The organism is Kitasatospora sp. NPDC036993 (assembly GCF_055607525.1).
In genome coordinates this window covers 249926-307174 of the sequence record NZ_JBVJRP010000007.1, presented here as the reverse complement: position 1 = coordinate 307174, position 57249 = coordinate 249926, and the positions used below count along the sequence as shown (strand labels likewise).

The 57249-nt window shown below is 74.1% G+C and carries 46 protein-coding genes, 1 pseudogene and 2 CRISPR repeat arrays (1 of these 49 running past the window's edge); of the genes and pseudogenes, 23 read left to right on the top strand and 24 right to left on the bottom strand.

The features are described from left to right. From ACZ7C5_RS17530 to ACZ7C5_RS17520, 3 genes are all read right to left on the bottom strand, one after another. Positions 1-848, bottom strand: the 5' portion of a protein-coding gene (locus ACZ7C5_RS17530; protein ID WP_401084203.1) for an alpha/beta hydrolase. Its footprint begins 88 nt before the window's first position; 848 of the gene's 936 nt are visible here — the first part of the coding sequence; the start codon lies at positions 846-848; its stop codon lies off the left edge, out of view. Positions 849-880: 32 nt separating this feature from the next. Then, on the bottom strand, positions 881-1657 hold the full coding sequence (locus tag ACZ7C5_RS17525; protein WP_188299038.1) for a class I SAM-dependent methyltransferase: 777 nt from the start codon (positions 1655-1657) through the stop codon (positions 881-883). Positions 1658-1783: 126 nt separating this feature from the next. Beyond that, positions 1784-2884, bottom strand: coding sequence for an alpha-hydroxy acid oxidase (locus tag ACZ7C5_RS17520; RefSeq protein ID WP_470322880.1), 1101 nt, complete (start codon positions 2882-2884; stop codon positions 1784-1786). 175 nt (positions 2885-3059) lie between these two features. Between ACZ7C5_RS17520 and ACZ7C5_RS17515 the strand changes: the two genes are divergently transcribed. From ACZ7C5_RS17515 to ACZ7C5_RS17465, 11 genes are all read left to right on the top strand, one after another. Next, positions 3060-4499 (top strand): class I adenylate-forming enzyme family protein, encoded by a 1440-nt coding sequence (locus tag ACZ7C5_RS17515; protein ID WP_470322879.1) that lies wholly within the window; start codon positions 3060-3062, stop codon positions 4497-4499. Positions 4500-4599: 100 nt separating this feature from the next. After that, on the top strand, positions 4600-4875 hold the full coding sequence (locus tag ACZ7C5_RS17510) for a phosphopantetheine-binding protein (RefSeq protein ID WP_401084197.1): 276 nt from the start codon (positions 4600-4602) through the stop codon (positions 4873-4875). Next, positions 4872-5138: an acyl carrier protein gene (locus tag ACZ7C5_RS17505; protein WP_401084195.1), complete on the top strand. Its 267-nt coding sequence runs from the start codon at positions 4872-4874 to the stop codon at positions 5136-5138. The genes ACZ7C5_RS17510 and ACZ7C5_RS17505 overlap by 4 nt, the downstream gene beginning before the upstream one ends. After that, positions 5135-6292 (top strand): beta-ketoacyl synthase N-terminal-like domain-containing protein, encoded by a 1158-nt coding sequence (locus ACZ7C5_RS17500; RefSeq protein WP_401084193.1) that lies wholly within the window; start codon positions 5135-5137, stop codon positions 6290-6292. The genes ACZ7C5_RS17505 and ACZ7C5_RS17500 overlap by 4 nt, the downstream gene beginning before the upstream one ends. 11 nt (positions 6293-6303) lie before the next feature. After that, a complete protein-coding gene (locus ACZ7C5_RS17495; protein ID WP_401084191.1) occupies positions 6304-6831 on the top strand; it encodes a hypothetical protein in 528 nt (175 codons plus the stop codon). Positions 6832-7077: 246 nt separating this feature from the next. After that, the gene (locus ACZ7C5_RS17490; protein ID WP_401084189.1) at positions 7078-8694 is read left to right on the top strand and encodes a class I adenylate-forming enzyme family protein; all 1617 of its coding nucleotides are present in this window, start codon (positions 7078-7080) and stop codon (positions 8692-8694) included. 94 nt (positions 8695-8788) lie between these two features. Further along, a complete protein-coding gene (locus tag ACZ7C5_RS17485; protein WP_401084187.1) occupies positions 8789-10045 on the top strand; it encodes a beta-ketoacyl-[acyl-carrier-protein] synthase family protein in 1257 nt (418 codons plus the stop codon). A gap of 83 nt (positions 10046-10128) precedes the next feature. Continuing rightward, complete coding sequence (gene hppD, locus ACZ7C5_RS17480) at positions 10129-12060, top strand: 4-hydroxyphenylpyruvate dioxygenase (protein WP_401084185.1); 1932 nt, start codon at positions 10129-10131, stop codon at positions 12058-12060. Then, on the top strand, positions 12057-13118 hold the full coding sequence (locus ACZ7C5_RS17475) for a thiamine pyrophosphate-dependent dehydrogenase E1 component subunit alpha (protein WP_401084183.1): 1062 nt from the start codon (positions 12057-12059) through the stop codon (positions 13116-13118). The genes hppD and ACZ7C5_RS17475 overlap by 4 nt, the downstream gene beginning before the upstream one ends. Further along, positions 13115-14083 (top strand): alpha-ketoacid dehydrogenase subunit beta, encoded by a 969-nt coding sequence (locus tag ACZ7C5_RS17470; RefSeq protein ID WP_401084181.1) that lies wholly within the window; start codon positions 13115-13117, stop codon positions 14081-14083. The genes ACZ7C5_RS17475 and ACZ7C5_RS17470 overlap by 4 nt, the downstream gene beginning before the upstream one ends. 78 nt (positions 14084-14161) lie before the next feature. Further along, positions 14162-14947 carry a DUF3050 domain-containing protein gene (locus tag ACZ7C5_RS17465; RefSeq protein ID WP_401084179.1) on the top strand — a complete coding sequence of 262 codons (786 nt, stop codon included), beginning with the start codon at positions 14162-14164 and terminating at the stop codon, positions 14945-14947. Positions 14948-15046: 99 nt separating this feature from the next. Here ACZ7C5_RS17465 and ACZ7C5_RS17460 read toward each other — a convergent pair whose 3' ends face one another. Continuing rightward, a complete protein-coding gene (locus tag ACZ7C5_RS17460; RefSeq protein WP_470322878.1) occupies positions 15047-16396 on the bottom strand; it encodes an acyltransferase in 1350 nt (449 codons plus the stop codon). A 199-nt stretch (positions 16397-16595) separates the two neighbouring features. Here ACZ7C5_RS17460 and ACZ7C5_RS17455 point away from each other — a divergent pair, with 199 nt between their 5' ends. From ACZ7C5_RS17455 to ACZ7C5_RS17435, 5 genes are all read left to right on the top strand, one after another. Beyond that, positions 16596-19052 carry an ABC transporter ATP-binding protein/permease gene (locus tag ACZ7C5_RS17455; protein WP_470322877.1) on the top strand — a complete coding sequence of 819 codons (2457 nt, stop codon included), beginning with the start codon at positions 16596-16598 and terminating at the stop codon, positions 19050-19052. A gap of 169 nt (positions 19053-19221) precedes the next feature. After that, positions 19222-19806 (top strand): hypothetical protein, encoded by a 585-nt coding sequence (locus ACZ7C5_RS17450; protein WP_470322876.1) that lies wholly within the window; start codon positions 19222-19224, stop codon positions 19804-19806. A gap of 101 nt (positions 19807-19907) precedes the next feature. After that, positions 19908-20927 carry a serine/threonine-protein kinase gene (locus tag ACZ7C5_RS17445; protein WP_470322944.1) on the top strand — a complete coding sequence of 340 codons (1020 nt, stop codon included), beginning with the start codon at positions 19908-19910 and terminating at the stop codon, positions 20925-20927. Continuing rightward, positions 20924-21298 (top strand): DUF1304 domain-containing protein, encoded by a 375-nt coding sequence (locus tag ACZ7C5_RS17440; protein ID WP_401084172.1) that lies wholly within the window; start codon positions 20924-20926, stop codon positions 21296-21298. Before ACZ7C5_RS17445 ends, ACZ7C5_RS17440 begins: the two co-directional genes overlap by 4 nt. A gap of 89 nt (positions 21299-21387) precedes the next feature. Then, positions 21388-21885 carry a hypothetical protein gene (locus tag ACZ7C5_RS17435; protein WP_470322875.1) on the top strand — a complete coding sequence of 166 codons (498 nt, stop codon included), beginning with the start codon at positions 21388-21390 and terminating at the stop codon, positions 21883-21885. A 12-nt stretch (positions 21886-21897) separates the two neighbouring features. On the opposite strand, the gene ACZ7C5_RS17430 is transcribed toward ACZ7C5_RS17435, so the two are convergent. Then, entirely contained in the window at positions 21898-23298 is a 1401-nt protein-coding gene (locus tag ACZ7C5_RS17430) for a streptophobe family protein (RefSeq protein ID WP_401084168.1), read from the bottom strand. A gap of 331 nt (positions 23299-23629) precedes the next feature. Here ACZ7C5_RS17430 and ACZ7C5_RS17425 point away from each other — a divergent pair, with 331 nt between their 5' ends. Continuing rightward, positions 23630-25087, top strand: a complete 1458-nt coding sequence (locus tag ACZ7C5_RS17425) for a DUF6777 domain-containing protein (protein WP_470322874.1) — start codon at positions 23630-23632, stop codon at positions 25085-25087. Positions 25088-25158: 71 nt separating this feature from the next. Here ACZ7C5_RS17425 and ACZ7C5_RS17420 read toward each other — a convergent pair whose 3' ends face one another. Further along, positions 25159-25602 carry a winged helix-turn-helix transcriptional regulator gene (locus tag ACZ7C5_RS17420; protein ID WP_470322873.1) on the bottom strand — a complete coding sequence of 148 codons (444 nt, stop codon included), beginning with the start codon at positions 25600-25602 and terminating at the stop codon, positions 25159-25161. 150 nt (positions 25603-25752) lie between these two features. On the opposite strand from ACZ7C5_RS17420, the gene ACZ7C5_RS17415 reads away from it, so the two are divergent. Then, the gene (locus tag ACZ7C5_RS17415) at positions 25753-26985 is read left to right on the top strand and encodes an MFS transporter (protein WP_470322872.1); all 1233 of its coding nucleotides are present in this window, start codon (positions 25753-25755) and stop codon (positions 26983-26985) included. 22 nt (positions 26986-27007) lie between these two features. On the opposite strand, the gene ACZ7C5_RS17410 is transcribed toward ACZ7C5_RS17415, so the two are convergent. After that, positions 27008-27451, bottom strand: coding sequence for a DUF4259 domain-containing protein (locus ACZ7C5_RS17410; RefSeq protein WP_401084162.1), 444 nt, complete (start codon positions 27449-27451; stop codon positions 27008-27010). A gap of 120 nt (positions 27452-27571) precedes the next feature. On the opposite strand from ACZ7C5_RS17410, the gene ACZ7C5_RS17405 reads away from it, so the two are divergent. Continuing rightward, the gene (locus ACZ7C5_RS17405; RefSeq protein WP_470322871.1) at positions 27572-28393 is read left to right on the top strand and encodes a nucleotidyltransferase; all 822 of its coding nucleotides are present in this window, start codon (positions 27572-27574) and stop codon (positions 28391-28393) included. 257 nt (positions 28394-28650) lie between these two features. Then, positions 28651-28919: direct repeats of the CRISPR family, unit length 24 nt; unit sequence CATCCCCGCGCGTGCGGGGCCGAC. Positions 28920-28937: 18 nt separating this feature from the next. Here ACZ7C5_RS17405 and cas2e read toward each other — a convergent pair. From cas2e to ACZ7C5_RS17355, 10 genes are all read right to left on the bottom strand, one after another. Then, positions 28938-29216 (bottom strand): type I-E CRISPR-associated endoribonuclease Cas2e, encoded by a 279-nt coding sequence (gene cas2e, locus ACZ7C5_RS17400; RefSeq protein ID WP_359826378.1) that lies wholly within the window; start codon positions 29214-29216, stop codon positions 28938-28940. Next, positions 29213-30235 carry a type I-E CRISPR-associated endonuclease Cas1e gene (gene cas1e / locus ACZ7C5_RS17395; RefSeq protein ID WP_470322870.1) on the bottom strand — a complete coding sequence of 341 codons (1023 nt, stop codon included), beginning with the start codon at positions 30233-30235 and terminating at the stop codon, positions 29213-29215. Before cas1e ends, cas2e begins: the two co-directional genes overlap by 4 nt. Before the next feature lie 3 nt (positions 30236-30238). Then, on the bottom strand, positions 30239-31012 hold the full coding sequence (gene cas6e, locus ACZ7C5_RS17390) for a type I-E CRISPR-associated protein Cas6/Cse3/CasE (RefSeq protein ID WP_470322869.1): 774 nt from the start codon (positions 31010-31012) through the stop codon (positions 30239-30241). Positions 31013-31016: 4 nt separating this feature from the next. Further along, on the bottom strand, positions 31017-31871 hold the full coding sequence (gene cas5e / locus ACZ7C5_RS17385; RefSeq protein WP_401084154.1) for a type I-E CRISPR-associated protein Cas5/CasD: 855 nt from the start codon (positions 31869-31871) through the stop codon (positions 31017-31019). Continuing rightward, complete coding sequence (gene cas7e, locus ACZ7C5_RS17380) at positions 31871-33010, bottom strand: type I-E CRISPR-associated protein Cas7/Cse4/CasC (protein ID WP_401084152.1); 1140 nt, start codon at positions 33008-33010, stop codon at positions 31871-31873. Before cas7e ends, cas5e begins: the two co-directional genes overlap by 1 nt. 43 nt (positions 33011-33053) lie before the next feature. After that, positions 33054-33656 carry a type I-E CRISPR-associated protein Cse2/CasB gene (gene casB, locus ACZ7C5_RS17375; protein ID WP_470322868.1) on the bottom strand — a complete coding sequence of 201 codons (603 nt, stop codon included), beginning with the start codon at positions 33654-33656 and terminating at the stop codon, positions 33054-33056. Next, complete coding sequence (gene casA, locus ACZ7C5_RS17370) at positions 33646-35367, bottom strand: type I-E CRISPR-associated protein Cse1/CasA (RefSeq protein ID WP_470322867.1); 1722 nt, start codon at positions 35365-35367, stop codon at positions 33646-33648. The genes casB and casA overlap by 11 nt, the downstream gene beginning before the upstream one ends. A 908-nt stretch (positions 35368-36275) precedes the next feature. Then, positions 36276-39161, bottom strand: coding sequence for a CRISPR-associated helicase Cas3' (gene cas3 / locus ACZ7C5_RS17365; RefSeq protein ID WP_470322866.1), 2886 nt, complete (start codon positions 39159-39161; stop codon positions 36276-36278). Between the two features lie 172 nt (positions 39162-39333). Beyond that, positions 39334-40704: direct repeats of the CRISPR family, unit length 29 nt; unit sequence ATCGGCCCCGCGCTCGCGGGGGTTGCTCC. Between the two features lie 581 nt (positions 40705-41285). Further along, on the bottom strand, positions 41286-42893 hold the full coding sequence (locus ACZ7C5_RS17360) for an LCP family protein (protein WP_470322865.1): 1608 nt from the start codon (positions 42891-42893) through the stop codon (positions 41286-41288). Further along, entirely contained in the window at positions 42886-43500 is a 615-nt protein-coding gene (locus tag ACZ7C5_RS17355; protein WP_470322864.1) for a DUF6542 domain-containing protein, read from the bottom strand. Before ACZ7C5_RS17355 ends, ACZ7C5_RS17360 begins: the two co-directional genes overlap by 8 nt. A 264-nt stretch (positions 43501-43764) precedes the next feature. Here ACZ7C5_RS17355 and ACZ7C5_RS17350 point away from each other — a divergent pair, with 264 nt between their 5' ends. Further along, entirely contained in the window at positions 43765-43971 is a 207-nt protein-coding gene (locus tag ACZ7C5_RS17350) for an antitoxin (RefSeq protein WP_401084140.1), read from the top strand. Positions 43972-44042: 71 nt separating this feature from the next. Further along, positions 44043-44723, top strand: coding sequence for a transglycosylase SLT domain-containing protein (locus ACZ7C5_RS17345; RefSeq protein ID WP_401084138.1), 681 nt, complete (start codon positions 44043-44045; stop codon positions 44721-44723). A gap of 113 nt (positions 44724-44836) precedes the next feature. Here ACZ7C5_RS17345 and ACZ7C5_RS17340 read toward each other — a convergent pair whose 3' ends face one another. From ACZ7C5_RS17340 to ACZ7C5_RS17330, 3 genes are all read right to left on the bottom strand, one after another. Beyond that, a complete protein-coding gene (locus tag ACZ7C5_RS17340) occupies positions 44837-45451 on the bottom strand; it encodes a hypothetical protein (RefSeq protein WP_470322863.1) in 615 nt (204 codons plus the stop codon). A 1026-nt stretch (positions 45452-46477) separates the two neighbouring features. Continuing rightward, positions 46478-46966, bottom strand: coding sequence for a hypothetical protein (locus ACZ7C5_RS17335; RefSeq protein WP_401084134.1), 489 nt, complete (start codon positions 46964-46966; stop codon positions 46478-46480). A 53-nt stretch (positions 46967-47019) separates the two neighbouring features. Continuing rightward, entirely contained in the window at positions 47020-47784 is a 765-nt protein-coding gene (locus tag ACZ7C5_RS17330) for a sigma 54 modulation/S30EA ribosomal C-terminal domain-containing protein (protein WP_470322862.1), read from the bottom strand. Between the two features lie 342 nt (positions 47785-48126). Here ACZ7C5_RS17330 and ACZ7C5_RS17325 point away from each other — a divergent pair, with 342 nt between their 5' ends. Beyond that, positions 48127-50664, top strand: coding sequence for a cytochrome P450 (locus tag ACZ7C5_RS17325; RefSeq protein WP_470322861.1), 2538 nt, complete (start codon positions 48127-48129; stop codon positions 50662-50664). Positions 50665-50683: 19 nt separating this feature from the next. Here the strand turns inward: ACZ7C5_RS17325 and ACZ7C5_RS17320 are convergent, their stop codons facing one another. The 4 genes from ACZ7C5_RS17320 to ACZ7C5_RS17305 all read right to left on the bottom strand — a co-directional run bounded on the left by ACZ7C5_RS17320 (position 50684) and on the right by ACZ7C5_RS17305 (position 53329). Continuing rightward, complete coding sequence (locus ACZ7C5_RS17320; protein ID WP_401084128.1) at positions 50684-50839, bottom strand: DUF6126 family protein; 156 nt, start codon at positions 50837-50839, stop codon at positions 50684-50686. Positions 50840-50882: 43 nt separating this feature from the next. After that, positions 50883-51224, bottom strand: a complete 342-nt coding sequence (locus ACZ7C5_RS17315; protein ID WP_188299909.1) for an ArsR/SmtB family transcription factor — start codon at positions 51222-51224, stop codon at positions 50883-50885. Between the two features lie 244 nt (positions 51225-51468). Continuing rightward, positions 51469-51936, bottom strand: coding sequence for a hypothetical protein (locus tag ACZ7C5_RS17310; RefSeq protein ID WP_401084126.1), 468 nt, complete (start codon positions 51934-51936; stop codon positions 51469-51471). A gap of 355 nt (positions 51937-52291) precedes the next feature. Next, on the bottom strand, positions 52292-53329 hold the full coding sequence (locus ACZ7C5_RS17305; protein ID WP_470322860.1) for a glycoside hydrolase family 3 N-terminal domain-containing protein: 1038 nt from the start codon (positions 53327-53329) through the stop codon (positions 52292-52294). A gap of 508 nt (positions 53330-53837) precedes the next feature. Between ACZ7C5_RS17305 and ACZ7C5_RS17300 the strand changes: the two are divergent. Further along, a pseudogene (locus ACZ7C5_RS17300) lies at positions 53838-57249 on the top strand (hypothetical protein); the annotation flags it as partial.

Sequence of the window (57249 nt, the reverse complement as noted above, 5' to 3'; positions counted from 1 at the left end):
TGCGGCATGCCCTGGTAGCGGCGCAGCGTCACCGGCACCCCGGCGGCGCGCAGCGCCTCGGCGTACTGCTCGCCCTCGTCCCGCAGCGGGTCGTACTCGGCGGTCAGGACGGTCGCGGGCGGCAGGCCGGCCAGGCCGGCGGCGCGCAGCGGGGAGGCGTACGGGCTGTCGCCGTCGCCCCGGTCGGCCAGGTAGTGGTCCCAGTACCAGGCGACCGAGCGGCGGTTGAACAGCGCCGGGTCGTCGTTCTCGCGCAGCGACGGGGTGTCGGCGGCGTGGTCGGTGCAGGGGTAGACCATCAGCTGGTGGCGCACGGCCGGGCCGCCCTCGGCGCGCAGCAGCAGGGTGAGCGCGGCGGTGAGGTTGCCGCCGGCGCTGTCGCCGCCGAGCGCGACCCGGTCCGGGTCGATGCCGAACTCCTCGGCACGCTCGACGAGTTGGACCAGCGCGGCACGGCAGTCGTGCAGCGCCGCGGGAAAGGGGTGTTCGGGGGCGAGCCGGTAGCCGACGGACGCGGTGACGCAGCCGACGGCGTTGGTGAGCCGGCGGCAGATGGCGTCGCTGGTGTCGGGCGAGCCGAGCGTCCAGCCGCCGCCGAACAGGTAGAGCAGGGCGGGCAGTCGGCGGCCGGGCGCCTCGGGTCGGTAGAGCCGCAGGGCGAGTTCGCCACCGGGGCCCGGGATGCGGTGCTCCTCGACGGCGGCGACCGGCTCGGGCGTTCCGGCGGTCGCGAGGATGTCCGCGAGGTCGGCGGCGCGGGCGTCGTCGACGGTGAGGGTGTAGAGCTGCGGGGTACCGCTGCTCGCGCGCCGGGCGCGCAGGGCCTCGGCCTGGGGGTGCAGGGGCATGGGGCGGGTCCGTTCGGTGCGGTGGGCCGGGCTCAGCGGTCTGCCTCGACGTAGATCGTCTCATCGGTGCGGAAGGCCGTGTCGAGGTCGGCGACGTCGGACCGGACTCCCTGCCGGTAGGCGCACTTGCGGATCCGGTCGGGGTCGAAGCCGGCCCGGGTGAGGACGTGCCGCAGCTCGTCCAGGTCGTAGATCCACTGGTGACCGAAGTGCCGGAAGATCTGGTTGACCAGGAAGGCGGGACGCGCGGGCATCGGGGGGCCGAAGCCGAGGGTGGTCAGCCGGCGCCGGTGCTTGGCGAGGAACCCGTCGTCGGTGGCGTAGCCGACCAGGTAGCGGGCGAGGTCGGGGGTGGTCACGCGCAGCACGCCGCCGGGGCGCAGCACCCGGCGGACCTCGCGCAGCCAGCCGACGGCGACGGGCATGGTGACGTGCTCGATCAGGTGCTCGGCATACACCCAGTCGACGCTGGCGTCGGCGAAGGGCAGCGCCTCGGAGATGTCGAGACGGGTGAACCAGCGGTCGCCGTCGACCCGGTAGAGGGTGCCGGGCTCGGCGGTGGCGCCGGGGCTGCGCAGGGTGGCGAGGTCGCTGCCGAGCCCTTCCGGGTGGGCGGTCCTGAACGCTGCGAACTCGATGCCGGTGAGCCCGAGTTCGCGGAAGCCCGCGTGGTCGCGCGGCAGCCCGCCGGGATGTGCTTCGAGCGTCTCGCAGGTGGCTACCTGCTCGCTGAAGGTGTCCAGGCGGGCAGCCAGACCGTCCGGGTCGTCCCAGTCCCAGCCCGGGAATCGCTCGTTCTGCTCGTTCATGTGTCGGGCCTCCTGGTGGGATAACGCGGTTCGGGTGCCGCGCGGTTCAACTCGGGTGCCGCGCGGTTCAACCGTCACGCGCGGCGTTCGGGGAGGTGGCAGGTGCGGACCGGCCCCCGCCGGGGCTCAGCGGACCGGGCAGGGCCAGGGCGCGAGGACGGTGCGGTCCAGGTCGGCGAGGGTGGGGCGGCCCAACAGGGCCATGGTGTGCTCCAGTTCCTCGCCCAGCAGGTCGAGCACCCGGTGCACGCCGGCCTCGCCGTCGGTGGCCAGGCCCCAGAAGGCGGGGCGGCCGACCAGCACGGCGCGGGCGCCGAGGGCCAGGGCCGTCACGATGTCGGTGCCGCTGCGCACGCCGCCGTCGAACAGCACCGGCAGTCCGGCGGGAACGGCGTCGACCACTTCGGGGAGGGCGGCCAGGGCCGGGATCGCGCCGTCGAGTTGGCGTCCGCCGTGGTTGGAGACCAGGACGGCGTCGACGCCGTGCTCGACGGCCAGCCGGGCGTCCTCGGCGGTGAGGATGCCCTTGAGGACCAGGGGCAGCCGGGTGCGTTCGCGCAGCCAGGCCAGGTCGGCCCAGCTCAGGGTGGGGTCGAACTGCTCGCGGGCGTGCTCGGCGATGCCCGAACTGCCTCCGGCGGCCCGGTGGCTCGCGGACATCAGGGCCGGGTCCAGGTTGACCGCGCGGACGGCGGGCGGGATGGCGAAGCCGTTGCGCAGGTCGCGCAGCCGGCGGCCGATCCTCGGGGCGTCCACGGTCAGCACCAGCGCGCCGTAGCCGGCCGCCTCGGCGCGTTCCACCAGGGCGGCGAGGGCGGCGCGTTCGCGCAGCCAGTACAGTTGGAGCCAGAGCGGGCCGGTGGCGGCCTCGGCGATCTCCTCCAGGGTCCGGCTGGCGAACATCCCGGCGACCAGCAGGGCGCCGGCCCGGCCGGCGGCGCGCGCGGTGGCGGTCTCGCCCTCCGGGTCGATCAGCCGGTGGTAGGCCATCGGGGCGATCCCGAGCGGGAGTCGCAGCGGTGCGCCGAACAGGGTCAGCGCCGGGTCGCAGGCGGAGACGTCGACCAGGGTCCGCGGGCGCAGTGCATGGCGTCCGAACATCTCCTGGTTGGCCGTCAGGGTGCGTTCCGCGCCGCTGCCGCCTTCAATGAAATCCCATATTTCCGGTGGGAGTTGCGCACGTGCCGCGCGCTCGACCCCGGCCAGCGTGAGAGCTCCCACGGGCATTCCTCGTTCCAGGACGGCCACGCGCGGACCAGTCCCGATGGGGCAGCGTAGGAGCAACTTCCGCATTGGTATAGACCTTGATTTGACCATTCGTCTGTGCCATGGTCTGGCCACGGAATTGGCCGTTTGGTTTGTTTAACGGCGTCCATGTCAATCCCCTTACTTGTGTGGAGCCGTGTTGACCGGCTTTTCCCCCTCCGTACTTCCGCCTGCCTTCCAGCCGCACTCCGACGCCCCGGACTCCTGGGTCGACCGGCTGCTGCTGGCCGGCCCCGGCGGCGACGAGTGCCTGCGCCTCGGCGCGCCGTTCGACCGGGACGCCCTGCGCGCCCTGGTCGAGGAGCAGTCCGACCGGCTCGCCGCCGCCGGGCTCGGGCGCGGCGGGACGGCGGCCCTGCGGCTGCCGCCCTCCGTGGCGTTCGTCGCGGTGCTGCTGGCCTGCTGGCGGCTCGGTGCCCAAGTCGCACTCCTCGACCATCGGTTGACCGACCATGAGATCGACGCGGCGGTCGCGCGGCTGGCCCCTCAGGTGCTGGTAGGCTCCGCCCATCGGTCCACGGCGGCCCTGCGCGGCTTCTCCGAAGTCGAGCCGGTGGCCGTTCCGCTGGCGGACGGGCGCCCGGCCCGCACCGGACACGCGTTGATCCAGCTGAGTTCCGGATCCACCGGTCCGGCCAAGGTCATCGCCCGCACGGCGGCCGACCTGCTGCGCGAACTGGACTGCTACCGGAGGCTGGTGGAGTTCCCCGGCGAGGGCGAGCGGGTCATCCTGCTCTCCTCGGTGGTGCACGTGCTCGGCCTGGTCGGCGGGCTGCTCAACAGCCTGCACGCCAGGGTCGCGCTCACCGTGCCGGAGCGAATGACGGCGGCGGGCATCCTCGCCGAGGTCGCCGGGAGCGACCGGCCGACCACCGTGATCGGGGTGCCGTTCCACGCCGAACTGCTGGCGGGAGCGGTCGCTCCGCCTCCGCTGCCCTGGCTGCGACGGATGGTCGTGGCGGGCGAACTCGTCCGGCCCGGCCTGCCCGCGCTGTTCACCGAACGCTACGGCGTCCCGCTCGGCACCATGTACGGGATGACCGAGACCGGGGTGATCGCCACCGACCTCTCCGGCACGCTCCACCCCGCCAAGCAGCCCGTGCACGGCATGCGGATGCGCCTGGTGAAGGGCGAGTTGCAGCTCGGCTCGGCCTCCTCCCCGTACCCCGGGCTGGACGATCCGACCCGCTGGTCGGACGGCTGGCTGCACACCAGGGACGCCGCCGGGCTGGCCGCCGACGGCCTGGTCACCGTGCTCGGCCGGCTGGACTCCCAGGTCTCGATCGGCGGGCTGAAGGTCGACCTCACCGAGGTCGAGCAGACGCTCACCGCGCTGCCCGGGGTCCGCGAGGCCGTGGTGGTCTTCGACCGCGGCGCGATCGAGGCCTACCTGACCACCGAACCGGCCGCCGACCTCACCTCCGTCCAGGACGGGCTGGCCCGCCGGCTCGCCGCCTACAAGCGGCCGCGCCGGCTCGCCCTGCTCCCCGTACTCCCCCGCACCGCCACCGGAAAGCTGCTGCGCGACCCGGCCGCCCTGCGCGCGGGCGCCGCGGCCGCGGCCGCCGTCGGCTGACCGCAGCCCCGCCGCCCCGGCCGTACCCCGGGCGCGGCCCCGATCCGTCCGCACCACCACCCCGACGATCCGCACCACCCCCGACAAGGAGCACACCACCATGCAGGACCGCATCCGCGTCTTCGTCCTGGCGGCACTCGCCGAGATGCAGTACGACGTCTCCGAGGTCACCGGGGACACCGACCTCGGCCCGGCCGGGCTGGACCTCGAATCCCTCGCGCTGGCCGACCTGTCCGTGCAGGTCGAGGACGAGTTCGGGATCAAGTTCGACCTGGACGAGATGGAGACCACCGCGCTGATGACGCTGGACGAGTTCACCGCCGACGTCACCCGCCGGGTCGACGCCCTCGCCGCCACCTCCGGCAGCGCCGCGTGACCGGCACCCCGCTCCGCGACGCCCTGCCGGACCGGGCCGAGGTCCTGACCATGCTGGCGGCGTTCGGGCAGCGCGCCGTCGACGCCGTGCCCGAGGACCTCGGATCGCTCGAACTCACGTGGCTGATAGCCGAGTTCGAGCAGCGGTACGGGCTCCAGCTGGACCTGGACGACGACCGCTTCGGCGCGGTCAGGACCGTCGACGACGCCACCGAGCTGCTGCGCGAGGCCGTCCTCGCCGACCGCGCGGGCGCCCGGCCGTGAACCCCGCCAGCACGGGCTCGGGACCGCCGGGCCCGGCGGCCGGGCGGCCGGTGGTCACCGGCGTCGGCGTGCTCAGCGCCGCCGGGCGCGGCCTCGACGCGCTCACCGAGGCCGCCGCGTACGGCAAGACCGCTTTCGGCCCGGTCACCCGCTTCGACGTGAGCGCCCGCCGCACCACCAGCGCCGCGCTGTTCCCCGACACCCTGCCACTGGCCCGCACCTTCCCGCTGGCCGGGGCCGTGCTCGACGCGATCGGCCAGGCCTGCCGACAGGCCGGGCTGACCGCCGCCGAGGGTGCCGGGCTGCCCGTGCTGCTCGCGCTGCACAGCGACGAACGCACCCGCGCCACCGCCGACGCGGTGGCCGCGGGACTCCGTACCGACTGGGGCGCGCCCGGTGTCACCCGGGTCTACACCGGCGCCTGTGTGGCCGCCGCGACCGCCGTCGCCGACGCCGGGGCCCTGGTGGCCGGCGGACGGCACGAGCGGGTCCTGGTCGCGGCCGGACACCTGGTCGAACCGGGCGTGTTCGCGGTCTTCGACGCCGGACGGGCGCTGGCCAGGGACGGCGAGGCACGCCCGTTCAGCGCCGGCCGCACCGGCACCCTGCTCGCCGACGCGGCCGCCGCCGTCCTGGTCGAGGCCGCCCCGGCCGCCGAACGGCGCGGTGCGTCCACGCTCGCCCGGCTGGCCGGCTGGGGCCGGGCCGGGGACGCCCACCACGTCTGCCGCCCGGAGCCGGAGGGCACCGGGGCGGTCCGGGCGATCGAGGCCGCGCTCACCCGCGCGGGCGTCGCCCCGGCCGAGATCGGCTACGTCAACGCCAACGGCACCGGCTCCACGCTCGCCGACCGGGCCGAGGCCAACGCCCTGCGCAGCGTGTTCGGCCCGCACACCGACCGCCTGCCGGTCAGCTCCAGCAAGTCCGTGCACGGGCACGCCCTGGAAGCCTCGGCACTGCTCGAACTCGCCGTCACCATCGGCGCGTTGGAAACCGGACTGCTCCCGGTCAACGCCGGCTGGCTCGGCCCCGACCCGGACCTCGCCCTGGACCTCGTCCTGGACGGCCCGCGCGCCGCCCGCCCCTCGTACGCACTCAGCCTCAACTCCGCCTTCGGCGGCGCCAACACCGCGCTGCTGCTGGCCCCGGGATGACCATCACCGCCATGACCACCCCTGACGACCACACCCACGGACTGCGGATCCTCGCCGAGGCCCGCCGCCCCGCGCCCGGCCTGGACGGGCCACCGCCACCGCTGCCCGGCTTCGCCGCCTCCGGCTTCAACCCGCTGGTCGCCGACACCGCCGAGCGCTGTCTGCGCGCCCACCACGGCCCACCGCCCGCCCCCGGACGGACCGCTCTGCTGCTGGCCAGCGCGAGCGGCGACCTGGAGACCGCGCGGGCCATCGAACGGAGCGCCGAACCCGGACAGCGGACCGGACCGCTGCTGTTCTTCCAGTCCAACCCCAACGCCGTCCTCGGACACGTCTCCGCGCGCTGGGGCCTGACCGGCCCCGTCGCGGCGATCTCCCTGGCCGAGGCCGACCCCGGCCGCGTCCCGGCCGAGGTGTTCGAGTTCGCCGCGCTGCTGCTGGCGGACGGCGACGCCGACCACGTGCTGGCCATCGCCGTCGAACAGACACCGGACGGGGACCAGGCCGCCGCCGTCCTGCTCGCCGGCCCGCCGGCCTGAACCCGGACGGCCGAACCGGGCCGGACCCGAGCCGGACCGAATCCGGGGGAAGTGAACCCGCCACCGGCCCCCGGCCGTACCAATCATCGAGGCCCGACGCCTGACGCAGCCGCACCCGGCACACCAGCGCCCCGCCCGAACCCGCCCGCCGCCCCGTGGCCACCCCGCCGCCCGCGCGGCCGACCGACCTGCCACCTGATCAGCCGCCCGGGCCACCCACCGGCCCCGAGGGAGGGATCCACCCCCGTGACCATCCGCAGCCTCCGCACCCAGCTCGCGGACGACCCCGACGTGGGCGCCGGCAACGTCCTGACCGCCCGGATCGCCCTCGGGCAGGACCTGGACGTGCCGCTGCTCCGCTTCGACACCGCGGTGGACGACCACCCCGCCTGGCAGCCGTTCACCCTGCGCGAGCTGGACCGCGCCGTCCGGGCCCGCGCCGCCGCGCTGCACGGCCTGGGCATCACCCGGCGCGACCCGGTGGTGGTGTACGCGAGCGACGCCGCCGACCACGTGCTCTCCTTCCTCGCCCTGGCCCGGCTCGGCGCCATCCCCGCGCTGCTCAACCCCAACCTGGACGGCGAGCGCGCCGCCCGCTACATCGCCCGCCTCGGCGCGGCCGGCGTCCTCGCCGACCCGGCCCACCTGGACGCGCTGGCCGGTCACGACCCCGGCGCCCCGCTGCTGCCCGAGATCGCCACCCTCGGCGCCGGTGACCCGGACGCGGCACCCGAGCCGTACCGGCACTGGTCCGGCGACCCGGTGGCGATCACCCACTCCTCCGGCACCACCGGGATGCCCAAGGCGGTCGTCCACTCCCACGCGAGCCTGTACGCGGCGATCCGCCACCGGCTGCGACTGCCCCGCCCACAGGGCCAGGAGCGGATGCTCAGCGCGCTGCCCGCCCCGCACGCCGCCACCCTGATCGCGCTCAACCTCGCGCTCAGCTCGCACACCGAACTCGCCCTGCTCTCCCGGCAGTCCGGCGACGGCGTGCTGGACGCGATCGAGCAGTGGCAGCCCACCGGGGTGATCGGCTTCGCCGCCACCTGGGCCGACCTCGCCCGCCACGACCTCACCGCCAGGGACCTGGCCTCCGTCGCGCTCTGGTGGAACACCGGCGACTGCGCCCACGAGGTGCACATCCGCCGGCTGATCGCCACCGGCAGCCGGGAGACCGTCACCCGGGCCGGCCGCGCCCGCGTCCCCGGCTCCCAGTTCGTGGACGGCCTCGGCTCCACCGAGATGGGCCACTCGCACTTCTTCATCACCCACGGCCCCGGCACCGAGCGCTACGGGCGCTGCGTGGGCCGCCCGCACGCCTTCGTCGACTGCGAGGTGGTCGGCCCCGACGGCGAGCCGCTCGGCCCCGGCGAGGTCGGCGAACTCGCCACCACCTCACCCACCCTGGCGCTCGGCTACTGGAACGACTCGGCCACCACCTTCCGCACCCGGCTGCGCGGCCGCTTCCTCACCGGGGACCTGATGTACCGGGACGAGGAGGGCTACTACTACCACGTGGACCGGGCCGTCGACTCGGTCGAACTCGGCGACGGCAAGCGGCTGTTCACCGCCATGTCGGAGGAGCGCGTGCTGGCCGCCTGCCCCGACGTGCTGGACTGCACGGTGGTCGCGGTGCGCGACGGCGAGCACGTGGTCACCGACGTGCTGCTGCTCCTCGCCGCGGACGCCGACCAGGCCGCGGACCGCACCGCGGCGGTCGTCGCCGCCCTGGACGAGGCCGCCGCCGCGACCGTCCGCAAGGTGCTGGTGGTCTCCCCCGGCGACATCCCGCTCGGCCCGACCGGCAAGGTCCGCAAGGTCCTGCTGCGGCAGGTCCACCTGGCGGCGGTGGGCGCGTGAGCGGGCGAACCGCCGGGAGGCGCGCGTCGCACCGGGCGACCGCCCAGAGGTCCGCGTCGCACCGAGCGACCGCCGAGCGAAGCGAGGTACCCGCATGAACGCCCGCCCCGGAGCCGTCGTCACCGGCATCGGCCTGGTCTCCCCGCTCGGCCGCGAGCCCGCCGAGGTGTTCGAGGCGCTCACCGCCGGCCGCTCCGGCCTGAGCGCCCTCCCCGAGGGCCACGCCGCCCACGGCTGGCTGCCCGCCGCCGGGCTCGCCCCCGCCGTGGACGGCAGGGAGGTGCTGCCGCCCACCGAGACCCGCTGCGTGGACCGCTTCGTACTGCTCGCCCTGGCCGCCGCCGACGACGCGCTCGCCGACGCCGGCCTGGCCGTAGGCCGGGACGCCGACCCGCACCGCACCGCCGTGGTGCTGGCCACCGGCGGCGGCGGACTGGAGACCTTCGAGCAGCAGTCCCACCGCCGCCTGGAGCGCGGACGGCCCGGCGTCAGCCCGTACCTGCTGCCCGGCATGCTCTCCAACATGGCCGCCGCCAGGATCGCCATCAAGCACGGCATCCGGGGCTACAGCTCCGCCGTGGTGACGGCCTGCGCGGCCGGCGCCCAGGCGATCGCCGAGGGGCTGCGGCTGATCCGGGCCGGCGACGCCGACGTGGTGGTGTGCGGCGGCACCGAGTCCTCGCTGCACCCGACCATCGCCGCCGCCTTCACCAACGCCCGTGCGCTGGCGCATGGTTGGGAGGATCCCGCGCAGGCCAGCCGGCCGTTCGACAGCCACCGGAACGGCTTCGTGCTGGGCGAGGGCAGCGCCGTCCTGGTCCTGGAGCGGGCCGAGCACGCCGAGGCGCGCGGCGCCGCCGGGTACGCGGACGTCATCGGCTGGGGCGCCTCCACCGACGCCCACCACCCGACCATGCCCCGCCCCGACGGCACCGGCGCCGCCGACGCGATGCGCGCCGCCCTCGCCAACGCGGGCCTCGCCCCGGGCGACATCGACTACGTGAACGCCCACGGCACCGGCACCAAGCTCGGTGACGTCGCCGAGACCGCCGCCCTGAACGCCGTGTTCGGCGCCCGGCCGCCCGCGGTCAGCTCCACCAAGGGCGCCACCGGCCACCTCCTGGGCGCCGCGGGCGCGCTGGAGGCGGCGGTGACCGCCCTGGCGGTGGCCAGGGGAACGCTGCCGCCGACCCTCAACCTCACCGACCCCGACCCGGCCTGCGACCTGGACCACGTCCGGGGCGCCGCCCGGTCCACCCCGGTGCGCGCCGCGCTGAGCAACGCCTTCGCCTTCGGCGGCCACAACCTCAGCCTGATCCTCGGCCCGGCCTCCACCCGGTCGACCCGCTAGCCCTCGCCCGCTGCCGCCGCCCGCCGCCGCGCGGCGGCAGCGCGCCGATCCTCGATCCACCATCCCTCCGGGGGGAGATCCCGTTGTCCATCCAGACCATCACCCACGTCGAGTTCCACTGCGCGGACGCCGACAAGGCCGCGGCCGGCCTCGGCGCCGACCACGGCTTCACCGCCGACGCGCCCGCCACCACGCCGGACGGCGCCCGCACCATCGCACTGCGCCAGGGCACCATCCGGCTGCACCTGACCTCCGCCGCCGACCCGGAGCACCCGGTGGCCGAGTACGTCTCCCGGCACGGCGACGGCGTCGCGGTCCTCGCGCTCGGCTGCGCCGACCCGGCGGCAGCGCTGGAACACGCCGAGCGGCACGGCGCCCGGGTGCTCGACCGGGCCGGCCGCCTGATCGCCGGCTTCGGCGACACCGCGCTGCGCCTGGTGCCGCTCGGGACGGACGGCCCCACCCCGGAGCCCCGTCTGCTGGACGACCTCGACCACGTCGCGATCTGCCTGCCGGCCGGATCGCTCGCGGACTCCGTACGGTTCTGCGAGGCCGCGCTGGGCTTCCGCACGATCTTCGAGGAGTACATCGAGGTCGGCGAGCAGGCGATGGACTCCAAGGTGGTGCAGAGCCCCTCCGGCGGCGTCACCTTCACCCTGATCGAGCCCGACCCCACCCGGCGGCCCGGCCAGATCGACGACTTCCTCGCCGCCCACGGCGGGGCCGGCGTCCAGCACCTCGCCTTCAGCACCCGCGACATCGCCGGCGCCGTCCGGACCGCCCGGGAGCGCGGCGTGGAGTTCCTCACCACGCCGGGCGCCTACTTCGACGCCCTGGCCGAGCGCGTCGGCGAGACCGCCATCCCGGTGGAGACCCTGCGCGACCTGAACGTCCTGGTCGACCAGGACCACGGGGGCCAGTTGTTCCAGATCTTCGCCCGCTCGACACACCCCCGGCGCACCTACTTCCTCGAACTGATCGAGCGCCAGGGAGCGGGTACGTTCGGCACCGCGAACATCAAGGCCCTCTACGAGGCCGTCGAGCGCCAGAACCCCGACGCCGAGCGGCCCGCCCCCGCACATCCGAAGGAGGCCCGTCCGATGACCCCAGCCCCCGGCTTCCGGCTCACCGAGGCCGAACTCGCCCTGCTGCCCACCCCCGAGGAGGTGGCGCACTACCGCGAACACGGCTGGTACCTGTCCCGCAGGCTCTTCAGCGACGAGGAACTGGACGCCCTCCAGGCCGCCACCGAGGAGTACTACGCCGGCCACCGGGACCGCGAACTGCCCGGCCGGCCGCCCCGGCTGGCCTCCTGGCGGCCCGAGGACGGCCCGGTCCAGCGGCACAACGACTACGTGCACTACGAGAGCGACGCCGTCGGCGCGATCCTGCGCAAGCCGCTGGTCGGCGCGGTGGCCGCCCTGCTCGCCGGGGCCGAGGAGATCCGGGTCTTCCAGTCGACGCTCATCTACAAGCCGCCGGTGCCCGAGGAGCCCAGCAACCGGGTGCCGTGGCACTTCGACAAGCACTACTGGCAGACCTGCACCTCCGAGGAGATGCTCACCGCCTTCATCCCGTTCCACGACTGCCGCGAGGAGAACGGCACCATCACCATGGTCGACGGCAGCCATCGCTGGCAGGAGCTGCCCTCCGGCGAGGACTCCACCCGGCACTTCGCCGACCGTGACGGCTCCGAACTCGAGGACATCCTGTCCGCCAACGCCGCCCACAACGGGCAGCAGGTGCGCAAGGTGCCGATGCTGATCCCGCGCGGCCACATCTCCTTCCACCACTGCCGCACCTACCACGGCAGCGGGCCCAACCTGGCCTCGTACCCGCGCCGGGCGGTCTCGCTGCACCTCCAGGACGGCGCCAACGAGTACCGCCGGCACGACCGGGCGGACGGCGAGGCCGTGGTGTACAACCACGACGTGCTGGTGCGTCTCACGGAGGACGGCCGGCCGGACTACGCCGACCCGGAGTTCTGCCCGGCGGTCTGGCGGGGCCGGCCGTGACCGCGCCCGCACACCCGGCCGACGGCCGTCCGGCGCCGGGCGGTCCGGCCCCGCTGGACACCCCGGCCGAGCGCTACCGGATGCTGCGGCTGATCCGCGGCTTCGAGGAGCTGGCGCTCGGCCTGGTGAAGGCCGGCGCGATCCCCGGCGGCATCCACCCGTACATCGGGCAGGAGGCCGTCGCGGTCGGCGTCTGCTCCGCGCTCGGCCCGGCCGACCGGCTCGCCAGCACCCACCGCGGCCACGGCCACGTGCTCGCCCGGGGCACCGCGCCGCACCGGCTGCTGGCCGAACTCCTGGGGCGGGTCGGCGGGTCGAACGGCGGCCGGGGCGGCTCGATGCACGCCGCCGACTTCTCGCTGGGCATCCTCGGGGCCAACGGCATGGTCGGCGCGGGTGCGCCGATCGCGGTCGGCGCCGCCTGGGCGGCGCGGGCCGAAGCCGGCTCGACCGGCTCGGGCCCGGCGGACCCGGCCGGCCGGATGCCGGTCGCGGTGGCCTTCTTCGGCGACGGCGCGCTCAACCAGGGCGTCCTGCTGGAGTCGCTCAACCTCGCCGCGATGTGGCGCCTGCCGGTGCTGTTCGTCTGCGAGGACAACGGCTACGCCACCACCCTGCCCGCCGCCACCGCCGTCGCGGGCAGTGCCACCGGACGGGCGGCTGCCTTCGGCATCCCCGCCGAGGAGGTGGACGGCATGGACACCGAGGCCGTCCGCGCCGCCGCGCTGCGCGCCGTCGGGCGGGCCAGGAGCGGCGGCGGCCCCGGCTTCCTGGCCTGCCGCACCTACCGCTACGAGGGCCACCACACCATGGAGCGCCGGATGAAGCTGCGCTACCGCGCCCCCGAGGAGGTCGAGGCCTGGCGCGAGCGCGACCCGCTCCCCAGGGCCGCCGCCCTGCTCGACCCCGCGACGGTCGCAGGGCTGGACCGGTCGGTGGCCGAACAGCTCGCCGCCGCCGAGGAGTTCGCCCTCGCTTCCGAGCACCCTGACCCGGCGGGCGCGCTGGACCACCTGTACGCCGACGGGCTGCGGCCCCGGGCGGGAGTGACACCGTGACCAGGCTCTCGTACACCAAGGCGCTGAACCGGGCCCTGGCCGACGAACTCGCCGCCGATCCGGCGGTCTGCGTCTTCGGCGAGGACATCGGCGCCGGTCTGGCCGGGCCCACGCTCGGTCTGCTGGACCGCTTCGGGCCCGGACGGATCGTCGACACCCCGCTGTCCGAGCAGGCCTTCACCTCGATGGCGGTCGGCGCCGCGCTGGCCGGCCGGCGTCCGGTGCTGGAGTTCCAGATCCCGTCCCTGCTGTTCCTGGTCTTCGAGCAACTCGTCAACCAGGCCCACAAGTTCTCGTTGATGACCGGCGGCCAGGCCACCGTCCCACTGACCTGCCTGGTGCCCGGTTCCGGCTCCCGGGACGGCTGGGCCGGACAGCACTCCGACCACCCGTACAGCCTGTTCGCGCACGCCGGGGTGAAGACCGTGGTGCCCGCCACCCCGACCGACGCCTACGGCCTGCTGCGCTCGGCGATCCGGGACCCGGACCCGGTCGTGGTGTTCGCGCCCGCCGCCGCGATGCCGGTGCGCGAGACCGTCACCTGGGAACTCGCGCCCGTGCCGCTCGGCCGGGCCCGGATCCACCGCCCGGGCACCGATGTCACCGTGGTCGCCCTCGGGCACCTGGTGCACGACGCCCTCGCGGTCGCCGAGGAGCTGGCGCCGGACCTCTCGGTGGAGGTCCTCGACCCGCGCACGGTGTACCCCTTCGACTGGCAGGCGCTCGCCGACTCGCTGGAGCGCACGGGGCGGCTGGTCGTCCTGGACGACTCCAACCGCAGCTGCGGCTTCGGCGCCGAGGTGCTGGCCACCGCCGCCGAGGAGATGCGCCTGGTCGCCCCGCCCCGCCGGATCACCCGCCCGGACGGCGCCGTGCTCCCCTTCGCCCCGGCGCTCGACCGCGCCGTCCAGCCCGGCCGCGAGCAACTGCGGCACGCGCTGGACCTGGTGATGAAGCACCGCTGACCACAGCCAGCCCGACCGAAGACCGACGAAGACCTACCGAAGACCTACCGAGGCCATCGGCCCGACCAAGGAGTCGCGTTGTCCGCAAACCGCTATCACTGGGACCGCTCACACCCCGGCCTGACCAGCCTCCAGCAGGCCATCGACCCGCTGCGCCGCGAGGTGGTCGAGCACTCGGTGTACCGCGCGCTCACCGGCATCGAGCGCGTCCGCACCTTCCTGGGCAGCCACGTCTTCGCCGTCTGGGACTTCATGTCGCTGCTCAAGAGCCTCCAGCGCGACCTCACCTGCGTGGACGTGCCGTGGGTCCCCAACGGCCCGACCGCCAGCCGGCGGCTGATCAACGAGATCGTGCTGGTCGAGGAGAGCGACGAGCTCGGCGAGGGCTACACCAGCCACTTCGAGCTGTACGTGGAGGGCATGCGGCAGGCCGGGGCCGACCCGCGGCCGATCGAGGAGTTCCTGGCCCTGCTGGGTTCGGGCACCGCCGTCCCGGACGCCCTGAAGAACGCCGGAGTGCCGCAGCCGGCCCTGGACTTCAGCTCCACCACCTGGTCGATCGTGGAGAACGCGCCGGTGCACTGCCGGGCCGCCGCCTTCGCCTTCGGCCGCGAGGACCTGATCCCGGACATGTTCGCCCAGGTCATCCGGATCGACGACCCGGAGGGCGCGCTCACCGTCTTCAAGGACTACCTGGCCCGTCACATCGAGGTCGACGGTGAGCAGCACACCCCGATGGCGATGCAGATGCTGATCGACCTGTGCGGCGACGACCAGGACAAGTGGGACGCCTGCGCCGAGACGGTCCGCACCGCGCTGCGCGCCCGGATCCAGCTGTGGACCGCGATCGAGCGGTCCTTCTGACCGGCGGTCCTTCCGAGGCCCGCCGCCGTCGCGGGCCGCACCGGGTGGCCACGGGGAACCGTCCCCGTGGCCACCCGGCTTCGCGTCGTGCGGGGCGGCTCAGACCACCTTGGGCAGCACCCCGGCCGCGGCGGGCGGCTGGTCCTCCGCCCGCCGGAAGCGGTGCAGCGCCGCCCGGCCCTGCGCTCCGCGGACCCGGGCGGCGAGCCTGGCGGGCAGCACGACGGTGGCCAGCCGGCCCTCGCCGCGGTACCCCTCGACCGTCCAGCAGACCCACGGGATCGGATAGTTGGCCGCCGGGCTGAAGAACACCGGGCGCTGCCCCTGAAAGGTCACCGTGTAGACGCCGAAGCCGCTCCAGTTGGAGAAGCTGAACCGGCGTGCCGCCGGGTCGAAGCCCAGCGGCACGCAGTCGCGCAGCCGGGAGCGTCCCAGGGAGGCGAGGAACCACAGGTTGGCACGGAGGTTGAGGTGCGCGGTCGGGAACTCCTCGACCGCCGTGCGCAGCGCGCCCGCCAGCGCCGCCGGGCCGTCCTCGGGCCGGTGCGGCACGTGGACCTCGCTCAGCAGGTTGCCCACCAGCGCGGGCGGGAGACCGAGCCAGCGGCGGGCGTTGACCGGCACGGTCAGCATCCGCTCGGCGTCATCCCCGTCCAACTCCCGCAGGGTGCTGACCAGGTGGGCACAGAGGACATCCCCGGAGGAGAGCCGCCGGCCGACCGCTTCGCCGAACTCCTCGCTCATCCTGGCCAGTTCGGAGTCGGTGAAGGCGATCTGGACGAGCCGGTTCGCCAGCGGGCCGGTCGCCAGCTCGCGGGCCAGCAGCTCCGCCTCCGCCTCCGAGGGCAGCCGGAAGCCGGGCCGTCCGCAGTCCTCGACGGGAAGTATCTTGTCCAGCAACTCGTCCTGATCGTCGACGAGTTCGGCCTCCGGAAGCGGTTCGCCCTCGACCGCGGCGGACCAGCTCCGCAACAGCAGCATGAAGCTGTTCAGGTCACCGACCGCGTGGTGCCAGGAGCAGCCGACCACCGTCCCGCCGTCGGCCGTACGGGTCACCCGGACGGTGAGCAGCGGGACGCCCCCGGCGCGCGCGGCGGGGGCGTCCAGCGGGGCGACCAGTTCGGAGCCCACCGCCGTGGCCCGGCCCATCGCCTCGGCGAGCGTGCCCTCCACGGTGTAGGACTCGAACGGCACGCCGGCGTCGTCGCAGACCGCCTCCAGGACGCCCTCGACGGTGCGCAGCCGGCCGGCGAAGACCGGCACCCGCTCCAGTGCGCGGGCCAGGCCGGCGGCGAGCCGGTCGTCGTCCAGCGGGCGGTCGAAGCAGAGCACCACCGAGACGGCGAGGTCGGCGAGCATGGTGTCCATCAGTCCGCAGCGCAGCACCCGTCCGGTGGCGTGGCCGGCCCGGACGGTCCTGGATCTTCGCAACTGCGGCCAGATGCTCATGGGTTCCGTTCCGAAGCACTCGACGACGACTTCCGGCGACTTCCGGCGACGCACCGCGCGTTCCGCCGAGGCGCCACGCGTTCCGGCATCGCGCGACGCGCGGGCACGCCGAACGATAGTGGCGCGCCGAGGCAGTGGTCCAGTCCAATCCCGCACTCCGGAAGGGCTCTCCGGCCGGGGCGGCGATAGAATGCGCAGCATGGGAGAGCGCCCCGGCGCGCCCACCGCGCCGCCCCTCGTGCTGGTCACCGACGCCGACTCGCGGGTGATCGACCCGGCCAGGGCCTACCACCTCGGCCGCGACCCGACCAGCGAGATCGTGCTGGACGACCCCCGGGTCTCCTGGCACCACGCGATCCTGCGCGCCACCGACGGCCACTGGCTGCTGGAGGACGTCGGCAGCACCAACGGCACCTACGACCACGGGCGACGGATCGACCACGAGGACGTCGGCCCCGGCACCCGGCTGCGCTTCGGCGATCCGGCCGACGGCCCGGCCGCGGCCTTCACCGGCCTGCCCGACCCGGCCCCGGCCCGCTCCCCCGTCCCGGCGCCTGCCCGTACCCCTGTCCTGGACGACCTGCCCGGCGCCCCGGAGCGCCCGTCCCTGGTCGCCCCGCAGGTCTCCGGCACCTTCCGCCGCCCGAGCGCGGTGCTGCGGCTGCCCGGCCACACCGTCCGGATCGGCCGCTCGCCCGACAACGACCTGGTCCTGGACGACCTGCTGGTCTCCCGGCACCACGCCGAGCTGCGCGAACTGCCCGGCGGCGGCCACGAGATCGTCGACCTGAACAGCCACAACGGCACCTACCTCAACGGCCGCCCGGTCCGGCGGTCCCCGGTGGGCCCGGCCGACATCGTCGGCATCGGCCACCGCGCGCTCTGCCTGGCCGACGGCCGGCTGGTCGAGTACACCGACACCGGCGAGATCTCCCTGGACGTCCAGCACCTGGTGGTCCGGGTCGGCCCCGACCACCGGGTGCTGCTGGACGACGTCGGCTTCCCGCTCGCCGAGAAGGCGCTGCTCGCGGTGGCCGGACCGAGCGGCGCGGGCAAGTCCACCCTGCTCAACGCGCTCACCGGGCTGCGCCCCGCCGACCGGGGCACGGTGCTGTACGACGGCCGCGACCTCTACCGCGACTACGCCGAACTGCGCCGCCGGATCGGCCTGGTGCCGCAGGACGACATCCTGCACACCCAGCTCACCGTCCGCCGCGCCCTGTCCTACGCCGCCGAGCTGCGCTTCCCCGGCGACACCGACCCGCGGGAGCGGGCGGCCAGGGTCCGCGAGGTGATCCACGAACTGGGTCTGGACGCCCGGGCCGACCAGGTGATCGCCAGCCTCTCGGGCGGCCAGCGCAAGCGGGTCAGCGTCGCGCTGGAACTGCTGACCAAGCCGTCCCTGCTCTTCCTCGACGAGCCGACCTCCGGGCTGGACCCCGGCATGGAGCGCTCGGTGATGCGGATGCTGCGCGGGCTGGCGGACGACGGCCGGACGGTGGTCGTGGTGACGCACAGCGTGCTGAGCCTGAACGTCTGCGACCGCCTGCTGGTGCTGGCTCCCGGCGGGCGGACGGCGTACTACGGGCCGCCCGGCGAGGCGCTGGAGTTCTTCGGCTTCGACGAGTGGCCGGAGGCCTTCGAGGCCTTCGAGAACGAGGACCACGCGGCCTGGCAGCAGCGGTTCCTGGCGTCCCCGCAGTACGCGCGCTACGTGGCGGCCGAGGCCGTACCGGCGCCGTACCCGCGTGCGGCTCGGGAACCGGAGCCGGGTCGGGTCCCGCCCTCGCACGAGCCGGCCCCGCACGTCCCGGCCGCGCCCGCGCTCGGCCGGGAGAAGCCGCAGGGCTGGTTCTCCCAGCTGGGCACCCTGGTGCGCCGGTACACCGCGGTGCTCGCCGCCGACCGGCTCTTCCTCACCATCATGGTGGTGCTGCCCTTCGTGATCGGCCTGATGTGCCGGGCGATGGCCGGCTCCCGGCTCGCCCCCGACAACGCCGTCAACTGCCTGCTCACGCTCTGCATCGGCGGTCTGCTCACCGGGGCCGCCAACTCGGTGCGCGAGCTGGTCAAGGAGCGGGCGATCTACCGGCGGGAGCGGGTGGTCGGGCTCTCCAGATCGGCCTACCTGGTCTCCAAGGTGGTGGTGCTGGGCGCGGTCACGGTGGCCCAGGCCGCGGTGCTGACCGTGGTCGGCCTGGCCGGGGTGGACCTGTCCTTCGCGGTGCCGACCGGGGTGGTGATGCCACAGCTGCCCGAGCTGATCATCGCCGTCGCGCTGCTCGCCTTCTCCGCGATGATGCTGGGCCTGGTGGTCTCGGCACTGGTGGACAAGGAGGAGGCCACCATGCCGTTGCTGGTGCTCCTCTCGGTGGTGCAGATCGTCTTCAGCGGCCTGATGCTCAAGCTGCACGGTGTCCCGGGGCTGGAGCAGTTCGCCTGGCTGATCCCCTCCCGCTGGGGCCTGGCGGCGATGGCCCGCACCGTCGAGCTGCACGGCATCTTCCCGAACGCGATCACCGCCGACCCGATGTTCCGCCACCAGCGCTCGGGCTGGCTGCTGAGCATGGCGGTGCTGCCCGCGCTGTCGGTGCTGTACGGGCTGGTGGTGCTGGCCCTGCTGCGACGGCACGAGCCGAGCATCATGCGGCGGTAGCGCCCTGCCCCGCTTCCGCACGGCGCTCCCCGGCTCCGCACCGCGCTCCCCGGCCCCCCGCGGCTCCGCACGGCTCTCCCCGGCCCCCGCCGGTAGAGTGGAGACGACCTGTGGTGCGATTCGTGCCGCGCGCGGCGGGGGTCGCGCGGCGGAGGAAATGTAGCCGCCCGTGGACGAGTTCGCGTTCCGCCCCACCCACGTCGCCCCGCCGGACGGCCTGGCCTCCTGGGCGGCGCCCGACCCGGCCCGGCCCTCCGCCCGACTGGACGCGCTGCTGCCGCTGCAACTGCTCGACCGCCGGGGCGACTGGGCCATGGTCGGCTGCTCCAACGGCTGGACCGCCTGGGTGGACGGCCGCCTGCTGGTCGCCCTGCCGCAGCCGCCGCCCACCGCCGGAGCCCCGCCCGCGCGGACCGCCGACCCGCGCCCGGCGCTCGCCGGGGCCGGGAGCGCGCTCGACCGCTACCGCGCCCTGCTGGACGACCTGGCGACCGGCACCCTCGACCTGGAGGCCTTCCGGGAGCGCACCCGCGGCCTGCGGATCGGCCTGGTGGTGGACGGCGGGGCGGTGTGGCTGTTCGACCCGGTGCACGACCGCTGGTGCTACGGCGACGGGCTCCAGTTGCAGACGTACGCGGCCACCGACCGGCCGGCTGCCCCGGCGTCCCCCGTCCCGCCGCCGTCCGGCCTGCCGACGGCGGCCGGCCCGGCCCCGTACGGCCCGTCCGCCCCCACCAGGACCGGTGAGCCGTGACCGCCGCCGAGGGACCTTCCGTCGACCAGCCCGCCGGCGAACAGCCCGACGCCGACCAGCCCATCACCGACCGGCCCGACGCCGAGCAGTCCGCCGCCGGACTGTCCGCCGTCGGCCTGCCAGCCGGACTGGTCGGGCGGCAGGTCGCCGGCTACCGGCTGGAGAAGGAGATCGGGCGCGGCGGCATGGCCGTGGTCTACCGGGCCAGGGACCTACGGCTCGGCCGGACCGTCGCCGTCAAGCTGCTGGCCCCCGAACTGGCCCGCAACGAGCTGTTCCGGCAGCGTTTCATGCACGAGTCGGAGGCCGCCGCGGGGATCGACCACCCGCACATCGTCCCGGTGTTCGAGGCGGGCGAGCAGGACGGCATCCTGTTCCTCGCGATGCGCTACGTCGAGGGCGGCGACCTGCGCGCCCTGATCAACCGCTCCGGCCCCGTCCCGGTCGGGCGGGCCGCCCGGCTCGCCCTCCAGATCGCCTCGGCGCTCGACGCCGCGCACGACCACGGCCTGGTGCACCGGGACGTCAAACCGGGCAACGTGCTGGTCGCCGCCGGGACGGACAGCGAACACCCCGAGCACCTGTACCTGGCGGACTTCGGACTGACCAAGAAGTCGCTGTCGCTCAGCGGACTGACCGGCGTCGGCCAGATCGTCGGGACACTGGACTACGCGGCGCCCGAACAGATCTCCGGCAGACCGCTGGACGGACGCTGCGACCAGTACGGCCTCGGCTGCGTGGTCTACGAGCTGCTCACCGGCACCCCGCCGTTCCGCCGGGAGAGTGATCTCGCACTGCTCTGGGCACACCTCAACGACCCGCCGCCCGCGCTGCGCGAGCACCGGCCCGACCTGCCGGCCGCCGTCGAGGCGGTGGTCGCCCGGGCGCTGGCCAAGGCGCCCGGGGAGCGGTACCCGAGCTGCCTCGGCTTCGTCGCCGAGCTGCGCGCGGCCGGCACCGCCGCCTCCCCGGCCGCGTGGCGGGCGGAGGGGCCGCCCACCCGGGTCGTCCCGGCGCTCGCCGCCCCCGACCGGCTCGCGGTGCCCGAGCCCCCGGCCTGGGCCGTACCTGTCGTCCACCCGCCACCGTCGTCCGCCGCCGGGGGGAGCCGTCCGTCATGAACGCCGTGAGCCAGGTCTTCGCCGTGGTCGCCGCCGCCATCCACCTCGTCGTGTGGCCGCTGGAGAGCTTCCTGTACGGGCACCCACGGGTGCGGCGCCTGCTCACCGGCAGCACGGCGGACGCCCCCGAGGTCCGGCTGTGGCGCGTCAACGTGGGCTTCTACAACCTGTTCCTGGCGCTCGGCCTGGTCACCGGACTGGTCCTGCTGCACAGCGGACACCCGGGGGCCGGCCGGACGCTGGTGCTGTACGTCGCCGCCTTCATGCTGGCGGGCGGGATCACCCTGTTCGGCTCCGCGCCGAAGCTCTGGCGGGGAGCCCTCGGACAGGCGGTACCAGCGGTCATCATCCTTCTGGCGGAGGCTTTCTGATCATCCGTCACCCGTGCCGCCGGCTCTCCGCCGGGACTACAATCCGCCTACCCCGTGACGGTCACGGCGGCTGACGGGGGTGGACAGCAGTGGTCAGGATCCCGATCACCGACCGGTACGTCATCAGCCTCGGTTGCCGGGTGAGCGTCGAGCACGGGCCCTCCGTGACGAAGGTCCACTGGAGCGTCACGCACCTGCCGGAGGGCGGCTCGGCCCGGCCGGCCCGCGGGGACCGGGAGATCGGCGTCATCTGCCCACGCTGCCGGCGCTCGTTCTCGGTCCGGGTGGAGACCCTCACCAAGGCCCGGATCAAGCAGCGCGTCCAGCGGGCGCTGGGCTGGCTGCTGGTCCTCTCGCTCCTGGCCACCATCCCGCTGCTCGTCCAGCTGGGCGGCCGGACCGTCGAGGAGGGCGACGACCAGGCGGTCGACAACATCGGCACGCTCTTCCTCCTGGCCGCCGCGGGCGTGATCGTCGGCCCGTCCCTGCTGTTCAGCGCGGGCATGCACGACGGCGTCAGGAAGCTCAGGCTCATCCGGCCCGACGGCCGGAAGACCATGTGGGTGCGGGGCCACCGGCTGTTCTGAGCCGGCCACCGCTCACCGCGTGCCGACGGGTGCCTCACCCTCGTCCGTCGACACCCCGCCCTCGTCGGCAGGTGCCTCGCCGCGGTGCCGGACCCGGGTGGCGAGCAGGGCGCCGAGCGCTCCGGTCAGCAGACCCCAGCCGGCCGCGAGCGGCACCGCCGTCCAGAGCACCGGCCGCAGGGTGAGGCTGCCGCCGCCGAGCCCGGCCAGCGGGTTGCGGCCGCCGAGGACGGCGCCGAGCAGGTCGGCCAGGCCGCCCTGGCCAAGGCCCACACCGAGCACCGAGAGCCCGTAGTCGGCGTCCACCCTGGTCCACAGGCCCACCAGCAGCACGGTGACGGCGGCGGCGAGCGCGAAGCGGACGGCGTGCTGCCGGAGCCGGACGGTGCGCGGCGAGCGCAGGGCCGCCAGGAAGGCGGCCGCGAGCAGCAGGACGGCGGCCAGCGGCAGCAGCCACCAGCTGCGCGCGTCCTGCTCCGCGAGGGTGCCGAGGCCGATGGTCGCCTGCCCGCCCCCGGAGGTGCGCAGCACGGCGCTGAGCGGCTCGGGGACGGGCAGGCCGAGCGCGCCGACCAGCCGCCCGTGCCACTCGGCGCCGAGCCCGACGCCGAAGGCCAGCCAGACCAGGTCGGGCAGCGCGAGCAGCACCACGGCCAGGGTCTGCCGGGCGTTGCCGTGCACGATCGCGGTCAGCACTCCGGCCACCGCACCGATCGCCAGGTACGCCAGCAGGACCAGCCAGAGCGCGAACGCGGGCGGACGGACCGCGAGTTGGTAGCGCACCAGGGCGGGCGGCAGCGGGGCGCGCCGGGAGACCGCGAAGGTGAGCGCGAACACCAGCAGCAGCCAGGACAGCCCGATGCCGACGGTGGTCGGGCCGTCCGCGTGGAAGCCGACCTCCGGGGTGAGCCCGAGCACGCCCCCGATCGACTCCGCCAGGTCGCCGCCGAGCGGGACGACGAAGCTGTGCCGGGCGCCGAGGGTGAGCAGCACCAGGGTGAGCAGCCAGAGCAGCAGTGTCCGGCCGATCCGGCCGAGCAGTTCGCCGCTTCCCGCGATCGCGCGAAAGCGCAACTGGCGCAGGAACACCTCGGCCATCGCGACCGCGCCGGCCACCGAGACGCTCAGCGGCATCGCGCTGATTCCCGCGCCGACGGCGGCGAAGTCGCCCGCACCGCCGTCGAGTTCGACGGAGCCGCCGACGGCGAGCGCGAGCGTTGCGGCCAGCACGGCGGGGAAGCCGCCCTCCGGGAGGCCGTCGGCACCGGCCAGCCAGAGGCCGAGCGCGGCAACCGCTGCCATCGCGGCCAGGCCGGCCAGGACGACGGCGAGCGCGTCCAGCCAGCCGCGGACCGGGCCCGGCGGGCCGGGCGGACCGGGCGGGCCCGCGGCCCGGGTGGTGGGCTGCTGCATGCCGCCTCCTCGTCGCTCGCGGGGTCCCCGGGAGGCTCCGATCCGGTCCCGGTCGGGTCCCGGCGGGTTCCAGAGTCGCCGACGACCGGCGGGCACGCTCGGCGACGGGCCGCGCACCTGCTGTTGCGGCGAACGGGGCGCCAGGAGAGAAATGGAAGCCAGTGGCAGGAGCCTCCCTGATCGGCCGTGGTCGGCCGGCCGCCTGCGAAACGGAGCCTCGATGACCTCCCAACCGCCTCCGTCCGGCCCGCCGAGCGAACCTCCGCACGGTCCGCCGTCCGGGCCCCTCGCCGGGCCGCCGTCCGGCAGCGGTGCGGCCGGACCGCCCTCCGTGCCCCCACCGCCCTCGGGCTCCTCGGGAGCCTCGGGGGCCTCGGGCCCGGGCGCCGCCGGCGGCGGCGAGGGCTCCGGCGGCGCGAGCGGGCCCGGTGGGCCGTCCGGGCCCGACGGCCCCGGGCGCGGGGCACGCACGCCGTGGTGGCGCTCGGGGAAGGGGCTGGCGCTGGCGGCGGGCGCGGTGACGGCGGCCGTGGTGGCCACCGTGCTGATCGTCACCAACCAGGGCGGCCACCACTCGACGGTGCCGACCGCGAACGAGGTCGCCCTCCAGGCCCCGGCCGACCCCGGGCCCGCCCCGTTCACCCCGTCGGTGGAAACCCAGGGGATGAGCGCCCCCGCGGCGGTCCCCACCACCTCCGCGGCGAAGCAGTCGGGCGGCACATCGCCCGGGCACAGCGCGTCAGCCGCCCTCCACAGCGTCGAGGGCAGCTCCGCCGGGCTGTACGGCGGGACGATGAGCAAGCCGAGCTGTGACACCGAGCGCCTGGTCGGGATGGTCTCGGCCGGGGACACCGGGCGCGCCTGGGCCTCCGCCGCCGGCATCGCGCAGGCCGACATCCCCGGCTACCTGCGCTCCCTGACCTCGGCGTACCTGCGGGTGGACACCCGGGTGAGCAACCACGGCTACCAGAGCGGCGCGGTGGTCGAGTACCAGTCCGCGCTCCAGGCCGGCACCGCCGTCCTGGTGGACACCCAGGGCGTGCCCCGGGTGCGCTGCTCGTGCGGCAACCCACTGAAGCCGCCGACGCTGGTGGCCGGTGCCAAGTACACCGGGAAGGCCTGGGCGGGCTTCCAGCCGACCACGCTGATCGTGGTGGTCCCGGCGCCCCAGCCGGTGACCGAGATCATCCTGGTGGACGTCGAGACCGGTGGGTGGTTCTCCCGGACGACCGGGCGGGACCAGATCGTGGACCGGCGCACCGAGGCACCGAAGGGCCCGCTGGTGCCCGGCATCCCGGCACCGGGCCCGTGGAAGCCGACGACGCCCTCGGCCACGTCCTCGACCTCGCCCGGTACGACGTCTCCCGGTACGCCCACCGGCTCCGGCGCGACGACCTCGGGCGCGACCGGTTCCGGCGCCACCTCGCCCGGCGTGACATCCTCGGGCCCGACGTCCTCGGGCGCGAGCTCGTCGGGGGCCACCTCCCCGACCGGCTCGGGTCAGCCGTCCGGGTCGACCGCGAGCACGTCCCCCGCGAGCACGCCCCCCGCGTCCACGGGAGCCTCGACCGGCACCTCGACACCCACCCAGTCGTCGGCCGGGGCCACCACCAGCGCAGCCACCACCAGCGCAGCCACGACGAACGGCGGCACGACCACCGCCTCGGCGACGAACACCGGCACCACCACGTCCGCCGTCGCTCCGCGGACGCCGGCCGCGACCTGCGCGAGCACCCCGCCGTCCACCCTGCCGCCCTGCCCGACCGCGGGGACCGCCACGACGAGCTGACCGGCCGCCCTGACCGACCGAGCCGGCCGCCCGCTGCCACCGGCCGCCCCGGCCGGTGGCAGCGGCACGCCTCAGGGCAACAGCACCCGCGCGTCCCCGGGCCCGAGCACCCGGCCGTCCGCCGAGCGCACCTCGACCGGCGCGACGGGTGCGCCGGACTCGCGGTCCACCAGGCGCGCCCGGGGCTCCCCCTCCTCGAAGAACCACTGGTCGCCCCACTGCCGCAGCGCCGTGATCACCGGGAACAGCGCGCGGCCCTTCTCGGTGAGGACGTACTCCTGGTACGGACTGCCGTCGGCGGCCGGCGCGAGGTCGAACACCCCGTTGGCGACCAGGTTGGTCAGACGGGCCGACAGGATGTTCTTGGCCAGGCCGAGGTTCTTCTGGAACTGCCCGAAGCGGCGCAGCCCGTCGAAGGCGTCACGGATGATCAACAGCGTCCAGCCGTCGCCGACGACGTCGAGGGGACGGGCGACCGGGCAGGCCGATTCCTCGTGCGTGGTGCGTTTCGGCACGTCTCCCACCTCTCAGCTGCCGGTTCTCGGCTCTCACCGGTCGGCGCCCAGCGTACCGACCAGGGAGTGGTTGCTTATTAAAACCAGGATATGCCATCGTGTCGCGGTAGCACTTTGAAACCACCACACCCCTTCGAGGGAGTCCCGCCCATGCCCTCTTCCGCCCGCACGGCAGCGTCCACCCCGGACGGCACGGCCGAAGCCCCCGCCCAGGTGCCTTCACGCGTCCTGTCACCCGCCATCGCCTGGCTGCTCTCCGTCGCCTGCGGCCTCGCCGTCGCCAACGTCTACTACTCACAACCGCTGCTCGACCTGATCGCCCGCGACTACGGCATCGACCCGGCGACCATCGGTCTGGTCGGCACCCTCACCCAGGCGGGTTACGCCGTGGGGCTGCTGCTGCTCGTACCGCTCGGCGACCACGTCAACCGCCGCACCCTGATCACCTCCCAGCTCGGCCTGTCCGTCCTCGCCCTCCTCGCCGTCTCGCTCGCTCCCTCCGCGCCCCTGCTGCTCGTCGCGATGGCCGCCGTCGGCGTCCTCGCGGTCGTCGCCCAGGTGGTCGTCGCCTACTCCGCCCAACTCGCCGCCCCGGGGGACCAGGGCCGTGTGGTCGGCACCGTGACCAGCGGCATCGTGGTCGGCATCCTGCTCGCCCGCACCGTCGCCGGAACCATCGGCGACCTGGCCGGCTGGCGCGCCGTCTACGTCGTCTCCGCCGTCGCGACCGCCGCGATGGCCCTCGCCGTCGCCGCCGTGCTCCCCTCCGAGCGGCACCGGGCGGCCGAGCGGATCGGCTACGCGCGCCTGGTCGGCTCGGTGTTCACGCTCTTCGCCCAAGAGCGCGTGCTCCGCGTCCGGTCCGTCCTCGCGCTGCTCAGCTTCACCTCCGTCACCGTGCTGCTCACCCCGATGGTGCTGCCGCTCGCCGCACCGCCCTTCAACCTCAGCCACACCCAGATCGGACTCTTCGGCCTCGCCGGAGCCGCCGGAGCCCTCGGCGCCGGCTACGCGGGCCGCCAGGCCGACCGCGGCCGGGCCGAACGCACCGCCGGGCTCGGCCTGCTGGCCATGCTGGCCGGCTGGCTGCCGGCCGCACTGCTGCCGCACTCGGTCTGGTGGCTGGTGCTCGCCATGGTGGTGATCGACTACGGCCTTCAGTCCGTCCACGTCGCCAACCAGCACCTGCTCTACCAGGTCCGCCCGGAGGCACAGAGCCGCCTGACCGCCGCCTACATGCTGCTCTACTCGGCCGGCTGCGGCGCCGGCGCGATCCTGTCCACCGTCGTCTACGACCACGGCGGCTGGACGGCCGTCTGCGTGCTCGGCGCCGCCACCAGCCTCACCGCGCTCGGCTACTGGTGGACGGCGGCCCGACGGTGACGGCCACGCGGTTCCACAGCGCTCAACTCCCGGCCACCGAGGCGTCCGCCGACGCCGCCGACGCCGCGGCGAGGACCTCCCGCAGCGCCCGTATGCCCTCGCGCCAGGCCGGCCCGTCCTCCGTCTCGTCCCACAGCTCCGCGAGCTCGGACTCCTCCGCCACCACCCGGCCGAGCGCCTCCACCGCGAGCGGGCGAAGCTCGGCGGAGAGCGGCGGCACCGGCTCGTCGGGACCGTAGGCGCTGGTCACCGCCGCCCCGCCCGGGCACTGCGCCGCCACCAGCGCGGCGGCGGCGACCGCCTTCACCGCCTCGTAGGAGTCCAGGAAGTCCGCCTCCGCCCCGACGGCGTCCAGCAGCGCCGCCCGCAGCAGCGCCTCGCGCTCGCCCGGCGCCGCGTCGTCCAGGCCGCCGCAGAAGTCCGCCGCCGAGTCGTTGTCGAAGTGCCCGATGTCCCAGGTGCCCATGCCGTTCCCCTCACGCCTTCCGTGTTCGTGTGCGACGGATGCTTGCACACGGCACTGACAATCGGCCGGGCCGACGGATATTCGCTGGTCAGCGCGGCGACGGTGGGGCAGAGTGCCGCCATGACCACCCCCTTGACGACCACCCGGGGCCTGGACCGGGACGGCTGCATCGCACGCGAGGGCTCGCTCGACCGGGTGCCGCCGGCGTTCGCGCCGGTGGTCGCCGCCGCCCGGGCGCGGATCGCCGCGGCCTTCGCCCCCGACCGGCTGCACAGCGCCTACCTCTACGGCAGCGTCCCGCGCGACACCGCGACGCCCGGCGTCTCCGATCTCGACCTGCTGCTCGCCCTGCACCACGAGCCCACGGCCGCGGACCGGGCCACCGCCGACGCCCTGGAAGCCGCGCTCGACGCCGAGTTCGCCCAGGTGAACGGCGTCGGGGTGCTGCTCTTCGGCACCGGCACCCTGCTCAGCGAGCTGGAGCGCCACGACCTGGGGTGGTTCGTCGCCTGCCTCTGCACCCCGCTGCTCGGCGAGGACCTCGCCGCCCGGCTCCCCCGCTACCGCCCCACCTCGCTGCTGGCCCGGGAGACCAACGGCGACCTCGCCCTCGCCCTGCCCGGCTGGCGGGCCCGCCTGTCCGCAGCCGACACGGACGCCGAACTGCGCGCCCTCACCCGCGTCGTGACCCGCCGTCTGGTCCGCACCGGTTTCACCCTGGTCATGCCCCGCTGGGGCGGCTGGACCAGCGACCTCACCGCCTCCGCCGAAGCCTTCGCCGGCTACTACCCCGAGCGCGCCGCCCAACTGCGCCTCGCCGCCGCCATGGCCCGCACCCCGACGGTCGACCGGGCCGCCCTGGCCGTACTCGTCGACGACCTGGGCCCCTGGCTCGCGACCGAGTACGCGGCCGTCCACGGCGTGAAGGCGCCCCGCCCGTGACGGCCCCGGAGCACCCGCTGGTCCGGGAGGTCTTCCCGGCCCTGGCCGCCGAACTGGTCGGACTCCTGGAGCGGGAGGGCGAACCCGGACTGGCCGTCGCCGCGCGGAGCCTGCGTCTGGTCGCCGAGTGCCGCTGCGGCGACGAGTCCTGCCAGAGCTTCCGGACCGCCCCGCATCCGGCCAGAGAAGAGCATCCGTGGTCGGTTCAGCAGTTACGACCCCAGGAACTTCTCCGCGTACTCCCAGAGCACGAAAACCATCCCCGCGCGTGCGGGGCCGACAAACTCGGTCTCGTCAAAAACGGCACCGAGGCAGAACCATCCCCGCGCGTGCGGGGCCGACTCGCGTCACATCGTCAACGGCGGGCTGGGGGTGGGAATCATCCCCGCGCGTGCGGGGCCGACAGCGAGCCGGACTGGACCAGGTGCGACACGGCGGAACCATCCCCGCGCGTGCGGGGCCGACCTCTGCTGTCGATCGCCTAGTCCGTGGCGACAGGAACCATCCCCGCGCGTGCGGGGCCGACACTTCGTGACCTGCGGGTTTATCGGCGGGAGCGGGCTGAGAGAATCAGTCCGTCGAAGTCGACGGGCTTCCACCGGTCCTTGCCCGCGGTGCGGACGGTCCAGCCCTGTTCGTTGGTGGCGGGTTCGACGAGGACGGCTTGGCCGTCGCCGATGCGGGTCGCGAGGAGCTCCCACAGCCGGTCGCGGATGCGGCGGCTCGGGGTGCCGACGAAGACGCCGGCGTTGACCTCGACCATCCAGCGGGTGAGGTGGCCGCGCAGGCCTTCGGGAGCTGCGATGAGGATGATGACGGTCATGGGCTGCTCGCGTCCTCGGTGAACTCCGGGCCGATGACGGCCAGGTGTTCGTCACCCATCCCCGGATCGGAGACGGCGGGCACCGGCGGGCCTTCGGTGCCCGACCAGTTGACACCGCCCTGGACGGCACCGAGGCGTTCGTCCCAGAGCTCGTTGACTTCGACGTCGGGCATCTCGGTGCCCTCCGGGCTGAGGAGCGTCTTGACGTCGTGGACGATGCGGCCCAGCAGCTTGTCCTCGGCGATGCGGTCGCGCAGCCCGAGGCGGGCGTCGCGTTCCTCGGTGTGGCCCTGCTGGGCGAGGTCGAAGGCGAGGGGGATGGTGTATTCGGCCTTGTAGAGGTCCGCGATGTCGAGGACGAACGACGTCGCCAGTCCGGTGTGGACGAAGCCGAGCCCCGGGCTGGCACCCAGCCCGGTGATGACTGCGTGACAGATCCCGTAGAGCGCGGCGTTGGCCGCCGACAGGAGGCGGTTCAGGTCGTCGCCCGCGGCGTAGGCGTCACCGGCCTTGTACACCCGTCCGTTCCAGGGGACGCCGGTGCGGCGTGCCTGCGCCTGGTAGAGCTTGCGGATGCGGGCGCCCTCGCGGCCGCGCAGCTGCTGCATGGTGGCGGTGCTGACGTCCTCGCCGGGGAACCGCATGCGGTACATGTTCCGTGCGACGGCCAGGCGCTCCTTGGTGCGGCTGACCAGCCAGGCCTGCCGGTTGAGGAGGGCCGCTCCTCGGCTGGGGCCGAGGCCGGCCGCGTACATGCGCACGCCCTGCTCGCCGACCCAGCACACGGTGGTGCCGGAGTCCGCGAGGAGGTTGACGGCGCCGTGGGTGATGCGGGTGCCCGGGCCGAGCAGCATGACGGCGACCATGGCGGCGGGGACGCGGACGGTCTCGCGTTTGTTGATGACGACGACGGCGTTCTCGTCACGGTCGATGTGGCTGCGCTCGACGTAGACGCTGGATACTCGGTCGGCGAGGCGGTGCAGGTCGTGGGGGTGGGCTTTCCACCAGATGTCGGCCATCGGTCAGCGGGCTCCGGCGGGCAGCGGGGCGAGGGTGAGCAGGCCGCAGCCGTAGGCCTTGGACGGGCCGATGCCGCCGAGGAGGGCGGCTTGCAGGAGGCCGGGGTCGGTGATGGACAGGCGGCCTTCGAAGGTGGCGGTGGTGAGCGTGACCGGGGTGCGGGTGCCGGGCTTGGTGAAGGTGTTGCGGCTTCGGTCGGTGATCCTCACCTCGCGGGCGGGCCTCGCGTCAGCGGGGGTGCCGACGTCGGACGGTTCGAGGCCCGGTGCCGGCTCGTCGGTGTGTGCCTCGGGGATGGTGAAGCCCCAGCGCTCGGTGCGGTCCAGGAACCAGGCGAGCTGCCGGGCCGCGGTGCGGTGGGCCATGCGGTAGGAGCGGTGGTGGAGTTCGGCGGCGGTCCTGGTGCGGTGTGGGCTCGCCTTGTCGGGCTTGGAGGTGTTCTGGACGGGGCTGGCCTTGAGTCGGAAGGCGAACTCGCGGCCCACGGCGAGCTGGGCGAGCAGCGGGCTGTAGTCGCGGATCGCGTAGTGCTCGCCGTCGGCGTCGGGCCATCCGGCCTGTTCGACGACGTGGGTCCAGTCGGGCTTGGAGGGGGTGAGGACCAGCAGCACGGGGCGGCGCGGGTGGTCGGTGTCCAGGCGCCACAGGATCCGGTCGCCGGGGGCGGTGTCGGGGACGCCGGCCGTGACGGCGCCGTGCAGGGCTCGGGGGTTGGCGAGCAGGTTGCGGCTGGCGGCGCGCAGGGGGTTGATGCGGACGCGGGAAAGGTAGGTCATCGGGTCACCAGCCCAGCAGGGCGAACGGGTCGTGGCCGCCGGCCGCGGCGGCCGGTTCGGCGGGCGTGGTCATCGGGGCGAGGCCGGTGGGGACGTCGAGCCAGGCGTGGCGGATCCGCCGGGTGGAGAATCCGCGTTCACGGGGGTCGAAGGAGCGCGGGACGTCCTGGAGAGTGTCGTCGCCCGACGGGTCGTCGAAGGTCGCGGCCAGGTCGATCCGGTGCGGGGAGAACGGCCCGGGGGCGCGCTCGGCCCGCCGTCGGTAGGCGTTCCTGGCAGCCTGGCCCGCCTGCCAGGGTTCCTCGGCCAGGACGTCTTCCACGGTGCCGCCGCGCACCTCGCCGAGGGTGATCGGCTGGGTGGGGACGCAGGAGCGCCGGCCGAGGGCGAGCGGGAAGGCGGGGCGGCGGACCGCCTCGGCGAGTGCCGTGACGAGGGCGGCAGGGCCTTGGACGGCGGCGACGAACACCGCGTCCTGGAGGTAGTAGCGGTGGGTGACGTGGGTGTCCTTGGCCGGGGAGGTCGGCTTCTGGAGACCCTTGGCGTTGACTCCGGCCTGCGGAAGCGGCCGACCGCGGTAGTCGCTGACGGTGTGGTAGTCGCGCAGCAGCGTTCCGGGCTGGTCGATGCGCACGCCCAGGCGCAGGCCGACCAGGTCGGCGATGTCCGCTTCGCGCGGGCGGCCGGCGGCTGCGGCCAGCAGGCCGACGACGCCGGACTTGGTCGGCTGGGGCCCGCTGTCGCGACGGTTGAACGCGCTGCGGTCGCCCCAGGACTGGAGGGGGCCCGCCAGACGCAGCACGAGGACCGCCTGCTCCTCGTCCCGCGGGTCCGGTGCGGGGGTGGGGTCGGCGGGCATCAGTTGTCGTTCACCCGCTCGGTGAGGGCGGTGCGCAGGGCGTCGCGCAGCTCGGGGAAGGTGCGGTTCGCGCCGAAGGCCTCCGTCAGCTTCTCCCCGGTCCCGTCGGCGTCGGTGCCGAGGGTGTGGCAGATGCCGACGTACAGCGGGCTGTCGCCCCACTGCTCGGTGGCGGTGGCGAACTCCCCGGCGAGGCGGCGCGCGGACTCCGCGACGATGCCCCGGCTCGCCGGGACCGGGTTCTCGTACGCGGAGACGAGGTTCACCGGCTGGTCGGCGCGCACGACGACGGCGACCAGGCTGGGGCGGGTGCGGTGGGCGAAGGAGTTGCCGTAGCCGGTGGGCATGGAGCGGGCGAAGGAGTCGACGAACAGGTCGACGGCGTCGACCGTGGCCTTGTCGTCACCCAGGTTCTCCCGGAGCTGGTGCAGGCCGACAGTCGCGTAGCGGTACAGGGTGGCGGAGTTGAAGCCGATGGTGCCGATCATGCCGGCGCCGGTCTCCTCCGCGGTGTTCTCGTCGTCGACCGCCGTGTAGTAGTCGAACTCGAGCTCCGCGGCGTGGGTGGAGATCGCGTGCGCGACCTGCGTGGCGGCGTCGACGTTCAGGCCGGGGATGTCCGCGACCATCCGGCCGAACAACGCCACGTCCGCCGGGTGGCCGCTCTGCAACTGCTCCTTGACCGGCAGAGCCTTGACCGCCTCCTCCAGCGCCTTGGCGTCGAGGGCGGCGAGGTCGCCGGCGGTGTCGGCGACCAGGCCGACGATGGCGTCCAACTGGCGGCGCCCGTAGAAGAGCAGGTAGGCGGTGTCACCCGCCTTCTTGCCCGCGGAGATCCCGGTCGACTTGACCAGGGCGTCGGCGAGCCGCTGCGCGTCCTCGGCCTCGACACCGCTGCGCTCGGCGATGCCCTTGGCGAGCTGGGAGGCGATCCGCTTGGTGCGGGTGGCGAGGTCCTGCGGGTCGCGGCTCTCGGTGAAGTGGATCCGGGTGGCGCGCTTCCAGGCCTGGGAGGAGACGCGGGAGCGGCGCTTGCCGCCGAAGTAGGCCTCCTTCGGGTTGCCGTTGTCGTCCCGGTTGAGGTTCGCCGGCGGGACGGTCTGCAGGATGTGCACGTCGATGTAGAGGCGGTCGGTCATGCGCTACTCCGTAGTCGGGTGGTCCGGGTATGTGCGAGCGCGGTCAGTCGGCGGGGGCCTTGTCCTTCCAGGCCTGGTAGCCGATGGCCCACTTGAGGCGGACCTGCGGGCGCCGGTCGGTGCGGTGCCAGGCCTGGATGTCGGCCATCAGGTGGTTGTAGTCCAGTGGCTGCCCGACGGTGCGCAGCTGGGTGATCAGGCCGCGCAGGTGGACGAGCAGCGCGGGCACGCTGGTGGCACCGGCGAGCTGGGCGACGCGGGTGTCGAGCGCTTCCTCGCTGAACTTGCCGCTGCGGCGCAGGGCTCGCAGGGCTTCGCCGAGCTTGATACCGCGGCGGTGCATCGGCGTGGACTGGCTCTGCTGGTGGAGGCCGTAGAGGGCGAGGGCGGCGTGCTCGGCCTTCTGCTCGTCGGAGACCTCGTCGCGCAGTGCGAGGACGTCGTCGACCTCGCAGCTGTAGAGGGGCCACATCCTGGGGCTGTCCATGGCGGGGCGCCCGAGGCCGGAGCGCATGGCCGCGAGGTCCTCGCCGGGCGGGCGGCGCGGCTGCTTGGTGCGGTGGTCGGTGCGCCAGGTGTGGTCGTGGGCGGTGTACTGGTCCCAGTACAGGCGCCGTTTGGCGGCGGTGGTGTGCTCAGTCGTCAAAGTCCGCTCCGGGATCGGGGTCGGGTTCGAGGGCGGGTCCGGTCTCGGCTTCCCGGGCGGCGGCCGCTTCCCGGCGGGCGTCGGCGTACCGGGGGAGGATCTCGTCGACCTGGCGCCGGAAGTCGGCGCCCGCGGTGCCGAGCTTGTAGGTCAGCGGCTTGCCCGACTTTCCGGGCGGGCTGACGGTGCGGCCCTGGAAGGTGGTGGCGGGGGCGGCCAGCAGGAGTTCGTTCGCCGCGTCCCGGGCCAGGCGGTGGGCCACTTCCTCCCAGGCGAGCCTGCCCCGGTCCAGGACGTCGTCGTCGGTGCCGGCGTCGCGGACTCCGGCGAGCAGGCGGCGTACCAGGGGGTCGAGGGTGTGCAGGAGGAGGTCGCCGGGGCGCTGGCCCCTGTCCCAGGGGATGGGGTCGGTGCCGGCGGCCCGGCGCAGGTCGGCGGAGAGGTTGTTGACGGCCTTGGCGAGTTGTTCGGCCTGCTCGGCCACGTCGAGGAGGAGTTCGTGCGCTTCGCTGTCCTGGTGGAGGGCGAGCAGGGGCAGCGGGATCGCGTCGTGGATGACGTCCTCGACGACGGAGGACTGGGTTCCGTAGACCATGCCGAAGGTCTCGACCTGCAGCGGGTAGTCGGCGTCGAGCTTCCCGAGTACCCGCAGGGCGCTGGCCTCGTCGAGCAGGACGCTGGTCTCGAAGACGCCGTCCGGGCCCTGGCGGGCCGGGGTGAGGAGGGCGTCCAGGCCCCGCCAGGCGGCCTTGCCCTGGGTGTGCCGGCGCGGCCTGCGTTCGGGCAGGGCCGAGGCGGACTTCTTGGCGGGCGCGGTGAACATCCAGGCCGTGTGCGGCTCCTGTGCGGGCAGGGGCGTGAGCCGGTCGCCGGCGCTGATGACGACCCGGGCGACCTTCAGCCGGCCGTCGTCGCCCTGGTGCGGGACGAGCCGGATCCGCCGGGCCTGCCACGTCCACAGGTCGAGCAGGCCCTCGGCCGGACGCGACTTCCAGGCGGGACTGTGGGGACCTTGCAGCCACTGCGGAGTTCCGAGGACTCCGGCCGGGGTGACCGGAAGGTTCAGCAGGAGGGTCTCGTACAGGGTGCGCCCGGTGGGAACGATGACGCCGAGCTGGCCGAGCGGGCCGGTCTGGTTGCCTGTCGTCTTGCCCGCCTTGACCTCGGGGTCGCCGACGACGCCGGTCTTGATCCCGGCGGTGTCCCAGCAGTGGGTGTGCACGAGCCAGTGGGCGGCCTGGGCGGGTGTGAGGTCGAGCGGGTCCGCCTCGGTGCGGCTGGCGAACAACGGGACATTGTTTCCGCTGGCGGCGGTCGCCACGAGGGCGGCGGAGCCCTTCGACTCGTCCTTGGCGGTCCGCAGCCCGGCGACCTGGGCGAACGGGGCGGCCGGGTCGAAGAGGTCGAACTTCGCGCGATGCTCGTCGAGGTACTCCCGGAGCCTGTTCAGCTCGTCCTCGGTGAACCCGTCCTTCTGCGCGAGCCGGTCACCCTTCTCCCGCAGCGTCCGGGGTGCGCCGGTGGCGTGGGCGACGACGGGCAGCAGGACCTGGCGCAGGACGGCCGGCAGCTGGGTGGAGAACCCGACGACGAGGCCCTCCAGCGCGTGGGCCCGGGCCAGGGCCTCGGCGATCCCCAGCTCCACGGGAGGCCCACCGCCGACGGGGCGCACCGCCAGCCACGGCTCCTCGACAAGGTTGTACCCAGGCACGCGCTGTTCTCCCAACTGGCCTTGCTAGTTCAGTGCAAGATTCATCCTTGCACCAGGCACAACCCAGCGTGAGGCGTTGCTTCAATTACCTCTCAGTCTCACAGGTTTGACGCATGGGGATGGATCCAGGCAGCCATGGGCCCTCGTCGACCGTGCGCCACGGCTCGCAGCCGCAGGGACAGTTCGCCAGCAGTTCCAGCGTTCACTTCAGCAACCGGCATCTGCCGTCGAGCGTGCAGGTCACAACGATGTAGCTCAACTACTCGATGACACATATGGACTTGATAGTCAGTCAGGGGCGCAAAGCTGCGGCCGGTATGCGCTACGGTGGTCTCATCGGAAGAGCGATTGGGCGCCCCTCGCCCTAGGAAGCTGAATGGGGCGCCCGTTCGCGATCAGACTAGGAGAACCGTTGATCCCAATCCGTGATGCCCGCGTCCGCGTCAGCATCCTCGACATCGTTGCACGTCATCAATGTCAGAACAAGGGCGTGACCGCCATGGCTGCGACCGTCGCAGCCTGCGTAGTCAAAGGCCCGGCTGCTGGCGCGCTCGGCCACAGTACTGATCTGGTGATCGCTGCCATCGTCTTGATCATCATTGGCTTCATTCCCCGAGCCACCAGCGATCTCACTGAAGTGAGTCAGCCAGGTAGGCAGTCCGCCCTCCGACGCGAACGCCCCCGTAGGTTTACTTCTCGGCATCACCGGTAGGCATTGGTCGCGACAACTTGCTCTCCAGGCGTCGGGCTTGCTGCTAGTGGCCAGCCCGTTCCTGCCTAGCCCCGCGCTCGCGGGGATCGCTCCGATGTGGCTCAGCTCCTCGAGGGCGTCCTCTTGTTGGCCCCGCGCTCGCGGGGTCGGGAACGTGTGGGCGGAGGTGGCATGATGCCTACTTCGCCCACGCGCCCTACCGGTACGGGCGACCGCCGCTCACCACGAGCCCGAGCGCCTCGTCGTAGCGCAGCCGGAAGTCTCCGAGCGACGCTTCGCCCTGTTCGTCGAGTGTGAGGGCGAGGCTGTGGCGCAGCCACGGATGGTCCCGCCAGCCCGGCAGCGGGCCGAGTGCCTGCTCGGCCGCCTCGGTCAGCCTGGCGGGAAGGCGGACCGTGCCGCAGAGCACGTCGTCCACCACCTCCGCCGCGACCTCGCCGTTCGGCCCGAGGGCGCGGCCCGTCACCGCCCGGAAGTCGTCTTCCCCGAGACGACGTACCAGGACGACCTCCGTGCTCGGGTCACCGTCGCGGACGAGTGCCTCGAACTGTCCCTCGGCCAGCTTTCCGTGGCCTCCGTAGTGCAGGCCTGCCAGTGTCGGTACCCCGTGCTCCCCGGAGCGGGTCAGTACGTACTCGGCTGCCTTCGCGCGACGCAAGGACTGCCGTTCCTCCCACTCCTGCCGGGCCTGCGCCTCGGACTGCGCCCATGCCGCCGGGACGATCGGGTCCGTGCCGTAGACCCGGGCGACCAGGTCCGGCACCCGGCTGGGGATGCTCCACACGCCTCCACCGGCCATCACCCGCTCCACCTCGGCGGCCGTGCGCAGCAGGAGGTAGCGGCCGTAGATGCCCTCGGAGGCGCGCAGGACGTGCGGTGTGCCTCCGCTGTCGAGGTCGATGCCGGTGACGACGACCGTGGGCTGGGCCAGCAGGGCGGGGCGCTTCACACCGTCGTGGCGGTGGAGGCGGCCGATCCGCTGGAGGAGCAGGTCCATCGGTGCGAGGTCGGTGATCAGCAGGTCGGCGTCGACGTCGAAGGACTGTTCCGCGAGCTGGGTGGCGACGACGATCAGCCTGTCGGGGCGCGCGACGCCAGCGGCCGGCGGGGCGAGGAGGTTCAGCACGTCCTGTGTGCGGTCGGCCCGGTGGCCCGTGTGCAGGCGTCCGTGCAGGAGGCGGACGTCGGCGCCGAACTCCTTGCGGAGGGCGTCGAACGTGGTTTGGGCCCGGTCCACCGTGTTGCGGATGACCAGGACGCACCCGCCGTCGACCAGACGCTCCCTCAGGTAGTCGACCACGGCGGTGTCCGTCTGCCCGGCGTCGTTCTCCGCGGCCCGGGCATCGGTCCGCGTCGGCGGTTCGTCGAGGACCTCGACCCGCACTCGCAAATCGTCACGCCAGGATTCCGTGCTCTCGACCAGTACTTCCGGCTTCCCGTCCGGTCCCGGCCAGGCCGCCGTCACGCTCGGGTACCCCTGCGGCTCGGGAACCTCCAGTGCCACCGGAGCCTCTGCCGACTGCGTTCCGGCCAGGTAGGCGGCGACCAGGCGGCGCCGCTGCTCGGGCGGCAGGGTCGCCGACAGCAGGACCACCGGCACCCCGGCCTGCCCGAGCCACCACAGGCCTTCCAGCAGGAACTGCGACATGTAGACGTCGGCGGCGTGGACCTCGTCGAGGATCACGACCTTGCCGACCAGGCCGGCCATCCGCAGCATCACGTGCTTGGTCCGGGTCGCGGCGAACAGGAGCTGATCGATCGTGCCGACCGCGAACGGGCTCAGCAGGCCGCGCCGACGGCCGAAGAACCACTCGGCCGGAGCCCTGCGCTCCCCGCCCTCGCAACCGTCGAGCCAGTCTGACTGCACGCCGTACTCGTCCACCGTCGAGTAGCGGGCGTCGGCATCCTGACTCCCCTCCCCCGTGTCTTCCAGCAGGCCGCGCCATTCCTTGTTGAACATCCGCTTGCCGTGCAGCAACGCGACCTGGTCCTCCAGCCCCTCCTCGACGTTGTGCAGCCAGGATCGGACCTGGGTGAACATCGGGTCCGCGGTGGCCTGGGTCGGCATGCCCAGGTACACCCCGTCCAGGCCGTACCGGGCAGCCAGCAGCTCCGCCGCCGCCAGCGCGGCCTTCGTCTTCCCCTCCCCCATCGGCGCCTCGACGACCACCAGCCCCGGCCCGCCCATCCGGCGCACCACATCGAGGACCAGTTCCTGCGACGGCCGGGTCCCGTGACCGAAACGGTCCCGGAACGCCTCCGGGCCCGGCGCCGGCAGCGTTCCCCACCCGCCGCGCAGCCCGAGGCTCGACCAGGCCGCAGCCGCCCGCTGCCGCGCCTGATCGATCGTCACCTTCTCCAGATCCGACACCCCGGCGAAGTGCCGCTCGTCGCTGGCGATCCAGTCCGCCATCACCACGAAGCCGGACAGCTGGAGCTGCACCGCACGGCCGGGCACCAGAGCGGGCTCCACCGCTGCCAATGGCAACGCCCCCTCGAAGCCCAACTCCCGGGAGAACACCCCGACCAGCGCCGACTGCGCCAGCTTCCAGGACGCCCCCTTCCCCTGGAGGTCCGCCTTCTTCGGAGGCAGCTGGCCCATCGTGGGGAAGCGACCGTGGTGGCCGGCGACCAGCGGCCAGACCCAGTCGACCTGTTCCTCCACCCACCCCGCGTCGGCAAGCGCCGCCCGCAGCAAGAGGCCTCCGGCCTTGTCGTGCCTCCAGGACTCGGATTTCACCGCGTACTTGTTCCAGGACAGGCCTGATCGGCGAACGGCCTCCGCCAAGTCGGAGTCCAGGTACTGGAAGGCGGGGACGGCCTTGCCGTAGTCATGAATTCCGCACAGCCAGGCGAACAGACGCCGCCCCTTCCCCCGGCCGCCCGCGACGGCGTCCAGGCGCCGCTTTGTCACGGACGGCAGGTAGCGGTCCCAGACGACCTCCGCCACCGCGGCGGTGTCCAGCATGTGCGACAGCAGGAGGTTGGCAGACCCCCCGGCCCGCCCGGCCGACTTCCCCCACAACGCGCCCAGCCAGCCCCTGACCTCGGACGGGTACCACTGCCAGCGGTCCTCAGCCATCGTCCCGACCTCCATGTGCGAGTACGCTTCGGAAGCCTAGGGCGGGACACTGACAATTGGCTTGGATGCGGAAAGAGATGACGATCATTCAGGAACACTGCTACGGACGGTATGCCGAATCGAACTGAATCAATCTGCGCCTCCCGAGGAGGATCGCTGCAGGTCAGGAAGTATCGGCCCCGCGCTCGCGGGGGTTGCTCCGCGTCGAGGGTGGCGGGCCAGGCCCAGGCGCGATCGGCCCCGCGCTCGCGGGGGTTGCTCCGAGGGGGCGGTGCAGCAGTGACCACCACCGTGATCGGCCCCGCGCTCGCGGGGGTTGCTCCGCGATCGGCCCGGCCGCTCGGGCCCGCGGCATATCGGCCCCGCGCTCGCGGGGGTTGCTCCTGGGCCTCGATCGACCACGCCATCGCGGTCAAATCGGCCCCGCGCTCGCGGGGGTTGCTCCCATCACCGACGGCGAGGCCGACGCGGCCGGCAATCGGCCCCGCGCTCGCGGGGGTTGCTCCATCCAGCGCGAGGATCTGTCCCCGCTGGAGGAATCGGCCCCGCGCTCGCGGGGGTTGCTCGGCGGCCCCGAACTCGCCCCGCCGAGTCACCTGATCGGCCCCGCGCTCGCGGGGGTTGCTCGGTGAAGGCCGCCGACGACGCCCAGGCCGCCGCATCGGCCCCGCGCTCGCGGGGGTTGCTCCGAGTACTCCACCCTGTTCCGGCAGATGGGCCTATCGGCCCCGCGCTCGCGGGGGTTGCTCCCGCTACCTGGGCCAGGGCCCCTTCGGCCAGGGATCGGCCCCGCGCTCGCGGGGGTTGCTCCCGCGGCTTGTCGTCGGTGCCGTCGTGCTCGTAATCGGCCCCGCGCTCGCGGGGGTTGCTCCGGTGGCCGCCGCCAGTCCGGTCCGACCACGTGATCGGCCCCGCGCTCGCGGGGGTTGCTCCGTGCCGCCGATGTGCACGGTGGGGGGACCGCCATCGGCCCCGCGCTCGCGGGGGTTGCTCCGTTGTCCGTCTCGCGGTTCGCCAGGGCGCGCTATCGGCCCCGCGCTCGCGGGGGTTGCTCCACCAGGTGGTCCTGGGTCGCTTCCGCCTACGGATCGGCCCCGCGCTCGCGGGGGTTGCTCCCGCGGCCGCACCCGCCTCACCCCGGCCGACGAATCGGCCCCGCGCTCGCGGGGGTTGCTCCTCGATACGAGCAGCCCTCCCTGCTGAGAACCCATCGGCCCCGCGCTCGCGGGGGTTGCTCCTTCTTGAGGACCTTGTCGCGACGGGACTTGGCATCGGCCCCGCGCTCGCGGGGGTTGCTCCGCTGGCAGCCGGGGGACATCCTGCGCGCGCAGATCGGCCCCGCGCTCGCGGGGGTTGCTCCATGTGCCCGTCCCTGCTGCACGCCCTGCTCGAATCGGCCCCGCGCTCGCGGGGGTTGCTCCAGCTCCAACATCGCCGCGTTGGAGCGTCAGATATCGGCCCCGCGCTCGCGGGGGTTGCTCGCCGTCCGGGCGCTGCTGGAGCCGGTGCAGAAGGTCGGCCCCGCGCTCGCGGGGGTTGCTCCGGTCAGCGGCACGGCCCCGCAGGCCACGGCTTCCACCGAGTGCGTCGGGGAGGCGGGCCACGACGACGCCGCGGCCCGCCGGCAACCCCGCAGCCACGAGCCCAACGCCGCCACCGACACCGCGACCGGGTCGCTCTCAGGACTGCCTGGCACACCTCGACCACCTCGAAGCCCTCCGCGACGGCACGGAGGAGGGGAACCTGCTCCGGAGGCGACTGCCGCTGTTCGCCGCCAACACAAACTTCGGCGTGCTCGAGGAGCACGGGCTGCTTCCGAGAGCGGCACCTCGCATGCGGCCGAGCCCGTCGCAGAAAACCTGACCGACGCCGGACGTGCCGAGAAGGCCGTCGCCGTCCTCGAACGGCACGCCCCCGCCGGCCACCACGTCCTGGCCGACGTCCTGGCCGACTGTCTCGTCCGCCTCCTCGTGCGGGCCATCGGCAACCTCCTCCTGCAACAGATCGACACCGGCACCGGCCTCGCCGTCCGGTCAACCGGGACAGCCGGCTCCCCGGACACCCACGACACCATGCCGCTCCGGGACACCCGCCCGAGCTGGCGGCCCGGCGCCGCCCGAAGACTCAGTCCACGCACGGGATGCCGCCCGCCTTCACCGCCGGTCCCTGCATGGGCAGGCCCGCCGCGGGGTCGGCGGACGGGTCGCCCGGCGCGGCGGCGGACGGGGGGACGGGCCTCGGGCTCGGGGTGCGGGCGAGGGTGAGCAGGATGCGGCCCGCCGGGACCCCGGCCGAGAAGACCGCGTTCACCCCGTACCGGGTGGCGAGCAGCTGTGCGTCGGCCCTGGCCCCGGCGCCGTACGCGACCGCGGTGGTCCTGGTCCTGGCCGGGGCGTCGCCGATCCGGCCCGCCTGATAGCCGAGTTCGGCCAGCGCCTTGGCCTCGCCGGCCGCCGCGCCCGCCCCCGCCGCCGCGTGGATGTCGACCGCGGCCCTGGCCGCCACGCTCAGGGTGGCGGAGGGCGACGGGGTCGGCTCGCCGGGCGACTCCCCCGGTGTGACGGCCGGAACGGTCGGCGCCGGTTCGTGGTTGAAGAGCTGCCGGACGATCTTCCTGATCAGGTCCGGGTTGACGGTGTTGACCTCCTGCCCGCCGACCGTCCTGAACCCGCTGATCGGCAGGGTGTTGAACTCCACGTTGCCGCCGGTCAGGTTGGGCGCCTGTTGGGCGAAGTCGAGGATGTTCCACTCGTTGTCGATGACCACGTCCTTCTTCACCACCGCGAACAGCTTCTGCATCTGCCCGAAGTCGTTCAGGATGCCCTGCTGCTTGAGCTTGTACTCGACGGAGGAGAGGAACGCCTGCTGCCGGTGGGTGCGGTCGAGGTCGCCGTTGGTGAGGTGGTGGCGCTGGCGGACGAAGGAGAGCGCCTGCGCGGCGTTGAGGGAGTTGATCCCGGCCGGGAGCCTGAGGCCGGTGCCGCCGCCCTCGTGGGTGGCGGTCCTGGCGGTGATCGGATCGTCCACCGGGTGGTTGAGGCAGACCTGGACCGGCTCGACCGCCTTGGCGATGTCGTAGAAGCCGATCAGGTTGACCTCGGCGAAGTGGTCGATCGGGACGTCCAGGAAGCTCTGCACGGTCTGGATGGTGGCCGAGCGGCCGGCCTCACGGCTGTGCCGCTCCAGCTCCGCCCTGGAGAGCCCCTTGCCCGCCAGCTTCTGTTCGGCGGTCACCTTGGCGATGCCGTACGCCTCCTTGATCTTGTGCATCTTCCCGTCCGCCCCGACGGTCTGCACGTAGTCGTCGCGCGGGACGGAGAGCGCGGTGACCCTGCCGCCGTTGGCCGGGATGTGCAGCACGATCAGGGCGTTGGTGTTGTACCCGCCGATCTCGCTGGAGCCGGCGTGCAGTTCGTCCTCCACGAACTGCTTGGGCAGGTCGTTGCCGTCCATGTCCTTGCGGCTGTCCAGGCCGATCAGCAGCAGGTTGACGGACTTGTCGAGGTGCGGCGGGGCGTTCTTCTTGGCCTCGCTCAGCGCGGCGGACTTGATCATGCCGTCGTCCAGGCGGCGGTACTCGTACCAGGTGAAGCCGCTGGCGCCGAGCACGGCGACCGAGACGGTGCAGGCCAGGGTGCGCCCGGCGACGGTCAGCGGGGCGGTGCCCCGGCGCGGGGCGTGTCCGCGCTGCCCGCGACCGCCGCCACGGCCGCTGCCGTTGCGCTCAGCCACGGTGCCCCCTTCCCGCCGGGGCGGCCGTCCTGCCGGGGCGTCGGCGCTCCCGCACCGTCCGGCGGCGGGCCGCCACCGTGCGGGCCGCGACCACCGCGAGCGCCACCGCCACCGCGGCCGCCATCACCGGGAACGCCCCGACCACCCAGCGCACGGCGCCGGTGCCGAGGTTCTTGCCCTGGTACTTCTCGGGGTGCGCCAGGTACTCGACGCCCGACGCGGTGAGCAGCACCACCACCGGAGCGGCCGTCACCACCCACCAGCGGCCCGCCCGGCCGCACAGCGCGGCCGCGGCGGCCGTCCCGAGCACCGAGCCCACCGCGAGCAGGGGGCCGACGCCGGGCCCGTCGAGTTCGTCCGCGACCGCACCGAGCAGGGGCAGCCCGACCGCCGAGAGCACCGCCACCGTCCCGCCGCGCCGCCGCGCCTGCGACCGGCGGCGGGCAGGCCCGGGGCGGCGGGCCCGGACCTGCCGGGCCGCCCCGGTGTCCGTGCCGTCCCCGGCGGTGCCCGCGGCGGACGCCCGGGAGCGCTGGGCGGGCAGGGCGCGGTCCTCGGTGCGCGGTCCCGCGTGCTGGTACGGCGTTCTCGCCCGCTGACCGGCCATGCGCACTTCCCTCGATCGTTGCGGCTGCGGCGCGATGGCACCGCCTTGCGTGCCGGGACGCCTTCGACCCTGGTGGCGTCCCGCCGGCGACCCGACCTCTACATTGCTGTAGAAGACGGGTTGGAGCATACGAACCCATTTCAGCAAAGTCATCCGCTGCCACCCGGCAGCGGCAGACCGCCTGGTGGGGCGTCGTTAGGATGGTCATGATCCCCGCCACGTCGGCACATCATCAGGAACGCATCAGAGGAGCAGAGCGTCACCATGTTTGAGAATCTGAAGAACCTCGCGGACAAGGCCACCGACCTCGCCCGCGACCACGGCGACGTGATCGGGCAGGGCCTGGACAAGGTCGGCGACGCGATCGACGGCCGCACGGACGGCAAGTACAGCGGGCAGATCGACACCGGCGTCGAGAAGGCGAAGGACTTCCTGCGCAACCTCGACGGCGACCAGAAGCCCGCCGAGTAACCTGCCGCAGGACACGGTCAGCCGCTCGGCGATCGAACGAGCGCACGGGCGAACGGGGAGGGGCGGCAGCGGTGAGCGAGGAGAAGAAAGGGTCCGGCTGGGGACGCTGGCTGGTGATCGGCGTCGTGGTCGTGGCCGGGCTGGGCCTCGTCCGCGGCAACGGCCACGACGGCGAGGCCTCCGCCGACCCCTCGCCCACCGCCACCGCCCCGTCCTCCGGCGCGGCGCCTTCGGCCGGCTCCTCCGCGAAGCCGTCGAAGCCCTCCGGCCGCTACGACCCGGCCGACTACGCCGCGCCGGTCCGCCGGTACGCCGCGGAGGCGGGGGTCAACCCGCAGCTGCTGATGGCGATCCTCTACAACGAGTCGTACAAGCCGCACGACCCGGAGCTGGAACGGGCCTGGCAGCGCGGCAAACCGGACGCCTCCTTCGGCATCGCCAACATGCACCGGGCCGCCTTCGACGACACCAAGCCCGGCCGCCCCTTCGCCTCCCGCCAGTGGGAGGAACTGCCGGACGACCGCGACCTCGCCGTCCAGGCCGCCGCCTGGCACCTGCACGACCTCGCCGCGCAACTGCCCGCCCGGCCGGGCGTGTCGCTCACCCGGGACGAACTGGTCGCCCTCGGCTACAACGCGGGCGCCGGCAACATGCTGGCCTTCGCCAGGGGCGTCAAGATCGGCTCCCAGGCACAGTCCTACCTCGACCGGCTGCGCGACAACTGGTCGAAGTCCGGCGAGGCCGTGAAGTAGCCCGGCCCGTCGGCCGGCCGACGCCGGACCGGGCGGTCCCGGAGCCGCTCCCTCGCCGTGGCGGTCGGCTCCGGGCGGAGGACTCCGGAGGACTCCGGACGCCCCCGGTGGGCTCAGCCCCGGTGGCGGCGCAGCCAGAGCCCGATGGCGACCAGGACGACGGCGACGAAGGCGGTGCCGATGGCCGCCCAGGTGGTGGCGCCGGAGGTGGTCGCGTGGACGTGGCCGGGCGTGACCTCCCGGGCCGAGACGGGGGCGGCGGTCGGCGCCATCGCGGTACCGGTCTCCCGCAGCGGGGCGGGCGTCACCCCGGCGGACCGCGCCGAGCCGTCCGTCCCCAGGGGTTCCGGACCGGTGATCTCGGGGGCGTCGACGTCGAGTTCACCCTCACCGTGCCCGAGGGCGGGGAAGGCGCAGTCCACCGTCACCCGCCAGTGCCCGGCGGGGAGCGCCTCCCTGGTGGTGTACGTCCCGGGCAGACCCGGGACGGTGACCAGGCGCCAGGGGCCGAGGGTGCGGCCGTCGGCGGCGCTCGCGGAGAGCGTTCCGGTGAACTCCCCGGTCACCGGGTCGTGGTCGTTCTCCCAGGTGGCGAAGGTGCTGACGCGGCCGTTCTGCTGGCCGGTGACATCCAGGTGGACGGTGTCGCCGTGGGCGGCGGCGGGCGCGGCGGCGGACAGCACGGCCACGGCGGTGAAGGCGAAGACGGTGAGGGGACGGGTTCGCATACGGGCAGGTCCTCGGGGCGGTGTGGGGGCAGGGACGCTGGGAACGGCCTGGTGCCGGGGTGCGGCCGCCGCCGGGTCGGGCGGCGGCCGTTCCCGGCGCTACGGGTCTTCGGACCCACGGGCCGTGGGGCCCACGGGTGTTGGCGGCTCTGGTCGAAGGGTTGGGGTCGCAGGGCTCGGGCGGAGGGGCTGGGGTCGGGCGGCTCTGGTCGAAGGGTTGGGGTCGCAGGGCTCGGGCGGAGGGGCTGGAGTCGGGGGGCTCGGGTCGAAGGGCTCGACCGACGTACGGGCTGACCGGTTTTACGGACTCACGGAAACAGCCTTACCCGGAACGGCTCATGAGATCTTCGGCAGCGACCAGTTCCGGTAAGACCCGCCCTCCGGGCCGCCGCGGCCCCGACAGCCGTCCGCCGCGGCGTGGCCGCCCACCGGCTCCGGGCAGCAGGGCACCGCCGTCCGCCCCGAAGGTGAACCCACCCCCGGCGGCGCCGAGTTGCCCTGCCCGCACGAGACACCGGGGACGGGACGGACCGGGGCGGGCGGGGCGGCCCGGACGATGCCGATCACCTGGCCGTTCGACAGTGCCTCGAAGCCGGCCGCGGCCGGGGCCGGAACTCCGGCTCAAGACGGCGGAATTCGGCGCGATCTGGCTGATACTCACCTCCGGCCGCGGCGGAGGGGGTTCGGATCCTCCGCCACTCCGGAGACCGGAGGGGGCGCCCGGGAATAACGGAAACCTCTTGCGGAATTCCCCGGGGCGTCGATCCGCCGGGAACGCCCCGGGGCGGGGCGGCACCGGGCAGGGCGGCACCGGAGAGCACCGTCATCGGGGGACGGACGCTCCCCGGCGCGAAGGTGGTGGCGGCCACCCGGCCGCAGCTCCGGGGGGCGCGACCCGGTTGGCCCCGACGGAACGCCGGACCCGTAGGCCGACGTCCGCCGGCGCCCTGACACGGCTGCCCTCAGACCCCAACATGCCCAGAAGAACGGGTATATGACGAAACGTCAGGATCGCGAGGGCGAGAGTCAGGCCGCGGCCTTCACCGACCCCGCTCCGAAGGACACCGCACCGGCTCGCGCCACCGTTGCCGCACCGCCGCCGGCCGCCGTGCCACCGGCCACCGCACCGGCGCCACAGCCTCCGTGCAACCGGGCCAGCCCCGCCGCCAGAGCGGCCCGGTCCCCGCCCAGCCAGAGCCGCAGGGCCGCCGAGAGCGCCGCGCTGGCAGGACCGGCCGCAGGGCCACCGGTCCTGACCAGCCGCTCGCCCAGCAGCGGCAGCAGGTCCGCGACCGGAGCGGGCAGCCACAGGGTGAGCGCGAAGGGCGCCGGTCTCGCCAGGACGCGCAGCAACGGCAGGACGGAGGCGTCGTCGTGCAGCGCGGGGATGACCTCCAGCAGCCCGTCCACCGCCACCTCGGAGACGTCGCCGCCGTGCCCGCGCGCGAGGTCGCGCAGCAGCGCGCGCTCGGCGGCGGTGATCCGGACGGTCAGCATGACCTCGTCGCAGTCCATGGTCCCGGCCCCCTGTCGTGGAGAATTCGTGGTGTGGTCGTCCCGCCGTGGTGTCAGTGCTGTGCCGACAGGGTTCCTGCCCCGATCCGACCGTCCGACACCGGCACCATCAGGCCGTAGTGGCCGTCGAACCGGCGGTAGAGCACCCGGATCCGGCCGTCGCCGGAGTCGGTGTAGCCGGCGAACGGGCGGCCGGTGAGCCAGAGCCGGCGGGCCGCCTCGGCGAGGTCGAGCGGGGGCAGTGCGCCGGTGCCCGCGGCGCACAGTTCCACCGAGCCGTCCGGCGAGCAGCGGTGGACCAGGCTGTCCCGTCCGGTCGCGGCGTCCGCGAAGAGGTGGAACCGCCGGTCGAGGGCGAGCAGTTCGAGCACGGCCTGCCCGGGGGTGCGGCGGGCGGGCACGACCGCCTTGTGCCGGGCGATCCTCCGCTGGGCGAGCGGGCGGTACGCGAACTGCGGGCGGTAGGCGCTCTCGTACGCGACGGCGAAGCCGATGTCGCCCTGTTCGCGCAGCCGGACGGCCCGTCCGGCGAGCGCGCCGAGCGCCAGGTCGACGGACTCCCGCGCGGTGCCGGTGGCCAGCTGGACCCGGACCGGGCCGACGCCCGCCACCACGGCGTCCGCCTGGGCGAGTGCGGGCCTGGCCACCGACCGGTCGCGCGAGCGGGTCAGCCGCAGCCGCAGCGCGCGGGCGTCAGGACCGAGCCCCGCGGCGGTTTCCAGTGCCCGGACCCGGGCGTACTCGGCGTCCTCGCGCGGCAGTTCGCCGCGGATCTCCACCCGGACGTCGGGGGCCGGCCGGTGGCGCAGACGGGTCATCGGGTTCCTCCTTCTCCGCCACCATGCTGACCCTCGTACGTCCGTGCGGCGAGGGTCCAAAGACCCTGCCTTCCGGGCATGCCGCGGATCACCCGGACGGACGCATCCACGCAGGTCAGCACGGATTTTCGAGCACGCACGAAAGGGTCGATCCGATCGGCCGTTGGAGTGATCCCCGCACATTCGGCGCAACGCCCGGGGAACCGGCGCGTTTGCCATGACGTGCGCCCTCCCGCCGGGGGCGCGCGCGGGGTCCGCGCTGGACGGTCCCCCGCCTCCCGGTCGGCCCGCCGGTGCCGACCGGCGCCGTCCGCACCGGCAACTCTGGTGAGAGGTTGTGTCATGTCCCTGCTGACCGAGACGCGGAAGCTGATCGTCCCCCCGAGAACCGCACCCGGTCCTTCCCCCCTGGCCCGCGCCGCCGTCCCCCCGCTGGCCCCCGGTGCCCTGCCCGGTCTCGGGCACGCCGCCGCCCTGCTGCGCGACCCGCTCGGCTTCCTCGGCTCGCTCGCCCGGTACGGCGGCGTGGTCCGCGTCCGGCTCGGCCCGCGCACCGTCTGCGTGGTCACCGACGCCCGGCTGGTCCACACCCTGCTCGTCGCACTGGCCCACGACTGCCCGCGCGGCGCCGTCCAGGACACCCTCAAGACGGCTTTCGGCGACGGCCTGCTGATGTCCGAGGGCCAGGCCCACCGCGACCGCCGGCGGATCGTCCAGCCCGCCTTCGGACAGGACCGGATGGGCGAGTACCTGGCCGTGATGCAGCAGGTCACCGAGGATCGGGCCGGACGCTGGCGCCCCGGCCAAGTCCTCGACGTGGCCAAGGAGATGAACCACCTCGCGCTGGAGATCGTCACCCGCTCCCTGTTCGACGCCCGGCTCAGCGAGGACGCCACCGTCGCCTTCCACCGGGCGCTGCCGGACCTGGTGAAGGGCCAGATCGTCCAGTCCCTGTACCCGACTCCGGGGCTCGCCCGGCTGCCGCTGCCCGTCAACCGGCGCTTCGAGGCCGCCGTCCGGGCGCTCAACAGGGTGGTCGACCAGGCCGTCAGCGGCCGCGCCGCGACCTCGGGCGCGGGGCAGGGCCGGCGCACCCTGCCCGCCCTGCTGCGCGCCGCGACCGACCCGGCCACCGGCTGCCCGCTCACCGAGGCGGACGTGCGCGCCGAGGCGATCACCATGTTCGGCGCGGGCACCGAGACCGTCTCCACCACGCTGACCTGGCTGCTGGACGAACTGCTGCGCCACCCCGAGGCGGAGGCCCGGATCCTCGCCGAGCTGGACGAGCACCTGCCCGCGGGCACCGTCCCCACCCCGGAGGCGCTGGCCAGGCTCACCTACACCCGCAGCGTCACCCAGGAGGTGGTGCGGCTGCACGCGCCGAACGCCTTCCTGATGCGCACCGCCCAGGTGCCGGTCGAACTCGGCCCGTACCGTGTCCCGGCCGGTACCGAGCTGCTGTACAGCCTCACGGCGCTGCACCGCGACCCGGTGCGCTACCCGGAGCCGATGCGCTTCAGGCCCGAGCGCTGGCAGGACGCCGGCGGCACCGGACGGCCGTCCTTCCTGCCCTTCGGGGCGGGCAAGCACAAGTGCATCGGCGAGGCCTTCGCCTGGGCGGAGCTGACCGTCGCGGCCGCGGCGATCCTGCGCCGCTGGCGGCCGACGGCGGTGCCGGGCGCCCGGGCCCGCGAGGTGGTGTGGACCACGGTCCAGGCGCACGGCCTGCGGGTCCGGCTCGCGCCGCGCGGTGCGCGCTCCCCGCGCGGGGGCGCCTCGGCGGCCTCCCCCGAGGGTGATTCCGCCTCCTCACCGGGAGCCACAGTGCCCGCCCGGGCCGCCGGGCCGGCACCGGGCCGGTGTCCGTTCGCCGACCTCCTCTGCCCGGCCACCCTCGCCGCGACTCCCCCACTGCCCCCGCTGCCCCCGGTCACCCCGGCGCCCGCCGTCCCGGCGGACCCCCGCCGGTCCCGCGACCTGCGCCTCGCCGCCGACCGGCACGCCGACTGGGCGGTCCACCGCGGCCTGCTCACCCCGTCGGAGCTGCCCCGCTACCGGGCCTACGCGCTGCACGAGCTGATCGGCCACGCGTTCCCCCGCGTCCGGGGCGCCGAACTCGACCTCCTGGTCGACGTGCTGGGCTGGTTCACCATCCTGGACGACCGTTTCGACGGCTCGCCCGGGCGCCACCCAGCTGAGGCCCACGCCCTGGTCGACCCGCTGATCGCGGTCCTCGAAGGAGCCCGCGGCGGGAGCCCGTCCGATGGCCGACTACTCGACTCCTGGCGGGAGTTGTGGCACCGGCAGACCGCCTCGATGTCCCCTGAGTGGCGCGCCAGGGCGGCCCGGGAGTGGCGCGCCTGCCTGGCCACCTTCCCCGCCGAGGCCGACCACCGCGCCCGCGGCACCGTCCCCGCCCTCGGCCTCGACCTGACGGACACCATGCGGCTGCGCCGGCACGGCAGTTGCCTCTACCCGTTCATGAACATAATGGAACGGGTCCACGGCGCCGACGCCCCGGCCGCCCTGCACGCGGAGCCCGCGCTGCACCGGCTGCGGGCCAACACCGCCGACGCCGCCACACTGATCAACGACCTCTATTCGCTGGAGCGCGAGGAACGGCAGACCACGGCCGCGTTCAACACCGTGCTCACCCTCCAGCGGACCCACGGCTGCACCCGGGGCCGGGCCGTCCACGCGGTGCGCGTCCAGGTGGCACGGCTGCGGCAGGAGAGCGAGGAACTGCGCCTCGAGCTGCTGCGCCGCCATCCGGCCGGACGCTGGTACCTGGAGGGCACCCGGCAGCTGGTCGCCGGTGTGCAGGCGTGGACCAGCACCAGCGACCGCTACCTGGTACCGGACGGCGGGCGGCACCGGTGAGCCGCCCGCCCCCCGGGGGCTACTTCCGGTCGCCGAGCGCGAACAGCAGCAGCACGAAACCGGCGAACAGGTGCGTGGCGAAGATGTAGATGCCCGCGCGGATCAGCATCGCCTTGCGGCGCCGCTTCTCCTCGCTCGTACCGTCGCCCGTACTCTCGCCGGTGCTGTCGTTCATGGTGGTGCTTCTCCTCGGATCGGGCGGACGGGCCGGGCGCGGCTCAGCGGGGCCGGCCACCGGTGGCGCGCAGCTCGGTGAGCAGCGCGCCCTGGTCGGTGATCAGCTCCGTCAGGATCCGACGGGCCGCGCGCAGCAGCTCGGCGACGTCCGGGGTGCTGAGCGCGTACACCACCGTGTTGCCCTCACGGGTCGCGGTGACCAGCTGGGTGCGGCGCAGCACCGCGAGCTGCTGGGAGAGGTTGGACGGCTCGACCTCGATCTCCGCCAGCAGCTCGCGGACCGGCCGGGGGCCGTCCTGGAGCAGCTCCAGGACCCGGATCCGCACGGGGTGGCCGAGGGTGCGGAAGAACTCCGCCTTGGCCTGGTACAGCGGGACCGGCATCGTCCGCTCTCTCCCTCGGGTCCGGTTCGGTGGTCGTCCGGCCGGGCGGGGGTCGATGCCGCGGCCGGTAGGCATCATCGCGACAGATGAAGATTTCTTCAAGTCGTCACTGCGCGCCGGCTCCCCGCAGACCCCGGCCGGACGGCCCCTCGCCCGGCCGCGACCGGGCCCGGACATCCGAAAGCCGAGCCCGGGATGCTGCCAACTCCCGGGCTCGGCCGTCATGGTGACGATATGTCAGCCGTCAGCAGACTACAGGCACGTCCACCGTGGCCGGCACCTGGCCGCTCCAGAACCCCTCGACGTCGAAGGACACGTGCACGGTCGACCCGCAGGCCACCGTGGCCGCGATGCCGTCGACCCGCACGGTGGACACCTGGAACACGGTGCGGCCGTTCACCGTACCGAGCGAGGCCCCGCCGGCCACGTTCGCCGACAGGTGGGTCACCAGGTCCTTCGGCGCCGGCGGCCACGGGGTGCCCGGGGACGGCGGACCGGCCAGGCCGATCTTCCCGTAGATCGCGACGCTGTCGCCGGTCACGTCGGCGCAGGCGTAGGTGGCCAGGCCGGCCTGGAGGCTGTAGGAGCCGCAGGTGGTGACGGTGGCGGTGGTGGTGGCGGCAGTCGGGGTCGCGGCGAGCGCCGGGACGGGCGCCGCGAGCAGGGTGACGGCGCCGGCGGCGATCCAGGTGGCGCGACTCATGCGGTTCATCGGTGCCTCCTCCTTCGGAGGGTATGAGGACGGACTAGGGCAGGTGATGTGGGACATGTGATATTTCATAGGCCCACGACAGGAACTTTCCCATGCGATTCCTGTGCCCTGGCGCCGATTTACCCTTCAAACCGAACCCTCGACCGAAATCAGACCTTCGATGGCGCAATCACCCTCGGACGGCCCAACCGGCACCGCCATCCAGGCGACGCCCGCGTGGAGCCCCGGTGAACCACGTCCGAACCGCCGCCGGGCCCGCCCCGGCGGCCACCGCGCCGTCGGCCCGCGCACCCGATCGGCGGGTGGCAGGACCTACCGGAACGGTGCCGCCGGGCGGGGCCTGCGGCGCATCTGCTCACCCGCCGCCGGCTCGGTCCAGCGAGGCGCGCAGCCCGTCGACCCTGGCCACGGCCTCGATGAAGGCGTGCCGGTCCAGGCGGCCGTCATCCAGCGCGGCGGCCAGGGCCTCGGTGGCCTCCTCGGCCTGCCCGGGGTCGCGGGCGGAGCAGAGCATCAGGTCCATCCCGGCCCCGGCGGCGGCCAGCGCGCGGTCTCCGGCGTCGCCGTACGGGGCGAGCGCCTTGGCTTCCATGGCGTCGGTGACGGTCACGCCGTCGAAGCCGAGCCGGCCGCGGAGCTCGCCCTGGATGATCGTGGACGAGAAGCCGGCCGGGTGGTCCGGATCCAGCGCCGGGTAGACCGCCCAGGAGGCCATCACCAGCCGCACGCCCGCCGCGATGGCGGTCCGGTACGGGGCCTCACCCCGGGAGCGGAGCTGTGACAGCGGGACGTTCAGAGTGACCTGGCCCTCGTCGGTGTTCGCGCCCCGGGGCGCGGCGCCGAGGCCGGGGAAGTGCTTGGCGGTCGCGGCCACCCCGAGGCCCTGCTGGGCGGCGAGGAAGGCGGTGCCCAGCTCCGCCACCGCGCCAGGGTCCTGGCCGTAGGAGCGCTCGTAGTGGTCGATGAAGTTGTCCGGCTTGTCGTAGACGTCGAGCACCGGAGCGAGGTTGAGGTTCAGCCCGGCATCGGCGAGCGTCCGGGCGGCACCGGCCCCGGACTCCGCCGCCGCGGCGACCGGGTCCGCGGCGGAACCCACGCTCCGGGCGGAGAGCTCGGGCGCGCCGGGCAGCCGGCGGACCTTGCCGCCCTCCTGATCGGTCATCAGCAGCAGGGTGCGCGGGTGCGGGGCCTCGGCCGCGGCCTGCTTCAAGTCGGCGACGGCCCTGGCGAGTTGTTCCGGGCTGGTGACGTTCTCGCCGAACAGGATCACGCCGGCGGCCCGGCCCTCCCTGAGCGTCCGGAGCACCCCGGCCGGCGGCGTCGGGCCGGAGTACGACAGCACGATCCGCCGTCCGGCGAGCACCCGGGAGTCCTCCTGCTCCTGGACGGCCATCGCCGCGCTCCTCTCACCGGCAGCATCCGGAGCGCCGGGGGCGCCAGGCTCTCCGGTACTCCCCGGCGGCCGGGTGGGCGAGCCGAGCGGGACCGGCCCGAGCGCGGCCCCCATGACGGCCAGCACCACCCCGAACTGGGCGACACTGCGAAACGGGACCATCACGCCTCCCGGGTCGGATGTTGACTTCAGCATGTCAATCTACCCAGGGAGGCGGACCACCACGCTCCAGCCGCGTCGGATTCATCCGACAATCCGATACTTCCGACGCGATCGCGCCGCCGGCCCCGCGCCCGACACCCGGGCCCACACCCCGAAAGGCCGAGGTGAGGACACCCGGACACCTCGCGGCCGAAGCTCCCGACGCGGCGTCAGCACGGGGTGCGGGACGGGCCGGCCTACGCCTCGGTAACCGATGGCAGGATGCGCACACGTCCCGCTAGACTCCGCCAGCTCGCTCACATGTACGACCTTTCCGTACACGACCTGCCCACAACGGGGGGATGAGATGAACGTGCTGCCGATCGGCAGACGAGTACGACGAAGGCGGGGTGGGGGCGGCCGCGCAGCCGCCTCCGGAGCCCTGCTGCTGGCCGTCCTGGCCTCGCTGGTGAGCCAGGCCGCGCCGGCCCGGGCCGTGGGGGCGGCGACGGCCGCGGCCGTCGCGCCGCAGGCGGGCGCACCGGCCGAACCGAACGCGAACCCGAACCCGGCCGCCGGGCCGAGCGCGGACCCGAGCCCTGCCGCGTCCGCCGCGTCCGCCGCGTCCGCCGCACCCGGCCGGGAGGCCGACCGCAAGGCCGACCAGCAGACCCTCGCCCAGGAGCTGCGCCAGGCCGACCCGAGCGGCCCGTGCCCGACGGCGCTGCGGTCCGGCGCGGTGGCGAGCTGCGCCGCCGACCCGAGCGGGACCACCGTCTTCAGCCTCGACCTGCCACAGCAGAAGGACCTGCTGCTCCTGCAGATCGTCCCCACCCAGGGCTCGGTCACCCCGACCGTGATCGCGCCCGACGGCACTGCCGTGACCTGCGACGACCCGGTCGGCCCGAGCTGGGACGGCAACAGGACGCTGCGCTGCGCCACCACCCGGGCGGGCACCTACACGCTGAAGGTGGAGACCTACTCCGCCGCGCCGACCGGCCTCGCACTCTCCTACCTGCCGCTGCTGTCCACCACCGCGTGCCGGACGCTCGGCGCCGCCGACCTCGCCCTCGGCGCCCCGACCGACGTCCAGGGCTCGCTGGCCCTCGGCTCGGCCGGTGACTGCTACCGGGTGGACGGCCTCGCCGCCGGCGACGTGCTCCGCACCGGTTCCACCGGCCAGCGCGGCAGCGTCGTCGTCTACGACGGCACGGGCGCCGAGGTCTGCGGCAAGTCGACCTACCCCGACTGCCGGCTCACCGGCTCCGCGCCGTACCGCTTCACCGTCCAGCGCTACAACGGCGCGGCCCTGGCGTACGACGTCTTCGCGGCGCGGTTCTCCCACCCGGAGGGCTGCACGCTCGTCGAGCCCCAGGCGTTCGGCGTCTCCCCCGACCTGACCGCCACCACGCGCTGCCGGACGCTGCGCGTCCCGGAGTCGACGCGGTACGGCTTCGGCCCGCTCGTCACGAACGACGGCTCCGTCCCCGGCGCGCTGTTCGCCGCCGACGGCACCGCCCAGGGGGAACCCTGCTTCCAGGGCGCCTGCGACCTGACGACGGGTGACTACACCTGGGCCGTCGACGCCTACGCGCCGCCCTCGGTCGGCGCGTACGGCATGGCCTTCCACTCGGCCAGGGAGACCCGGGGCTGCGTCGCGGCCAACGACACCGGTCTGACGGCCGGTCCGGCCACGGGCACCTTCGGCGGCCTCGGCCAGCAGCTCTGCCTGGCCCTGCCGACGGCCTCGGGCAAGGGCGTGTACCTGCTCAACCGGCCGCCCGCCGACGGCGCGACGGTCGATGCCCAGGTCTTCGACGCCTCGGGGGCCAAGCAGTGCGAGATCACCCGCGGCGCGTCCGTCGCCTGCAAGCTCACCGGCACCGCCCCGTTCCGCGCGGTGCTGACCGGCACGCCGTCCAAGGCCTACGGGCTGGTGGTCCACCGGAGCGAGGCGACCGGTGGCTGCACCGCCTGGCCGCGGAGCGGGTTCGACGGCAGCTGGGGCGCCGAGGTCCCGGTGACCGAGGCCGCTCCGCAGGCCTGCCTGAGCCTGCCCGCGGACCGGCACTCCGTCACCGAGCTGACCGACTACACCAACACCACGAACAGGCTCAACGCCGACGTGACGGTGTTCGACGCGTCCGGCGCCCCGGTCTGCACGGCGGTCGCGGGCGGAAACTCGGCCAAGTCCTGCCGACTGGCCACCGGCGTGGCCTACACCGCGCTGCTGATCGGCTGGGGCGGGGCCGACACCTACCGGCTGGCCCGGCACGACATCTCGCCGAGCGCGAACTGCCTGACCCCGTCCTCGACCAGGGTCGGCGGCCCCGGCATCTCCTTCGACCTGACCTCCGCACTGGACGCCCGGTGCGTCCGGGTCACCGCCGCGAGCGGCGACAAGTACACCCTGGGCGTCCGGACCTCGGACGGCGCGTACGGCAAGAACGCGCTGCTCGGCGTGCTCGACGCCGAGGGCAAGCAGGTCTGCACCCAGTTCGGCGTCTCCTGCCAGCTCACCGGTGCGGGCTCGTACACCGCGGTCGTGCTCGCCTCCGGGTACGCGGGCGCGACGATCCACGCCGGTGTGGACGCCTGGAAGGTCGGGACGGCCGCGGGCTGGGCGCCCGAGTGCGCCGCGAACCCGGTCAGCGTCGAGGGCTTCCCGCAGCGCGGCGGGGTCTTCACCGACGACTCGACCGCCTACTGCGCCGTGGTCGACATGAAGGCCAACCAGTCCTTCAACGTGGTCGGCACCACCAGCGCCACCCGGCAGGACGACTTCCCGCTGCTGCGCCTGCTCCGGGGCTCCCGCTGGAACGACGAGTACGGCTACCAGTGCTCCTCCAACTACGGGGCCTTCGGCGGCCGGTGCTCGTCCGACTCGCAGCCCGAGCAGGCCGTGCTGATCCTCAGCCACGCCACCGCGGGCACGCCGGTCGAGTACAGCATGCAGGGCGTCTGCGACTTCTCCTCCTGCCCGGGACCGCAGCCGCAGCCGGCCCTGGCCTCGGTCAGCCCGTCCACCGGCGCCGCCGGGACGTGGATCCAGGCCGTGATCAGGGGCAAGGGGCTCCACCTCGGCAACAAGGCCAAGCTGGTGGGCAACGGCGCCCCCACCTACCCGGTGACGACGACCCTGTCCGCCAGCGCCGACGGCACCTCACTCGACGTGCTGCTCGACACCAACGGCCTGGCACCCGGCAGTTACGACATCGCGCTCGACGGCGTCTACGGGGTCTCGCTCCCCGGCGCCTTCACCGTCACCGCCGCCACCCCCACGACCAGGAGCCGGTTCGTCCCGATCGACCCGGCCCGTTTCCTGGACACCAGGAACGGCACCGGCGCCCCCGCCCAGCGGGTCGGCGAGGGCGGCGTCGTCGCCCTCCAGGTGGCCGGCGTCAAGGGCGTCCCGGCGACCGGCGTCACCGCCGTCGTCATGAACGTCACCGCCGTCAACCCGACCCAGCCCGGCCACGTCACCGTCTACCCCGACGGCCAGGCCCGCCCGGACGTCTCCAACCTCAACTTCGAGGCCGGCCAGATCGTCCCGAACCTGGTGACGGTCCCGGTGCTGAACGGGAAGGTCGACCTGCGCAACAACGCGGGCTCCGTCGACCTGATCGCCGACGTCACCGGCTACTACACCGACGGGGCCACCGGTTCCGCGCTCACTCCGATCACCCCGGCCCGTTTCCTGGACACCAGGAACGGCACCGGCGCCCCCGCCCAGCGGGTCGGCGAGGGCGGCGTCGTCGCCCTCCAGGTGGCCGGCGTCA

Bases quoted from the DNA above. Each gene is read 5' to 3' on its own strand.
- ACZ7C5_RS17525 (WP_188299038.1), bottom strand. From the start codon at position 1,657: ATGAACGAGCAGAACGAGCGATTCCCGGGCTGGGACTGGGACGACCCG.
- ACZ7C5_RS17520 (WP_470322880.1), bottom strand. From the start codon at position 2,884: ATGCCCGTGGGAGCTCTCACGCTGGCCGGGGTCGAGCGCGCGGCACGT.
- ACZ7C5_RS17510 (WP_401084197.1), top strand. From the start codon at position 4,600: ATGCAGGACCGCATCCGCGTCTTCGTCCTGGCGGCACTCGCCGAGATG.
- ACZ7C5_RS17495 (WP_401084191.1), top strand. From the start codon at position 6,304: ATGACCACCCCTGACGACCACACCCACGGACTGCGGATCCTCGCCGAG.
- ACZ7C5_RS17485 (WP_401084187.1), top strand. From the start codon at position 8,789: ATGAACGCCCGCCCCGGAGCCGTCGTCACCGGCATCGGCCTGGTCTCC.
- ACZ7C5_RS17460 (WP_470322878.1), bottom strand. From the start codon at position 16,396: ATGAGCATCTGGCCGCAGTTGCGAAGATCCAGGACCGTCCGGGCCGGC.
- ACZ7C5_RS17455 (WP_470322877.1), top strand. From the start codon at position 16,596: ATGGGAGAGCGCCCCGGCGCGCCCACCGCGCCGCCCCTCGTGCTGGTC.
- ACZ7C5_RS17440 (WP_401084172.1), top strand. From the start codon at position 20,924: ATGAACGCCGTGAGCCAGGTCTTCGCCGTGGTCGCCGCCGCCATCCAC.
- ACZ7C5_RS17430 (WP_401084168.1), bottom strand. From the start codon at position 23,298: ATGCAGCAGCCCACCACCCGGGCCGCGGGCCCGCCCGGTCCGCCCGGC.
- ACZ7C5_RS17415 (WP_470322872.1), top strand. From the start codon at position 25,753: ATGCCCTCTTCCGCCCGCACGGCAGCGTCCACCCCGGACGGCACGGCC.
- ACZ7C5_RS17410 (WP_401084162.1), bottom strand. From the start codon at position 27,451: ATGGGCACCTGGGACATCGGGCACTTCGACAACGACTCGGCGGCGGAC.
- ACZ7C5_RS17405 (WP_470322871.1), top strand. From the start codon at position 27,572: ATGACCACCCCCTTGACGACCACCCGGGGCCTGGACCGGGACGGCTGC.
- cas2e (WP_359826378.1), bottom strand. From the start codon at position 29,216: ATGACCGTCATCATCCTCATCGCAGCTCCCGAAGGCCTGCGCGGCCAC.
- cas1e (WP_470322870.1), bottom strand. From the start codon at position 30,235: ATGGCCGACATCTGGTGGAAAGCCCACCCCCACGACCTGCACCGCCTC.
- cas6e (WP_470322869.1), bottom strand. From the start codon at position 31,012: ATGACCTACCTTTCCCGCGTCCGCATCAACCCCCTGCGCGCCGCCAGC.
- cas5e (WP_401084154.1), bottom strand. From the start codon at position 31,871: ATGCCCGCCGACCCCACCCCCGCACCGGACCCGCGGGACGAGGAGCAG.
- cas7e (WP_401084152.1), bottom strand. From the start codon at position 33,010: ATGACCGACCGCCTCTACATCGACGTGCACATCCTGCAGACCGTCCCG.
- cas3 (WP_470322866.1), bottom strand. From the start codon at position 39,161: ATGGCTGAGGACCGCTGGCAGTGGTACCCGTCCGAGGTCAGGGGCTGG.
- ACZ7C5_RS17355 (WP_470322864.1), bottom strand. From the start codon at position 43,500: ATGGCCGGTCAGCGGGCGAGAACGCCGTACCAGCACGCGGGACCGCGC.
- ACZ7C5_RS17350 (WP_401084140.1), top strand. From the start codon at position 43,765: ATGTTTGAGAATCTGAAGAACCTCGCGGACAAGGCCACCGACCTCGCC.
- ACZ7C5_RS17340 (WP_470322863.1), bottom strand. From the start codon at position 45,451: ATGCGAACCCGTCCCCTCACCGTCTTCGCCTTCACCGCCGTGGCCGTG.
- ACZ7C5_RS17335 (WP_401084134.1), bottom strand. From the start codon at position 46,966: ATGGACTGCGACGAGGTCATGCTGACCGTCCGGATCACCGCCGCCGAG.
- ACZ7C5_RS17330 (WP_470322862.1), bottom strand. From the start codon at position 47,784: ATGACCCGTCTGCGCCACCGGCCGGCCCCCGACGTCCGGGTGGAGATC.
- ACZ7C5_RS17325 (WP_470322861.1), top strand. From the start codon at position 48,127: ATGTCCCTGCTGACCGAGACGCGGAAGCTGATCGTCCCCCCGAGAACC.
- ACZ7C5_RS17320 (WP_401084128.1), bottom strand. From the start codon at position 50,839: ATGAACGACAGCACCGGCGAGAGTACGGGCGACGGTACGAGCGAGGAG.
- ACZ7C5_RS17315 (WP_188299909.1), bottom strand. From the start codon at position 51,224: ATGCCGGTCCCGCTGTACCAGGCCAAGGCGGAGTTCTTCCGCACCCTC.
- ACZ7C5_RS17310 (WP_401084126.1), bottom strand. From the start codon at position 51,936: ATGAACCGCATGAGTCGCGCCACCTGGATCGCCGCCGGCGCCGTCACC.
- ACZ7C5_RS17305 (WP_470322860.1), bottom strand. From the start codon at position 53,329: ATGGCCGTCCAGGAGCAGGAGGACTCCCGGGTGCTCGCCGGACGGCGG.